At 39.7% G+C, this 57671-nt stretch carries 49 protein-coding genes and 2 pseudogenes (2 of these 51 cut by a window edge); 36 read left to right on the top strand and 15 right to left on the bottom strand.

What is annotated here, in order from left to right; genetic code table 11:
* The 4 genes in view from dinG to QE450_RS10930 are tightly spaced (at most 30 nt apart) and all read left to right on the top strand, a layout consistent with a single transcriptional unit that may run on beyond the window.
* Positions 1-230, top strand: the end of a protein-coding gene (gene dinG / locus QE450_RS10945) for an ATP-dependent DNA helicase DinG (RefSeq protein ID WP_307299330.1). Its footprint begins 2665 nt before the window's first position; 230 of the gene's 2895 nt are visible here — the last part of the coding sequence; the start codon falls outside the window, past its left edge; the stop codon is at positions 228-230.
* Positions 227-874, top strand: a complete 648-nt coding sequence (locus QE450_RS10940; protein ID WP_273612838.1) for a redox-sensing transcriptional repressor Rex — start codon at positions 227-229, stop codon at positions 872-874. The genes dinG and QE450_RS10940 overlap by 4 nt, the downstream gene beginning before the upstream one ends.
* Positions 867-2174, top strand: coding sequence for an amidohydrolase (locus QE450_RS10935; RefSeq protein WP_273612837.1), 1308 nt, complete (start codon positions 867-869; stop codon positions 2172-2174). The genes QE450_RS10940 and QE450_RS10935 overlap by 8 nt, the downstream gene beginning before the upstream one ends.
* A 30-nt stretch (positions 2175-2204) precedes the next feature.
* Positions 2205-2750 carry a cell wall elongation regulator TseB-like domain-containing protein gene (locus QE450_RS10930; RefSeq protein WP_274172433.1) on the top strand — a complete coding sequence of 182 codons (546 nt, stop codon included), beginning with the start codon at positions 2205-2207 and terminating at the stop codon, positions 2748-2750.
* A 92-nt stretch (positions 2751-2842) separates the two neighbouring features.
* On the opposite strand, the gene QE450_RS10925 is transcribed toward QE450_RS10930, so the two are convergent.
* Positions 2843-4531 (bottom strand): methyl-accepting chemotaxis protein, encoded by a 1689-nt coding sequence (locus QE450_RS10925; RefSeq protein WP_307299326.1) that lies wholly within the window; start codon positions 4529-4531, stop codon positions 2843-2845.
* Between the two features lie 24 nt (positions 4532-4555).
* Positions 4556-5587, bottom strand: coding sequence for a sugar ABC transporter substrate-binding protein (locus QE450_RS10920; protein ID WP_307299324.1), 1032 nt, complete (start codon positions 5585-5587; stop codon positions 4556-4558).
* A 362-nt stretch (positions 5588-5949) separates the two neighbouring features.
* On the opposite strand from QE450_RS10920, the gene QE450_RS10915 reads away from it, so the two are divergent.
* From QE450_RS10915 to QE450_RS10885, 7 genes and pseudogenes are all read left to right on the top strand, one after another.
* Positions 5950-6477, top strand: coding sequence for a hypothetical protein (locus tag QE450_RS10915; protein ID WP_273612833.1), 528 nt, complete (start codon positions 5950-5952; stop codon positions 6475-6477).
* Positions 6477-7979: an AAA family ATPase gene (locus QE450_RS10910; protein WP_273612832.1), complete on the top strand. Its 1503-nt coding sequence runs from the start codon at positions 6477-6479 to the stop codon at positions 7977-7979. Before QE450_RS10915 ends, QE450_RS10910 begins: the two co-directional genes overlap by 1 nt.
* 263 nt (positions 7980-8242) lie before the next feature.
* A pseudogene (locus QE450_RS10905) lies at positions 8243-9116 on the top strand (3-hydroxyacyl-CoA dehydrogenase family protein).
* On the top strand, positions 9113-10312 hold the full coding sequence (locus tag QE450_RS10900; RefSeq protein ID WP_273612830.1) for an acetate kinase: 1200 nt from the start codon (positions 9113-9115) through the stop codon (positions 10310-10312). Before QE450_RS10905 ends, QE450_RS10900 begins: the two are co-directional and overlap by 4 nt.
* Before the next feature lie 218 nt (positions 10313-10530).
* Entirely contained in the window at positions 10531-11826 is a 1296-nt protein-coding gene (gene asnS / locus QE450_RS10895; RefSeq protein WP_273612829.1) for an asparagine--tRNA ligase, read from the top strand.
* Positions 11827-11877: 51 nt separating this feature from the next.
* On the top strand, positions 11878-12579 hold the full coding sequence (locus QE450_RS10890) for a DnaD domain-containing protein (RefSeq protein ID WP_204823557.1): 702 nt from the start codon (positions 11878-11880) through the stop codon (positions 12577-12579).
* 1180 nt (positions 12580-13759) lie between these two features.
* On the top strand, positions 13760-14191 hold the full coding sequence (locus QE450_RS10885) for a LysM peptidoglycan-binding domain-containing protein (protein ID WP_301262188.1): 432 nt from the start codon (positions 13760-13762) through the stop codon (positions 14189-14191).
* A gap of 472 nt (positions 14192-14663) precedes the next feature.
* Here the strand turns inward: QE450_RS10885 and mtnB are convergent, their stop codons facing one another.
* The 7 genes from mtnB to QE450_RS10850 all read right to left on the bottom strand — a co-directional run bounded on the left by mtnB (position 14664) and on the right by QE450_RS10850 (position 22202).
* Complete coding sequence (mtnB, locus tag QE450_RS10880) at positions 14664-15308, bottom strand: methylthioribulose 1-phosphate dehydratase (protein ID WP_307299318.1); 645 nt, start codon at positions 15306-15308, stop codon at positions 14664-14666.
* Positions 15305-15982, bottom strand: coding sequence for a 2-hydroxy-3-keto-5-methylthiopentenyl-1-phosphate phosphatase (locus QE450_RS10875; RefSeq protein WP_273612825.1), 678 nt, complete (start codon positions 15980-15982; stop codon positions 15305-15307). Before QE450_RS10875 ends, mtnB begins: the two co-directional genes overlap by 4 nt.
* Positions 15979-17193, bottom strand: a complete 1215-nt coding sequence (locus QE450_RS10870; protein WP_301262186.1) for a 2,3-diketo-5-methylthiopentyl-1-phosphate enolase — start codon at positions 17191-17193, stop codon at positions 15979-15981. Before QE450_RS10870 ends, QE450_RS10875 begins: the two co-directional genes overlap by 4 nt.
* Positions 17190-18059 carry a pyrroline-5-carboxylate reductase gene (gene proC, locus QE450_RS10865; protein ID WP_307299314.1) on the bottom strand — a complete coding sequence of 290 codons (870 nt, stop codon included), beginning with the start codon at positions 18057-18059 and terminating at the stop codon, positions 17190-17192. The genes QE450_RS10870 and proC overlap by 4 nt, the downstream gene beginning before the upstream one ends.
* A gap of 101 nt (positions 18060-18160) precedes the next feature.
* Complete coding sequence (locus tag QE450_RS10860; protein WP_307299312.1) at positions 18161-19408, bottom strand: glutamate-5-semialdehyde dehydrogenase; 1248 nt, start codon at positions 19406-19408, stop codon at positions 18161-18163.
* A gap of 47 nt (positions 19409-19455) precedes the next feature.
* A complete protein-coding gene (proB, locus tag QE450_RS10855) occupies positions 19456-20637 on the bottom strand; it encodes a glutamate 5-kinase (protein WP_373461970.1) in 1182 nt (393 codons plus the stop codon).
* Between the two features lie 344 nt (positions 20638-20981).
* On the bottom strand, positions 20982-22202 hold the full coding sequence (locus tag QE450_RS10850) for a pyridoxal phosphate-dependent aminotransferase (RefSeq protein ID WP_273612820.1): 1221 nt from the start codon (positions 22200-22202) through the stop codon (positions 20982-20984).
* Between the two features lie 242 nt (positions 22203-22444).
* Here QE450_RS10850 and QE450_RS10845 point away from each other — a divergent pair, with 242 nt between their 5' ends.
* The 3 genes and pseudogenes from QE450_RS10845 (at position 22445) to QE450_RS10835 (ending at position 25311) form a co-directional block, all read left to right on the top strand.
* Positions 22445-23260: a carbon-nitrogen family hydrolase gene (locus tag QE450_RS10845; RefSeq protein WP_307299309.1), complete on the top strand. Its 816-nt coding sequence runs from the start codon at positions 22445-22447 to the stop codon at positions 23258-23260.
* 378 nt (positions 23261-23638) lie between these two features.
* Positions 23639-24588 (top strand): annotated as a pseudogene (locus QE450_RS10840) (ring-cleaving dioxygenase).
* Positions 24589-24687: 99 nt separating this feature from the next.
* On the top strand, positions 24688-25311 hold the full coding sequence (locus tag QE450_RS10835) for an alpha/beta hydrolase (RefSeq protein WP_273612817.1): 624 nt from the start codon (positions 24688-24690) through the stop codon (positions 25309-25311).
* Between the two features lie 215 nt (positions 25312-25526).
* Here the strand turns inward: QE450_RS10835 and QE450_RS10830 are convergent, their stop codons facing one another.
* Both QE450_RS10830 and QE450_RS10825 read right to left on the bottom strand, forming a co-directional pair.
* Positions 25527-26240 carry a DsbA family oxidoreductase gene (locus QE450_RS10830; RefSeq protein ID WP_307299305.1) on the bottom strand — a complete coding sequence of 238 codons (714 nt, stop codon included), beginning with the start codon at positions 26238-26240 and terminating at the stop codon, positions 25527-25529.
* Between the two features lie 138 nt (positions 26241-26378).
* Positions 26379-26729 (bottom strand): winged helix-turn-helix transcriptional regulator, encoded by a 351-nt coding sequence (locus QE450_RS10825; protein ID WP_273612815.1) that lies wholly within the window; start codon positions 26727-26729, stop codon positions 26379-26381.
* Positions 26730-26870: 141 nt separating this feature from the next.
* Between QE450_RS10825 and QE450_RS10820 the strand changes: the two genes are divergently transcribed.
* Entirely contained in the window at positions 26871-27398 is a 528-nt protein-coding gene (locus QE450_RS10820) for an NAD(P)H-dependent oxidoreductase (protein ID WP_307299302.1), read from the top strand.
* Positions 27399-27514: 116 nt separating this feature from the next.
* Here the strand turns inward: QE450_RS10820 and QE450_RS10815 are convergent, their stop codons facing one another.
* Positions 27515-28438, bottom strand: coding sequence for a LysR family transcriptional regulator (locus QE450_RS10815; RefSeq protein ID WP_273612813.1), 924 nt, complete (start codon positions 28436-28438; stop codon positions 27515-27517).
* Positions 28439-28682: 244 nt separating this feature from the next.
* On the opposite strand from QE450_RS10815, the gene leuC reads away from it, so the two are divergent.
* The 19 genes from leuC (at position 28683) to QE450_RS10720 (ending at position 53829) form a co-directional block, all read left to right on the top strand.
* Positions 28683-30104 (top strand): 3-isopropylmalate dehydratase large subunit, encoded by a 1422-nt coding sequence (gene leuC, locus QE450_RS10810; RefSeq protein ID WP_273612812.1) that lies wholly within the window; start codon positions 28683-28685, stop codon positions 30102-30104.
* A gap of 17 nt (positions 30105-30121) precedes the next feature.
* Positions 30122-30724 (top strand): 3-isopropylmalate dehydratase small subunit, encoded by a 603-nt coding sequence (leuD, locus tag QE450_RS10805; RefSeq protein WP_273612811.1) that lies wholly within the window; start codon positions 30122-30124, stop codon positions 30722-30724.
* Between the two features lie 269 nt (positions 30725-30993).
* A complete protein-coding gene (locus tag QE450_RS10800; RefSeq protein ID WP_273612810.1) occupies positions 30994-32421 on the top strand; it encodes an N-acetylmuramoyl-L-alanine amidase family protein in 1428 nt (475 codons plus the stop codon).
* 321 nt (positions 32422-32742) lie between these two features.
* A complete protein-coding gene (gene nth / locus QE450_RS10795; RefSeq protein ID WP_273612809.1) occupies positions 32743-33456 on the top strand; it encodes an endonuclease III in 714 nt (237 codons plus the stop codon).
* A gap of 16 nt (positions 33457-33472) precedes the next feature.
* Positions 33473-33751 carry an NAD/NADP transhydrogenase alpha subunit gene (locus QE450_RS10790; protein WP_204823577.1) on the top strand — a complete coding sequence of 93 codons (279 nt, stop codon included), beginning with the start codon at positions 33473-33475 and terminating at the stop codon, positions 33749-33751.
* 250 nt (positions 33752-34001) lie between these two features.
* Positions 34002-37712, top strand: a complete 3711-nt coding sequence (locus QE450_RS10785; RefSeq protein WP_307299297.1) for a dynamin family protein — start codon at positions 34002-34004, stop codon at positions 37710-37712.
* A gap of 382 nt (positions 37713-38094) precedes the next feature.
* Positions 38095-39927, top strand: a complete 1833-nt coding sequence (locus QE450_RS10780; protein WP_307299295.1) for an ABC transporter ATP-binding protein — start codon at positions 38095-38097, stop codon at positions 39925-39927.
* Entirely contained in the window at positions 39920-41782 is a 1863-nt protein-coding gene (locus tag QE450_RS10775) for an ABC transporter ATP-binding protein (RefSeq protein WP_307299293.1), read from the top strand. Before QE450_RS10780 ends, QE450_RS10775 begins: the two co-directional genes overlap by 8 nt.
* A gap of 262 nt (positions 41783-42044) precedes the next feature.
* Positions 42045-43232, top strand: a complete 1188-nt coding sequence (gene purT, locus QE450_RS10770) for a formate-dependent phosphoribosylglycinamide formyltransferase (RefSeq protein ID WP_274172448.1) — start codon at positions 42045-42047, stop codon at positions 43230-43232.
* On the top strand, positions 43222-43677 hold the full coding sequence (locus QE450_RS10765; RefSeq protein WP_161594173.1) for a GNAT family N-acetyltransferase: 456 nt from the start codon (positions 43222-43224) through the stop codon (positions 43675-43677). Before purT ends, QE450_RS10765 begins: the two co-directional genes overlap by 11 nt.
* A gap of 146 nt (positions 43678-43823) precedes the next feature.
* Positions 43824-44351, top strand: coding sequence for a CAP domain-containing protein (locus QE450_RS10760; protein WP_373461969.1), 528 nt, complete (start codon positions 43824-43826; stop codon positions 44349-44351).
* A 214-nt stretch (positions 44352-44565) separates the two neighbouring features.
* On the top strand, positions 44566-44838 hold the full coding sequence (locus QE450_RS10755; protein ID WP_273612804.1) for a DUF1450 domain-containing protein: 273 nt from the start codon (positions 44566-44568) through the stop codon (positions 44836-44838).
* Between the two features lie 222 nt (positions 44839-45060).
* The gene (locus QE450_RS10750) at positions 45061-45891 is read left to right on the top strand and encodes a GDSL-type esterase/lipase family protein (RefSeq protein WP_307299284.1); all 831 of its coding nucleotides are present in this window, start codon (positions 45061-45063) and stop codon (positions 45889-45891) included.
* Between the two features lie 40 nt (positions 45892-45931).
* Positions 45932-46936 carry an ABC transporter ATP-binding protein gene (locus QE450_RS10745; protein ID WP_307299281.1) on the top strand — a complete coding sequence of 335 codons (1005 nt, stop codon included), beginning with the start codon at positions 45932-45934 and terminating at the stop codon, positions 46934-46936.
* Positions 46929-47918 (top strand): ABC transporter permease, encoded by a 990-nt coding sequence (locus QE450_RS10740; protein ID WP_273612801.1) that lies wholly within the window; start codon positions 46929-46931, stop codon positions 47916-47918. The genes QE450_RS10745 and QE450_RS10740 overlap by 8 nt, the downstream gene beginning before the upstream one ends.
* Before the next feature lie 368 nt (positions 47919-48286).
* A complete protein-coding gene (gene parE / locus QE450_RS10735; RefSeq protein ID WP_273612800.1) occupies positions 48287-50272 on the top strand; it encodes a DNA topoisomerase IV subunit B in 1986 nt (661 codons plus the stop codon).
* Between the two features lie 46 nt (positions 50273-50318).
* Positions 50319-50441, top strand: coding sequence for a hypothetical protein (locus QE450_RS10730; RefSeq protein WP_273612799.1), 123 nt, complete (start codon positions 50319-50321; stop codon positions 50439-50441).
* A gap of 9 nt (positions 50442-50450) precedes the next feature.
* On the top strand, positions 50451-52913 hold the full coding sequence (gene gyrA, locus QE450_RS10725; protein WP_373461968.1) for a DNA gyrase subunit A: 2463 nt from the start codon (positions 50451-50453) through the stop codon (positions 52911-52913).
* 265 nt (positions 52914-53178) lie between these two features.
* Entirely contained in the window at positions 53179-53829 is a 651-nt protein-coding gene (locus QE450_RS10720) for a DUF3298 and DUF4163 domain-containing protein (RefSeq protein WP_307299274.1), read from the top strand.
* Positions 53830-53999: 170 nt separating this feature from the next.
* On the opposite strand, the gene QE450_RS10715 is transcribed toward QE450_RS10720, so the two are convergent.
* Complete coding sequence (locus QE450_RS10715) at positions 54000-54770, bottom strand: RluA family pseudouridine synthase (protein ID WP_307299271.1); 771 nt, start codon at positions 54768-54770, stop codon at positions 54000-54002.
* 10 nt (positions 54771-54780) lie between these two features.
* A complete protein-coding gene (locus tag QE450_RS10710; RefSeq protein WP_273612797.1) occupies positions 54781-55650 on the bottom strand; it encodes a class I SAM-dependent methyltransferase in 870 nt (289 codons plus the stop codon).
* 412 nt (positions 55651-56062) lie between these two features.
* Here QE450_RS10710 and QE450_RS10705 point away from each other — a divergent pair, with 412 nt between their 5' ends.
* Positions 56063-56515, top strand: a complete 453-nt coding sequence (locus QE450_RS10705; protein WP_273612796.1) for a flavodoxin — start codon at positions 56063-56065, stop codon at positions 56513-56515.
* A gap of 84 nt (positions 56516-56599) precedes the next feature.
* Complete coding sequence (locus QE450_RS10700) at positions 56600-57382, top strand: hypothetical protein (RefSeq protein WP_307299266.1); 783 nt, start codon at positions 56600-56602, stop codon at positions 57380-57382.
* Between the two features lie 238 nt (positions 57383-57620).
* Here QE450_RS10700 and QE450_RS10695 read toward each other — a convergent pair whose 3' ends face one another.
* Positions 57621-57671: the final stretch of a GNAT family N-acetyltransferase gene (locus tag QE450_RS10695; protein WP_273612794.1), read on the bottom strand. 801 nt of this gene lie beyond the right edge of the window; only the last 51 of its 852 coding nucleotides appear in the window; the start codon falls outside the window, past its right edge — the gene reads right to left on this strand; it ends in the stop codon at positions 57621-57623.

Below are 57671 nucleotides of genomic sequence, written 5' to 3'. Positions count from 1 at the left end.
TCAAACAAGGTTTTGGTAGATTAGTACGGACATCTAGTGATCGGGGAATCGTTATTGTCTATGACACTCGTGTGATCGAGTCCTATTATGGCAAGCATTTTCTATATTCATTGCCCGGTCCCAAAATGGAACATATGCCGACAGAGCAGATGGTACCCCGTATTACAGAATGGCTTAGCCAGGCCGAACCTGAAAAGGAAACTGTAAATCAAGAGGGGGAGCAAGCATGAAATCCGACAAAATATCAGAAGCAGTCGTGCGAAGACTACCTGTATACCTTAGATATCTGAACGAACTTCACACACGTGAAGTTCCTACAGTGTCTTCGCAAGAACTGGGACAAAAACTAGACTTGAATCCAGCACAAATTCGCAAAGATTTAGCTTATTTTGGAGATTTTGGACGTAAAGGGATCGGTTATGATGTATCGTATTTGATTGAGAAAATACGTCATATTTTAAAATTAGATCAACAAATCAATGTGGCACTTGTAGGCGCTGGTAATCTAGGGCATGCCCTTTCTAACTATAATATGTATCTAAAAGAAACAATGAAAATCGTAGCTGTGTTTGATTCTAATGATTCGAAAGTAGGCTCTTTAATCAATACATTAGTCGTACAGCCTATTGATGAACTTGGAATTACAGTCAAAGCGAGAAGTATTCGTATCGGAATTGTTACAGTGCCTAATGTTGAAGCACAGCGTGTAGCGGATCAGTTAATTGAAGCAGGGGTTGAGGCTATTTTGAACTTTGCACCGATTATTTTGAAAGCTCCACCGCATATTCGTGTGCATACTGCTGATTTTACAACGGATTTATTAAGCCTTGCCTATTATCTGGAAGATGGAAAGGAACATGAAACTAATGAATAACACCTCGAACAAATGGGTCATCAAAAACGGTATGTTTGCTGTAATGAGCGAAGAGAAATCAATGCTTTTTGGACATATGGTGATTGAAGATGGATGGATTACGTATCTTGGAGAAGAAGAACCTGTGATCGAAGAAGACACAACCGTAGTAGATGGCAATCATTTGTTTTTTATTCCGGGTCTAGTCAACAGTCATGGTCATGCAGCGATGTCGTTGTTACGTGGATATGGAGATGATCTTGCTCTACAAGTATGGTTACAAGAAAAAATGTGGCCGATGGAAGCGAAATTTACAAGTGACGATGTATACTGGGGAACTGCTCTGTCTGTATTAGAAATGTTAAAAGGCGGTACAACTACATTCCTCGATATGTATGATCGCTCAGAACGTGTAGCCGAAGTGGTAGAACAATCGGGTATGCGTGCAGTATTGATGCGTGGTGTAATCGGCTTGTGTTCAGAAGAAGAACAAAAGCAAAAGCTAAAACAATCAATCGACTTTGCACGTGATTGGCATGGTCAAGCGAATGGACGTATTACAACGATGATGTCTCCACATGCACCGTATACTTGTCCACCTGCATACATCGAACAATTTGTACAAGCAGCTCATGATTTGGATTTGCCGCTGCATACACATATGTCTGAGACACTAGCAGAAGTTCAATTAAACGTTACAGATTATGGACTACGTCCTGTAGCTCATTTGGAGAAATTAGGATTTTTCACTCGTCCAGCATTGTTAGCTCATGCTGTTCATTTGAATGATGAAGAGATCGAAGTACTTGCTGAGAATAAAGTAGCGATCTCTCATAACCCGGGCAGTAACCTCAAATTAGCAAGTGGTGTAGCGCGTGTACCGGATCTGTTGCGTGCAGGCGTTGTTGTGTCTTTGGGAACAGATGGCCCTGCAAGTAATAACAATCTAGATATGTTTGAAGAAATGCGTTTGGCTGCTCTTATTCATAAAGGAGTATCCGGCGATCCAACAGCTGTGCCTGCATTAGAAGCATTGAAAATGGGTACTGAATACGGTGCAAGATCTGTATTTTTGAATGATGTAGGTACATTCGCTGTAGGAATGAAAGCTGATATTACAGCACTTAATGTAGATCAACCGCATTTTTTACCACGTACTGATTTTATTTCACATACGATCTATTCTGCATCTGCTAAAGATGTATTGCATGTATGGGTAGACGGTAAGCAATTGATCAAAGACGGTATATCATTAACATTGGATGAAGAAAAAATTCGTCATGAAGCCCAAAGTGCTTTTGAAGGTTTGCTTAAACGCTAACTGGAAGTCGACAGGAAAGGATGGCGTGTTTTGCGAAATTTGGGAAGTGGCAAGTGGATTGCAATCATTATCGTTGTAGTAGGATTGCTGATATTAGGTGTAAATCAATTTTATGTGCATGTAATGGCAAAGCCATGGAGTAAAGAACAACTGGCTATTAATAGCGCACAGGAAAAAGCAGATATTGTATCTGTGACGCGTACGTTTAATTCCGTCTGGACAGATAGTTCAACGTATTGGGTCGTAGAAGGTAAAAATACAGCACAAGAAGATCTAATGGTCTGGGTCAAATTTAATATAGACGGTTCGGTAGCAGAAGGAGCTAATGCAGTGCATGTTGAGAAAACAGCAGGTACAGTATCCTATCAAGCCGCCACCGATCTTTTGCAAAAAGATTTGCCTGGAGCAGAAGCTGTACGAATTGTACCTGGCTCATATAATGGAAAATACGCATGGCAAGTTTTTGCCAAACTGAATGAACGTTATTATTATCTTTTCTACAATTTCCGTGATGGAACCAAATTAGGTGGACCTATGGAATTGCCTGCAACTTTAAAAGGAACAGGGCAAGAATAACATCATCAAGCTCAAACCATATAAAAAAGCATGATCTAAGGAATTCATATACTGAATCCAAAGATCATGCTTTTTTGTTAATTAAACATAGATTATAAGCGGAATTGCAGTACCGTATTTTGTAATTTCTCAGCCATAGAATGAAGTGTGGCGGTATGAGCTGTACTTTCTTCCAAAAAAGCTAATTGTTCTTCTGTAGCTGCACTTACGCTTTCAGTGTTAGAAGCAACATGATCGGTCAAGCTTGAGATATTTTCCATAGATTTGACAATCTTCTGTGAATGTTCAGATAAATGATGGATAGAATCAGTCACTTCTTTAATTTCAGAAGTGGTATGATCGGTTAGAGATTTAATGGTATTAAACAAATTACCTACAGAATGAGCCGCAGCAATACCTTGACTTACTTCTTTAACCATGTTTTCCACCGATTCGGTAGCACCTTTTGTTTCACTTTGAATAGCATTGACAAGTGCTCTCACCCGATCTACGGATTCATTGGTTTCGTTAGAAAGTTTACGGATTTCGGAAGTAACTACAGCAAATCCACGTCCGTGTTCACCTGCACGTGCAGCTTCAATTGCTGCATTGAGAGAAAGAAGACCCGTCTGAGCTGCAATCGAAGAAATTGCATTATTGATTTCTTCAATTTCTCCAGAGCGTTTGTTTAACGAAGAAATAATCACTTCCAATTTACTCATACGTTGATGAATTTGATCCATTTGGTTCATAACATGTACTATTTCTTGATTACCGAGTAGCGCTTGACTTTGTGCTTGTTGCGCAACGCTCATCGCTTGCTGGCTACTTTGATCAATCTGCTGAATATCTTTATTAACATCATAGACAGTTTGTAATCCACCTTCTACAATTTTAACTTGATCCTGTGTACTGTTAGATAGATCAGACATAATGTCTGCAACGTGTTCAGCAGCTTTACCTGTTTCAGACGTACCACTAGCAACATCTTTAGAAATCGTAATAACGTGCGAAGCATTATCATTAATTTCATGAACAAGATGACGCAAGTTATTTTTCATACTATTAAAGGAAACCGCTAACTCCCCTAATTCATCTTTTTGCTTAACATTTACATCTTCAATATTGAGATCCCCTGTAGAAATAGATTTGGCTGCTTTACTTAATTTTTGTAATGGTTTGGAGATAAGACGTGAAATAAAGATGCCAATAATAATCGCTAATGCGAAGTTAATGATGCTGATTGCGATAGCTAGCTGGCGAACATGTGCTATTTTTTGTGTATTTTCATCTTTGGCAGCCGTCATCAAAGCATCTTGTTGATCTGAAAATTGTTGAGCAAACTTAACAATAATACTTCCTACAGGAATAACACTGGTAATCACATCAAGATAAGATTGATCCACTTGAGCAGGAGGCAGGTTGAACAGTTCTTGAGCGTGGGTTTTGTAATACTCGTTCATTTTCAGCATATAATCTAATTGAGCGGTATCTTCTTTGGAGACGACTAAGCTTTTCATCTCATTCAAAAGTTTGGTCGTCTGATCATTCGTACTTAATAATTGAGAACCATAGTACGAATCGCGACTCAGCATATAGGTCTGCATATATCCATTTTGAGTAGTAGCATAAAATTTCAAATTATCTGCTTGTGATTTTAGAGTGACATAACGATCCAAAATTGTACTCATCGATTGCTGAATTTGTTGAAGAGACATAATATAGATCACTCCCGCACAGCCAGCAATAAGAGCAATAGCAAGAAATCCAGCTAAAAGCTTATGCAGGATAGATAGACGCATCGCAGACCACTCCTTCATATATACTTATTTCCATTTCGCTATATACTTTTCTTCATTAGCTGGGGTAATCAGTTCATAAGGAATGCTGATTTCTTTAGGAACTTGTTTACCATTAGCAGCTTCTATTGCTGTTTGAAGACCTTGACTACCTTGAGCAGATGCATTTTGAAAAACGGTAACTTTTAATTTATTAGCTTTCATAAAATTCAAAGCATCCATCGTACCATCTACACCTGCAAATACAATATTTTGATCTTTTCCATTAATTTGAGTTGCGAGAATAGCCCCAATAATCATTTCATCATTATTGGCAACAACCGCATCAATTTGTTGACCGGATGCTAACCATTTGGCCATTAGTGCCATACTTTTAGCGCGATCATAATTCGCTGTTTCTTCAAAAACAATTTTCATATTAGGGTATTTAGCGATAACGTCTTTATTTCCCTGGGTGCGGTTAACCTGTGCATCGCTACCCATATCGCCATCCATAATAGCAATATTGCCTTTTCCGCCCAAAAGTTTGGCGACTTCATTCATTTGAAGCTTACCAGCGGTTAATGAATCTGAACCTACATAAGAAGTGAGAGTATCTAATTCTTTGAAAGTACGATTGACGGCCACAATCGGGATATTCGCTTGATTGGCTAGATCAACAATCGTTTTTGAAATCGAGGGGTCCATCGGTAGAAAAGCAATAGCTTTGACATCTTGCGCAATAAATTCTTTGATTTGTTGAAGTTGAGTAGAAGCATCATTTTTGGCATCAGCATAAATTACATTCACATCAGGATGTTTTTTGGCATAACTTTCCATGCCGGCTGCTACATAACTGATAAAACGGTCATTCATATCTGGGATAGATACTCCAATAGTGACTTTTCCTGTTGTAGTTGTGTTAGTCGTAGTTGTGGGTGTTGCTTCAGTAGTAGTGGAAGTAGATGCAGTAGAAGTTGAGGAATTAGGACTTACAGATGAAGTTGCAGAACAACCTGCCATAAACATAAAAAGAGCTACTACCAACAAAATAGGGGGATACTTAAACCATAGGCGCATTATCTAACCTCCATACTAGTCATTTTCAAACGAATATAACGTTTACATTTTGTGCATTATCTAAAATAAAGACAAAATGTGACAAGATTATAAAGGCATTATCGACAAAGGGTAGGGGTTTTGTTAGAGCCGATTTAAATTCTACTAAGAAAGGCATAAATAAATAAAAATACCGCTACTCTGGTATCTAAAAGTAGCGGTATTAGAAATCAAAAAACACGTATGATATACTATATATAGATGAATAATTGTAAACACACCAAAAAACCTATCTATTTACTGTTACCGATAGGCGCTAAAATACCGAAGTAAAATATATGTTGTTATGTACACCGTGTTTACTACATTAAAGGAGGACGTATATGAAACTCCGTGTCATGCCTATTTTTATAACAGTCATCGTATCTGCCACTGTATTATTTGGTGGATGGTTTACGTATCGTCAGTTGACTCTCTACAGTCCGCTTACGAAAATTGTACAGAACTATCCTGGGGTAAATGCCTCTCATATTAGTATTAACCCAAAAGAAGTCATGTTGAAACTCGATCTTGCTCCTTCTGCAGATTTAGGTGGTTTGGTACAGACTTTGAATAAGCAAGGAACCGATATCTGGGGTACACGTACACTCCAATTAGAAGTAACAGATCACTCGAATACAGAACTCGACAAAGTATGGGAAAATGCAATGTTCTCTGTTTCTCAAGCAATGGCTACACAAAAATATACTGAAATTCCGGAAACTGTTGAAAGTATCATGCAACAAAATAAAAATATTCAAGTTAAAGCAGAAATGGATGAACGTAACGTATACGTATCTTTGAGCAATGGGAAGGGAAGCAAATTCCTGATTTTGCCACGTAATTCTCAAGTCACAGGAGGAAGCGCCTAATGCCTAAATGGACAAAAGAGATTGTTGTTGGATTTGTGCCGGTCTTGTTAATTTTTCTTATTTTTGTAGGATATAATATTTTACCGTTGTTATTGATTGCTGCTCTAGTAGGTGGAACATTCTTGGTGATGCAAATGCGTGGTGGCTTAGCGGTCGGTGCTGCGCAAGAACGTAAACGTAAAAAAAATGGCCCGCTTAAATTAACATTTGAACAAATTGGTGGTCAGGATAATGCGAAGCGTGAATTACGTGAAGCTCTTGATTTTCTAGTACGTCATGATGAAATGAACAAATTCGGAATTCGTCCGTTAAAAGGAATACTGCTTACAGGTCCTCCGGGGACAGGTAAAACATTGATGGCCAAAGCTGCTGCTCATTATACTGATTCTGTATTTGTCAGTGCGTCTGGTAGTGAATTTGTAGAAATGTATGTTGGTGTTGGTGCAGGACGTATTCGTGATTTGTTCAAAGATGCTCGTACACGTGCTGCCAAAGAAAATAAGCAAAGCGCGATTATTTTTATCGATGAAATAGATGTTATTGGTGGTAAACGTGAAGGTGGACAACAACGAGAGTATGATCAGACGCTGAATCAGTTGTTGACCGAAATGGATGGAATTTATAGCAATGAAGCACCACGTATTTTGATTATTGCTGCTACCAACCGTAAAGAGATGCTGGATAGTGCATTGTTACGTCCAGGTCGTTTTGATCGTCATATTCAAGTGGATCTACCTGATAAAAAAGGTCGTAAACACATTTTGGAACTTCATGCAGCAAACAAACCGCTTGCAAAAGAAACCGATCTAGATAAATTAGCAGAAGAAGCGTATGGTTTCTCTGGTGCTCAATTGGAAAGTGTAATGAATGAAGGCGCTATTTATGCGATGCGTCAAAATGCAGATCATATTTTACAAAGTCATTTATCGATGGCGATTGATAAAGTTATGATGGGTGAAAAAACAGATCGTGAATCCAGTATTGAAGAAAAACGTCGTGTAGCGATTCATGAACTAGGACATGCGATTATGGCAGAAGTAGTTCGTCCGGGTAGTGTAGGGCAAGTCGCACTTAGTCCACGTGGACAAGCACTAGGTTATGTACGTCACAACCCTGCACAAGAGCAATACTTGTATACGAAGCCATTTTTGGAAGAGCAAATTATGATTGCTCTCGGCGGAGCTGCTGCTGAAGAAATGTATTATGAAGGACGCAGTACAGGTTCTAGAGGCGATTTCGATCAAGCGCTCAATATTGTTCAGACAATGATGGAATCCGGTCTTACCAAGCTTGGCATCGTCAGTATGAATATGGTTCCTAAAGAACAAATTATGAAAGAAAATAATGCAATTTTAGAAGATTTAACCAGACGTACCAAAGAAATTCTAGATAGTCGTCGCCTTATTTTTGACACATCTTTAGACATTTTGTTAAAAGAAGAAGTGTTATCCGGCGAACAATTTCGACAACAGTTCAATAAAAGTTCAAATGTACCAGCATAATTTAAAATGCTGGTACTTTTTTTTTACTTTTTGCCTGCGCTACGCTATTATTAGATGTTGGAGAGTATATCAAAGCCTGACATTATGTTTTGATTTTTTCAGCTTCAATACGCAAGTACACAAGATTGATTTTGAAGTATCTATGTATTTTGTATAAAGGCAAGCTAGAGAAGACACAACAACGAATAGAAGGCTTCAAAGGATATAGGCTGAGCATATATAGTCTGTACACTTTATGAATATTGGAAGGGTGGAAAGAAACCATGAATTTTAAAAAAGTCGGCGTTATCGGCGGCGGTACAATGGGACAAGGTATTTCTGAAATGCTTGCTAAAAAAGGCATCGAGGTATTACTTGTTGAGAAAACACAGGACAAGCTGAACCATGCTTGGGATATGATTGAGACAAGTCTAGACAAGCAAATGGAAAAATGGGCATTGACTCAAGCAGAGAAAAAATTGATTTTGTCCAAAATCACTAAAGTGACTCATTTTGCAGATCTGGGTACATGTGAACTTGTTATTGAAACAATCAGTGAAGATCCAGAAGCGAAAAAAGAAGTATTTGCTCAATTGGACCAAGTATGTCCAAGCAGCGTTATTCTAGCAAGTAACACATCTACACTGAGCTTAACAGAACTTGCAAGTTCAACGATGTATCCAGAACGTGTTATTGGAATGCACTTTATTTATCCAGTATCCAAAATTGATCTTGTAGAAATCATTCGTGGTCTTCGTACATCCGATCAAACATTTGAAGTGACAAAAAACTTTATTGAGCAAACAGTAAACAAACGCGGAATCATGGTTTACGAATCTCCTGGATTTGTAACAAGCCGTATTATTTGTTTATTGATCAATGAAGCATTGCATGTACTTGAAGAAGGCGTAGCTTCTGCTGAAGATATCGATGATTCGATGCGCATTGGTTACCAATTCCAATATGGCCCGCTTGAAATGGCTGACCGTTTTGGACTAGATTCAGTAAATGCAGCACTTGAGCGTATGTTCCGCGAATACGGAGAGTTGAAATATCGTCCAGCGATCATTTTGAAAAAAATTGGTTCGTGCAGGTAGTCTTGGCGTGAAAACAGGCGAAGGATTCTTCAAGTATGACAAGGATGGTGACCGGATATGAAAGTACTCGTAATTAATGCAGGTAGTTCTTCTCTAAAATACCAGTTGTACAACATGACAGACGAAAGTGTTCTAGCCAAAGGACGCGTAGAACGAATCGGAATGGATTCTTCTATCCTTGTTCATGAGCCTACAGGCGGCGAAGAATACAATACTGTAAGCGAAATTCTAGATCATACAATTGCGATTCGTCGTGTACTCGAAAGCTTAACAGATGCAAAACACGGTGTTATGCAATCTGTAGACGAAATTGATGCTGTAGGTCACCGTGTAGTACAAGGGGCAGAATCATTTAAAGAATCTGTGCTTGTAGACAAAGATGTGAAAAAAGAAATTCGTCGCTTATTCGATCTTGCTCCTCTTCATAACCCTGCTCATATCATGGGGATTGAAGCGGTTGAGTTGAATATGCCTGACGTACCACAGGTTGTTGTATTTGATACAGCATTCCACCAAACGATGCCTGAAAAAGCATATTTGTATGCTATTCCTAAAGTACTTTACAAAAAACATAAAGTACGTCGTTATGGATTCCACGGCACGTCTCATTATTATGTAAGTCTTGCAGCGGCTGAATACCTTAAACGTCCGTTAAAAGAGCTTAAAGTAATCACTTGCCATATCGGTAACGGTGGTAGCTTAACAGCTGTTAAAGACGGTATCTCTGTAGATACATCAATGGGAATGACACCGCTTGAAGGTCTAATCATGGGTACCCGTAGTGGTGACCTTGATCCAGCGATCGTACCTTATGTAATGAACAAAGAAGAACTCAGTATCGGTGAAGTTAACTTTATGTTGAACAAACATAGTGGACTTATGGCGATTTCTGGTTCGAGCAGTGATATGCGTGAAATTACAGATGCTATGGCAGAAGGCGATGCTAATTCAACACTTGCTTTTGAAATGTTTGAATATCGTTTACGTAAATACATCGGTTCGTATGTAGCTGCTATGGACGGTGTAGATGTTATCGTCTTTACCGCAGGTATTGGTGAAAACTCTGCAATCGTTCGTGAAAAAGTATGTGAAAACTTAACATATCTTGGTGTGAAATTGGATCCAGAATTGAATAAAATCCGTTCTGGTGATCCACGTCGTATTTCTACACCGGATTCCAAAGTAGAAGTACTGGTTGTTCCTACGAATGAAGAGCTTGTTATTGCACGTGATACGTACAAGTTGATTCAAAAGTAAGCAACATATTAGATCATAAACAAGCAGATGTTTATTGTATAATGATTTAAAATAGGTAAATGGATGTTATTCAAATGATTTGAATAATGATAATATAAAAGCTTCTCAGTAGAAATCAAAGCAAAGTCGTTTTTTGCTTTGATTTCTTGCTGAAAATCGCTTGTAGTCATTACCTATTTCATTGATGTTGCTCAATAAGCAAAAGGGAGAGTATATAAATGTCTACCAAAACCGTTATAAAAAAAGTAAATGAGCATGTTGAACAGACTGTCACGATTGGCGCATGGATCAACAATAAGCGCTCTAGCGGTAAAATTCAGTTTTTACAATTACGTGATGGTACAGGATATATTCAAGGCGTTGTTGTAAAAAGCGAAGTGTCCGAAGAATTGTGGAACGATGCGAAAAGCTTAACACAAGAAAGCTCTTTGTATGTAACAGGTATTATTCGTGAAGAACCACGCAGTAAATCTGGATATGAGATGACTGTTACAGGTATCGAAATTATTCATTTAACTGAAAACTATCCGATTACACCTAAAGAACATGGTACAGATTTCTTAATGGATCATCGTCATCTATGGTTACGTTCGAATAGACAGCGTGCGGTTATGGTGATTCGTGCTGAAATTATTCGTGCGGTACAAGAATTTTTCAACACCAACGGATTTACCAAAGTCGATCCACCAATCTTGACACCGTCTGCGGCAGAAGATTCTACAGAATTGTTCCATATCAAATATTTTGATGAAGATGCGTATCTAACACAAAGTGGACAGTTGTATATGGAAGCAGCAGCTATGGCACTGGGTAAAGTATATTCATTTGGACCTACATTCCGTGCTGAAAAATCCAAAACACGTCGTCATTTGATCGAGTTCTGGATGATCGAGCCTGAGATGGCATTTACCGATCATGAAGAAAGTCTACGTGTGCAAGAACAATTTGTATCATATGTCGTACAATCTGTTCTTAAAAACTGCCGTACAGAGTTGGAAACATTGGAGCGCGATATTTCCAAATTGGAAAATATTCAAGCACCATTCCCACGTATCTCTTATGACGAAGCGATTGAGTTCTTAAAAGGTAAAGATTTCGATATTCCTTGGGGTAATGACTTTGGTGCGCCACACGAAACAGCGATTGCTGAAGCGTATGACAAGCCTGTATTTATCACCAACTATCCTAAAGATATCAAAGCATTCTATATGAAACCTGATCCTGAACGTCCTGAAGTAGTGTTGTGTGCAGATATGATCGCACCTGAAGGATATGGAGAGATCATTGGTGGATCACAACGTATCGACGATCCAGAATTAATGAAACAGCGTTTTGAAGAGCATAACCTGACAGAAGAAGCTTATAAATGGTATCTGGATCTACGCACATACGGAAGTGTACCGCATTCTGGCTTCGGTCTAGGTCTGGAACGTACAGTGGCGTGGATTTGTGGATTGGATCATGTCCGCGAAACGATTGCCTTCCCACGTATGTTGTACCGTCTGTACCCTTAGTCTCTACGTAGGATGATGTCTAATCGTAGAGCAATAGAAAGGGTGAATCACATGGGCGGAGAACAATGGAAGTCCTGGTCTAAAGGTGCTGCCTTTGCTTTGGGTTTGCAGACAGCGAATGTGCCGTATGCATTGCTCAAATATTATCAGGCATTAGATCTGGATGATGCGGAAGCAATGTTGCTCATTCAAATTCTATCTTTTCGACAAGTTGAAAATAATGAATTCCCGACACTTGAAGAACTACAGTGGAGAACAGGAGCAGATGCTTCATTGATCGCTACTCGTATCCAGAAGTTAATGAAGTCAGGATTTATTTTGATTGAGGATGAAGAAGACCCGTTAACAGGGATTCGCTATGAGCGTTATGATCTAAGCGGATTGTATGAGAAACTGGGGACTGTACTGGCGACAGAGCAGCAAGATCGTATCGATTCTTCAGACGTATTACCAGAACCGGTTAAACCAATGTCCAAAGCGGATAAGCAAGCAGAAAACGAACGTAACCTTTTTATCATTTTTGAAAAAGAATTCGCTCGTCCGTTATCTCCGATGGAATGTGAAACCATCTCAAGTTGGATTGATCAGGATCGGTATGCAGAAGAATTGATTCTAATGGCGCTCAAAGAAGCTGTATTTGCTGGTAAGCTTCATTTCAGATACATTGATCGTATTTTACTAGAATGGAATCGGAATCGTGTACGCACCGTAGAAGACGCTCGTGCACATACCCAAAAATTCCGTCAACGGTAAGTGGAAATTATCTATTGTACATGAAGCAAAAGTATAACCTTATAGATAGAGTTAGAGCCAAAGAAGGCTATTTCCCGATATGTATTCGAGGAGATAGCCTTCTTTTTATCATATGTACAAATATATTAGGTTTAACTATGATCCGATAAGAAGCTTTCTCTTCAGATCATAGCACTGTATTGAAATATAATTACGTAATAACTATCAAAATATAACGCACATGCGAAATTATACAGCATCATATTTTTAAAATAATAAGATACTCGATACAGAAAAAGATAGTATAGTCACGATTAAAAATAATGAAAATAACATCAAAACATACGGAAAAATAAGATTTTAAAAAATATTTTTAAATTTTTTTTCGCTATAAAATCATCGTTTTTTGTACATTTTTGTAGGTAATATCAAGAAAGATAATTAATTTATATTATAGATTTAATATTCATATAAAAGTATAATTATACATTATCCTATATTTGGGAAAAAGGAGTTTGACTAAATGTGAGAGGAGCATAAATTATAGTTAGCTACTTAGGTGTGAGGTATATATGACATGAGGAGTAATATCATGATGTGATACTTAAAAATGAATAATAGATGAGAAATGTTAACATATAAACAAATAAGTATAGGCTATCAAAGGAATTTATGTAGGTTAACAAATAAAAAAGAAGGATTTTTAGAAGGAATAAGAAGACGAATCTAAGAAAATAACCTTATTTAAAGTAACTATATGAAACTATTTTTATATAATTATGAACTTTCATGTCACTTTATATAACACAGATACGAAAATGTGTACATATTATGGACAAAAGAGAAGGAAATCAGAAATGTAAACGGAATGTGAAAAAATATACAGTAAATATTAAATTGGAAAAAAGTTTATTAAAAATGTAAGCGCTAAACTAATTAGGTATGTTTCTATTCTTTGTGCACATTTAATTTTGCAAAATATAATAAAATCAATTTCAGTAGGGTTGCAATTTATTTGAAATAGGAGTAAAGTTACTTTTGCCCTGATAAACAAGTACTGAATACTTACAAATACATGACTACTACCTCATAATTATTCATAACAAGCTAAAGTGGTTAGAGTATAGAGTGATCTAAAATCAAGATAAACACGTAACACAGAGTAATACAAAATAAAACATTCAATTAGGAGAGATACAAAATGATGAACAGCAAAATTCAAAAAGTATTATTGTCTACAGTAGTAGCAGCAAGTTTGGGAGCAGTATCTGTAGTAGCACCTTTGGGAGCACACCAAGTATCTGCTGCAAGCAACGAATCTAACCATGAGAAAAACAAAGATAAAGCAGAAAAACGTGCTGACAACGCTGCTTACCAAGCTGCTGTATCTGCACAAGTAAATGCAATGTTCGGTTCTTCTAACGAAACAACAACTGCTCCAGAACAAGAAAAAACAGATGCCGCTAAGACACCTGCTACTGAAACTCAAGCTAAAACAAACGTAACTGTAGTTGTTCCACAAGGTGCTAGCCTTACTGAAATCGCTGCTCAATATGGTGTAACTGTAGATGAGTTGATTGCTGCTAACAATCTTCTTCCAGCTGGATACCAATTGACTATTCCGCAAAAATAAGATTTATCCATCTGATCGGCCAAGAGCATAGGATAGAAAAATACCAATAAAGATATACATGAAGCCATCTACTGCCATAGATGGTTTCTATTATGGTATTTCTTATACGAAATGCAACATATTTAAGTCAAGGAATGCAGATAACTCAGTTGATCTGTTTGCTTGTTATTAATTTATAATCAGTATACGGGTATTTGTAATGAAGGGCAACAACTATTTGTGTTTTACATACAAAAAAAGCTGACATTAATCATAATGTCAGCTTTTTTGTACGTTATTTTCAAATATTTCCAAAATGATAACGCTTCATTTGTGAAAAAATACGATTCTGATCCGTATCTAAGTGCCAAACCCGAACGGATCAGAATAAATACACAACTGATATTCGTGAAATCACTGAGTAATACCATTAGTTCACTTATAGATCTTGTTATCATTTTGGCGATTATCTAAAAATAGCCAGAGACCTGTATTATTTTTTCAATAATAAATCACGATAAATATACTCGAAAATAAATTCAAATGCTTCAAGATGGCGTTTTGCTTCAAACGCATTTTTACCCCATGCATAGATACCATGTCCGCGTAGAAGGATACCTGGAATAGATTGATTCAATACACCCGGTACTAACTCTGCAATTTTAGGGATTTCAGCGTAGTTAGGTAATACAGGAATCGTAATTGCCGCATTTTCTTCCCAGATATTGAATGCTTTGATTAATTCAAGTCCTTGTATTGGTACAGCGCCTTGTTCACCGAAGTATTCGCTCACTAGATTGTTAAATACAGTATGCACATGGAATACAGCCCCGCAACCTGTTTCACGATAAATTTCGCAATGAATCAATGTCTCTGCACTTGGCTTCAATCCTGTAGTCTCGCAAGGACGTCCATCTTGATCGACGAATAAGAAGTCGGATGGTGTACTTACCGATTTATCTTTTCCGCTAGCTGTGATCGCAAAATGAAAGTTCTCAGGCGTATAATCGCCTACACGCAGCGATAAGTTACCACTTGTACCTGGAAACCAATGTCTTGCTGCAAATTGCTCTTTGATACCACTAAGCTCTTGTAATGTTGCTTGCTTATGCTCTAAAGGGATATTAACAAAACTCATGAATGTATCGCTCCTATTCTTTGTCCGAAATCTGAAATAATATCATGAAACGTATGGAAAGGTACATGATCTACACCTAATTCTACACATTTATCTGTTAATACAGAGCGAGAGTAGACTAGATCCGCAATCTTAGCTCCTTCAAAATCCGTTAGGCTGTCACCAATCAGTATACGCTCGTATTGATCTGGTGAGAATTGACGCATGACTGTTGTTTTGCACATTCCGCAATCATTTTGACAATGTTCATCACAAGGATGTGTCCATACGATCTGAATATACTCGCCACTAAAGTCAGAACCATTACAGAAAATATGATCTTCTGCAATATCAAAAGGTGCTAACAATGGTTTTAAGAAAAAGTCGATTCCACCGCTAGTTACATAAAAAGGAACTTGATGACGATGAACCAAAGCTAGAAAATCGCTAAATCCTTCACGAATCCCCGCTGTGCTCATCACATAATCAACAATTTCTTGCTTTTGTGAAGAAGGAAGTAGTGCAAACATTTTGCCTACACCATCACGAATTGAGCGCTGTCCTCCTACGACTTCATTCATAATTTTCTCATAACCAGGAGGGGAGAAATGCTTCATAATAGCGACAATATTATCTGAATTCGTAATCGTTCCATCAAAATCACAAAAAATAATCGGTTGTTTACTTACACTCATCGTTCTCCACCCCAAAGTTCTAATGCTTGTCTAAGTTCGTGATGTCCTTGAGCGGCATAATCAGCCAGTGAAGTACCTGCTAGTGCAGCATCAATAGCTTGTTGGAACGCTTTACCGCCAGCGCTAGCACCTTCTGGATGACCATGAATACCGCCACCTGCATTAATAATCACTTCATTGCCAAAGTCTTTTAAAATCAACGGTACAAGCCCTGGATGAATCCCGGCTGATGGTACAGGGAAGCTATGCTGGAAAGGCAGTTCTGGAGAAACCAGTTGCTCGCGAATAGCCATATTTTCTTCTTTAGGCATTACAACAGAGCCATAAGGAGAAGGGAATAGTACCAGATCAGCGCCCGCAATACGCATCAATTGACCGAGCAATACCGAAGCAGAGATTCCATAATAAGGCGAAGGATAATATGCTCCTGCAAGCGATGGATGCGCCATGATTGGGATATTAATTTCAGGATCACGTGCCAGTTCATGAAGAACATCATATCCATAAGCTAATACATTAAGTAAAAGTGCATTAGCGCCGGAATCAATCGCTTTTTTGGCTTGTTCTTTTAGATGAAAAGTATGACCGGTTAAGTTAGCAGCATAAAGTACTTTTTTACCAGTTTGAGCTTGTACATCATCCGCAGCTTTACGGCAAGCCGCTACCCGCTTTTCAATCGGTGTTAAATCATTTTCGAACAAAATCTCATCATCTTTAATCAGATCGACGCCACCTAACGCTTGTGCAGTAAATTGACGTGTTAATTCATCCAGATCATGACCGATAACCGATTTGAAAATACTCATCAATAATGGACGTTCAGGAATACCAAGAATACGGCGTACACCTTCAATACCAAATTTGGGACCTGTAAAAGCTTTTAAAAAAGTATCTGAAAATTGTAAATTGGTTAATTTGATCTGACCATCCATCGAAATTTTACCAAACACTGTAATAAGTAGAGCAGGGATATCCGAGCTAAAATTAGCATCAGGATAAGCGATCTGAATATCCGCATACCGCTCACCTTGTTCGGATTCATGCACATCTACTGAAATAACTTCACCCAGATGCTTTTTCATCGATTGTTGCTTGGCAGCAGGTAATTCTGTCCAGCTACCGACAGTCATTCCGATTGCAATCGAAGATGCTTTTTTATGAAAATCAGCTTTGCTATCGTAACAACGATAAGAAGCGATACAGTAACTCATGAATTGTCCTCCTTGAGTGCAGCGCCCATCTCGCGGGAACGTTCTGCACAGCGTTCTACAGCACGCATAATCGTTTCTTGCATATGAGCCTCTTCAAATACTTTGATAGCGGCTGCGGTTGATCCATTAGGTGAAGTGACTTTGGCACGTAGAGCAGCAGGTTCTTCTCCAGTCTGTTGTACCATATGAGAAGCGCCGATCACTGTCTGAACAGTCAGCTCACGTGCTTGTTCCGCTGATAATCCGCCTTCGACTCCTGCACGAATCATCGATTCCATCACATAATAAATGTATGCAGGTCCACTTCCAGAAATACCAGTCAATGTTTCCATTTGCGATTCTTCAATCTCAGTTACAGTACCGACCGCTTCAAATAAATGATGAACCAATTGACGTTGTTTTAGAGTGACTTCTTCGGAAAAGACAAGACCTGTCGCTCCAAGTCCAATACTGCTAGACGTATTAGGCATTGTACGTGCTACAGGTTGCTTGCGACCAAGTAGATGCTGAATCGTTGCTACTTCCAAGCCTGCAATCACAGATACAACAAGTTGATCTTCTGTTAATGTGGGGCCTAATTGACGAAGCGCATTAGCCGCATCGACAGGCTTCATCGCAAGTACAATAACTTTGGATTGTTGCAAAGCAGCAGCACGCGCCGATTCTTCTCCAGCTACAGATACGCCATAACGTTGAACTAAATAATTCAAACGATCTTGATTACCACGATTCAGCATCGTCACTTGATCAGGAACCACTACAGCACGATTCACTAGACCTCGTAAAATAGCTTCTGCCATAGACCCTGATCCATAAAAACAAACAGGTTCTGTTATTAACGTTTGCATCGATTGAGGGTGACTCATCGTTATATCCATCCTTTCACGCGCTTGGCAATATAAGCGCGCTATCTTCTAGTTAAATCAAAACGTGATTTTTGCAAAGCAAAATATCTTACATATTTATATTATTGACGAATTTGACCGTTTCCGTAAATACGATATTTGGTGGAGGTAAGAGCAGGCAATCCCATAGGACCACGAGCGTGTAACTTTTGTGTGCTAATACCAATCTCTGCGCCAAATCCAAATTCAAATCCATCGGTGAAGCGAGTAGAAGCATTATGATATACAGCTGCCGCATCAACTTCTTGCATAAATCGTTTTGCATTTTCTTCATCAGCCGTCACGATACATTCTGAATGTTTTGTGCTATAAGTCGCGATATGTTCCAGAGCTTCATCAAGGTTGGCTACGATTTTGATATTGAGAATATAGTCGCTATACTCGGTAGCGTAATCTTGTTCTGTTGCTTCATGTGCCCATGAAATGCGTTCACGTGTAAGTGCACATCCACGAATCTCTACTTGATCCTGGCGTAGCGCTTCTGCAAGTGTTATAAAAGCAGTCTGATCGTAATCGGTATGCACCAACAGGGTTTCCATCGAATTACAGACTGAAGGACGTTGTACTTTAGCATTGATAGCGATATCTTGCGCCATTTGATGATCTGCTGTCGCATCGATAAAAGTATGACAAATCCCCGCGCCAGTCTCAATAACAGGAACTGTAGAATTTTGCACAACATTTTGGATTAGCGAATGACCACCACGCGGAATAATCACATCTATAATACCGTTAAGCTTCATCATTTCATTGACAGAAGCACGATCAGCATCTTCGATCAGTTGTAAAGCATCACGTGGAATAGCGGATTGTTCTAAGGCTTGATGAAGAATCTCTACTATTTTGCGATTGGATGAAAGGGCGGCTGAACCGCCGCGTAATACGACTGCATTTCCTGTTTTGAGCGATAACCCTGCGGCATCTACAGTCACATTAGGACGAGCTTCATAAATAATGCCAATCACACCAATAGGAACGCGTAGCTTTTCGATAATTAATCCATTTGGACGTTCTAGTGTTTCTAATAGCTCACCAATAGGATCATCCAGATCAGCGATTTGGCGTAAAGCAGAAGCAATGCCTTCAATACGTACGCTATCCAGACGCAAGCGGTCTAACATAGATTCAGAAGTTCCTTGCGCACGTCCATGTTCCAAATCTTCTATATTTGCTGTAATAATCTCATCGGTATGAGAAATCAATGCTTTTGCCATCATAAGCAATGCTTCGTTTTTGTCTTGAGTCGATAGTGCTCCTAGTCTAGTCGAAGCTTGTTTTGCAAGAGTGGACTTGTCTACTACTTCACTCATAATAAAAAACCTCCTCTATCATAATCAGTTCACGTACAAATCAATCATTATAATGAAACCCATTCATCTCGATGGACAGCTTCTAGTCGGTGGATATCTTCAATACCTAATCGTGTAGATATTTCAGAGCTTGGAAGACCACAGATTAATTGTAATTGATCATGGTCATAATTGACGATACCTCGACCAAGTACTTCACGTTGAAGATTAACAACTTCAATCACATCACCGGCATGGAATTGTCCTTCGACTTGCTTGATGCCGACAGGCAATAGGCTACGATTCTCACGACTCAATGCATAGGCTGCTCCATCATCGACAATTAGCGTACCAAGCGGAGTTGATAAAAATCCAAGCCATTGCTTTTTGATCGAAAGAGCAGACACATGAGTAGCAAAATAAGTCCCTTTCCCATGATGATCAATCGCGGCTTTGAGATCGCCGACTTCGCGTACACAACCGACAAAGACAGGGACACCGCCACGAGTAGCAATTTTGGCAGCATCAAGCTTGGAGCGCATTCCGCCTGTACCTACCGCTGAACCTGAACCTCCAGCAACTGCATAGATCTCATCAGTAATCTCATCGATTCGATCGTATCGTGTAGCTGTAGGATCATGACGTGGATCTGCGCTATACAATCCTTCCATATCTGTCAAAATAACTAATTGCGAAGCACGAGCTAGATTTGCCACAAGTGCAGATAACGTATCATTATCGCCGAATTTTAATTCATCGACAGACACTGTATCATTTTCGTTAAAAATAGGGATAACCCCTTGCTTGAGCAATTCTTCGATCGTCATCGTCGCATTACCTGTACGCTTACGATTATTAAAATCACTGCGTGTTAACAAAATCTGTCCACTGACAATCCCATGACGGGCAAAAGCTTGTTGATAATCACGCATCAATAACGCTTGACCGACCGATGCGGCGGCTTGCTTTTCGTGTAATAATTTGGGGCGTGAATGATACCCAATTTCTCTAAAACCTGCGGCTACTGCTCCAGAAGTGACTAACAGCACGGAGTAGCCTGCATGTTGTAATGATGCGATCTCATCTGCAAAAAAATCAACAGCTTGATGATCGAGTCCTCCTTGTGATCCGGTTAGCGAGCTGCTCCCAATCTTGACAACAATACGCTGATTTGACAATCGTTTCACTCCTTTATAACTGCCTGACTTACTATGATATTTCTTGAAAATATAGACAAAAAAGACTTTCATCCTCTACATCATTATACGATGCAAAGGACGAAAGTCTGAGCTTCCGCGGTACCACCTTTATTGATAGACTCTATCATTCTATCCGGCTTACTTGTCCAAGATAACGGTAGGTATCCGTTCAGCGTTATAGGCGCTAAAAGCTCGGGGGTAGGTTCGGTAAGAGCTGGTGGCGAATCCTTTCAGCCTCTGGGATTCACTCTCTATACACACCGCGGGCTTACGTACTGTTCCCGTCATCACGATTGATTCATATCGATAACGTGCATCAAAGTCACGCTAACTGTTGCAAACTAGAATAGCATGATCAAGCGCTTTTGCCAAGCACCGCATCACACACTTGAATCTTATTTGAATAAGTCTAGCTTCCCAATTCGGCGAACTGCTTCTTGCAATCGTTCTTCTGAAGTGAGTAGACCGATACGCACATATCCTTCACCTTTGGTGCCGAAGCCAACTCCTGGAGCTACAGCAACATGTGCTTTTTCCAGTAATAAGGTTGCAAATTCTTCTGAACCCATTCCGTTAGGCGTAGGTAGCCATGCAAAGAACGAGCCTTTAGGCGCTTTTGCTTCCCAACCGATTTTTTCCAATTCCGCAAAAAAAGCATTCCGGCGGGATTCATAGGTAGCGACTAGATCAGTTACACATTGTTGAGAATCGGTCAAAGCTTTGGCCGCCGCCGCTTGAATACCTCCAAACAAACTCACATACACATGATCTTGCATCAAGTTGATCAGGCGAATAATCTCTTTATTTCCTAAAGCAAAAGCAACCCGCCAACCTGCCATATTGTATGTCTTGGACAACGTATAAAACTCGACACCGACTTCTTTGGCACCGGGAATCTGTAAAAAGCTAACCGGTTGTTCGTCGTCAAATCCAATCGCTCCATAAGCAAAATCGCTGGCAACTACAATATTATGTTTGGCTGCAAATTGTACTGTTTCTTCATAGAAAGAGTAAGGAGCTGTAGCAGATGTCGGATTGTTCGGATAATTAAGAAACATCAGCTTGGCTTTTTCTAATACTTCAGGTGCAATAGCACTGTAATCTGGCAAATATTTATTTTCTTCTGTTAAAGGCATAAATGACATCTCTGCACCGGATAAAGCGACACCAGACCAATAATCAGGATATCCCGGATCAGGGACAAGGCAGATATCTCCTTGTTCGAGCATGATCTGACTTATTTCAATTAGCCCTGTTTTGCCACCAAATAAAATAGCCACTTCGGTCTCAGGATCAAGATCGACATTATAATCTTCCTTATAACGTTGCGCGGCCGCTTCTTTCAAAAAAGAATAACCTGAAAAAGGAGAGTATTTGTGATATTGGGGATTGCCTGCGGCTTCACGTAATTCTTCAACAATATGCGCAGGTGTAGGTTGATCAGGGTTGCCTTGTCCCAAATTAATAACATCATGTCCTGCGGCAACCTGACGATTCACATTTTGTACAAGCTTCGCAAAAAACTGTTCTGGCAATTGGTTCATGACACTAGCAGGTGTAATAGATATACTTGGCACGTTATTTGTTGTTGAGTTAGGGTTTGAATGGGTGTTCATCATTATCACTCCGTATCCGGTAAATTCATGTTATGATTGCTACAATTTTAAAAGAACTCAAGTCTTCCTAATCTATCATGATTTTTCCGATCAGTATAGAGGAGATTTAAAGGAATAGAAAGTAGTTTCTATTCTTAGCTAATGGTATATAGAGGATATCAAAAACAATAAACTCATGATACATTAAAAGTAGAACAGATTTGTACTATTATTTAAGCTTGGATAAAGGGGAATGATCACTCATGACAAATACACGCCAATTACATATTGCTTTAATTCAAATGGATATTGAACTTGCCAATCCTACAGTGAATCAACAACGTGCTGAAGAGTGGATTGCTCAAGCGATGACAGCAGAGCAGAAGCCGGATGTTGTTGTACTGCCTGAAATGTGGAATACAGGGTATGCTCTGGATCGCTTGGCAGGATTAGCTGAACCTGAAAATGGGAAGCTGACTACATGGATGAGCGATATGGCTAAGCGGTATAAGATTGTGCTGGTAGGAGGTTCCATATCAGAACAACGTGAAAGTGGATTTTATAATACATTGTATGTGTATGACGCGGATGGTGAGCGTAGTGCCAAATACGACAAAATTCATTTGTTCAAATTAATGAATGAAGAGAAGTTTATGCAACCAGGCGAGCAGACTGCTTTATTTCCATTACATGATGTAACTGCTGCGGCTTCGATCTGTTACGATCTTCGTTTTCCTGAGTTAGCGCGTAGTCTTGCTCTGGCAGGTGCACAAATCTGGTTCGTTCCTGCGGAGTGGCCTCATCCACGTATGCATCACTGGCGTACATTATTAACAGCACGTGCGATCGAAAATCAAATGTATGTAGTGGCTTGTAATCGTGTAGGACGTGATGAAAATAGTGAGTTCTTCGGTCATTCAATGATTATCGATCCGTGGGGCGAAGTATTAGCAGAAGGTGATGAAGCAGAAGGTATTATTAGTGCCACAATCGATCTTGATCTAGCAGATGAAGTACGTGGACGTATTCCTGTTTTTGCCGATCGTCGTCCTGAATTGTATATGCATAAGCAAAAGTAAAACAATACAATAGTAAAAAGATTGATTTTACACAAGCAGAAATAATACAGCACATATGGTGTGTTATTATTTCTGCTTTTTGTATACTGTTATTCTGTAAGAGTAGATGAAAACGGAAAACAACTGCCCTGTACCAAAAAAGAAACTCATCAAATTCATTTATATTACTTACTAAAAGTTAGTTAGTTCGGTGTTCAGCAACATTCTTCTGCAAAGGTCTTTTGTTATTGAGCAAACTGTTTATAATAAAGATATACAACAGCAACACATCACCACGAAATAGGTATACGTAATTAGTTTAACTTAAAGATATTTTAAATAAGAGCATTCAAACATGATGTAATACTAAAAAAATGAAACATAAAGGAGATCATTATTATGACACTTCGTACAGCAGGTATTCACCACATCACTTCTTTTGTAGCCGATCCACAACGCAATGTTGACTTTTATGCAGGTGTACTTGGACTACACATGGTCAAAAAAACAATCAATTTTGATGCACCAGATGTTTATCATTTATACTTTGGAGATGCTGGTGGTAGCCCGGGAACAATCGTTACTTTTTTCCCACAACCAGGTGCACGTAAAGGTGCTGTTGGAGCAGGGCAATTGGGAATTACCGTATTTGCTGTTCCTACAGGATCACTTGATTTCTGGAAAGAACGGTTAACACGATTAGGTATTCGTTTTGAACCAGTACAACGTTTTGGCGAACAATTGTTACGATTTGAAGATCATGATGGTCTACGAATTGAATTGGTTGAACGTGAAGGCGGCGCAGCAAGTACATGGGAATGGGATGGTATCACATCTGCACAAGCGATTAAAGGATTTGGCGGCGGTGTATTGTTTAGTGCAGCGCCTGCAAAAACATTGCATACCGTAGAACATGTTCTTGGACTTACCAAAATTGCAGAAGAAGACGGATATGTTCGTTTTCAAGCAGATGGCGAGATCGGAAATATTATTGATGTAAATTCTCGTGAATTACCAAGAGGTATTGCCGGTGCAGGAACAGTGCATCATATCGCATGGCGTGCGGCTGACTTTGCAGAGCATGAACTATGGCGTGAACAAGTACAAGCGGGTGGCTTCCAACCTACACCTGTTATTGATCGTCAATATTTCAATGCTGTGTACTTCCGTGAAGAAGGTGGCATCTTGTTCGAGATTGCTACAGATCCTCCAGGATTTGCAAATGATGAACCAGCAGATCAATTGGGACAAAAATTAATGTTACCAGAATGGTATGAACCACAACGTGAATTGATTGAACACAAAATCTATTACCGATCGAAGTTCGTAAAATAGCTCCTCAATCGTAATAACAACTTCAATAAGATATTTTACTTTGCACTATCATTTTATAATATGAGAAAAAAATTGCCCGTATATTATCAAGCACGTATAGAGGAGGAACAGAGATGACACTAACATTAAAACATATTTTCAAGCAAGGTACAGATGCATCACAACCTGTTTTGTTATTGTTACATGGTACAGGAGGAACAGAAAACGATTTGATTCCGTTAGCAGAACGTCTTGCGCCGGAAGCTTCGATTTTGGGTGTACGTGGAGCTGTGTTGGAAAACGGAATGCCACGCTTTTTCCGTCGTTTGGCTGAAGGGGTATTCGATGAACCCGATTTGATTGCTCGCACTCATGAGCTTAATACATTTTTGGATGAAGCAGCGGTAGAATACGGATTTGATCGTCGCAATATTGTAGCCGTTGGATATTCAAATGGTGCGAATATTGCAGCAAGCTTACTTTTCCATGATAATCAATCGTTAAAAGGCGCTGTTTTGCATCATGCGATGGTTCCACTTCGCAGTATAGCGTTACCTGATCTAGCTGGCATTCCTATCTTTATGGGTTCAGGAACTAACGATCCGATTATTCCTCGCGCTGAGACAGAAGAATTGGCAAAATATTTTATCGATGCCAATGCAGAAGTGCATTTACACTGGGAAAATTACGGTCATCAGTTAACAGCAACGGAAGTGGAAGCAGCAGTACAATGGTATAATCAACAGTTCACATCGTAAAAAGAAATGTAGTAACTATGCGTTCATATAAACAGCTATGATTATAGATTTTTTTATAAAAATATTTTTATCCAAATAAAAAGTGAAATCTATCGTTATCAATCCAAATAAAAAACGCTATTGCTTTTAGTGCAGCAATAGCGTTTTTATTTCATTATTCTACTTATCATGATATCTATCTAATTGTTAGAGATGATCCAAAGAAGAATTAAGAATTAAGATTTAGTATCAGGTACGATGCAAGAGCCATCAGCACATACATCGCCTTCGGTACTGTTAATCATTTGTAAAGGATGATCTTCTGCCCATACATCTTGCAATGTATTTAGAAATACTTCTGTCGGTTGTGCGCCAGAGATACCGTATTTGTTATTCACAACGAAGAAAGGAACACCGGTAACGCCTAATTGATTCGCTTGTTGTTCATCTTGGCGAACTTCTTTACCGAATTGCTCACTGTTCAAAAATGCTTCTGTTTCTGCACGATTCAAGCCTACACGTTCAGCAATATCTAACAATGTAGCATGATCACCGATATGCAATGAATCTGTAAAGTAAGCGCGGAATAAAGCTTCATTCATTTCAGCTTCTTTACCATGAGCAGTAGCAAATTTAAGTAAACGATGCGCATCAAAGCTATTTGTTAATACCATCGTATCAAATTGGAAATCCAAACCTTCGTTTTTGGCTTGTTGCCATAAGTTAGCGCTGTTTTGTTTGACTTGTTCTAAGGTTAAGCCAAATTTGTTCATCAACATTTCATACATATTCATCGGAATATCTTTAGCTGCATTCGGATCTAATTCAAAGCTACGGAAACTCACTTCAACTTCATCCCGATTAGGAAACTGTTCCAGAGCTTTATTTAGACGAGCTTTGCCAATATAACAAAAAGGACATTGATAATCTGACCATACTTCAATTTTCATACGGATAATCCTCCACTACAATAAATTTATAATGATATTCAAAAATAGAATTGCAAAAGGTGTAACCATTATAGTTGCATTAGAAATAGTATACCCTGAATTGATTGTTATTAATAGTATTTTTATTACTTTTTGTAATTAAACCTCTTCTAATTGATTCTGTTCACCCCAATCACACATCATATCTAAGATTGGAATTAACGATTGCCCACGTTCTGATAAACGGTATTCTACTTTTGGCGGCACTTGAGGATATTCTGTACGGATAATCAATTGATCTTGTTCTAGTTCTTTTAATGTAGCACTTAACGTTTTGAAAGAAATCGTGCCGATTGAACGCTTGAGTTCATTGTAACGCATTACTTTATTTTCTCCTGCTAACCAATACATAATAATCATTTTATATTTTCCGCCTACCAGTGAAAGCGTATAGCCAAATCCCGTATCTTTCAGGTTAACACCTGTCAGACTGTAGTCACCAATATGCATTGCTAATTCTCCTTTCAGGCATTCCATACTTTCTTTGAGGTTAGTACCTAACTTTAAAGTGCGTACTTTTTTATGATAAGTATCCGTCTTACAATAGGTTTAGCAAGTCCAACCAAGCTAAATACAATGGAGGTTTATCATATGAAAACATTAGTAATCGTAACGCATCCTAATATGCAAGACTCCGTCATCAATAAACGCTGGATTCAAGAACTGGAAAAGTACCCTGATCAATTCACGATTCATGAACTTTACAAAGTCTATCCTGATGAAAACATAAATGTAGAGCAAGAACAAGCACTTGTTGAAGCACATGATCATATCGTTTTTCAGTTTCCGTTGTACTGGTTTAATTGCCCGCCACTGTTGAAAAAATGGCTTGATGAAGTATTAACGTATGGCTGGGCGTATGGTTCAACAGGTAAACACTTTACCGATCGCAAAGTTGCTATTGCTGTGACTGTAGGCGTTAGTGAAGCAGATTACCAACCTGACGGAAAATACCGCTATACGTTAGAACAAATATTACTGCCTTTTGAAATGACATTTGATTATATTCATGCTTTGTATCAAGGTTTTACCGCTTTTTATAGTGCAGAGCATGAATCGACACCAGTACGGATTGAAGAAAATATCTCTGAATATATTCATTTTCTACAACATATTTAAAAAGAATACATTTCTTAATGAATTAACACCTATCATATACAGTATGTCTGGCAATTAGCATATATATAGAAACAAAATAAAATTATAAGGGAATGCATAGACTGCATTTCCTTATTTTATTGTTCAGGATGTACTACATTAATCATTGTTTCTTTAAACGTATTTACAAATGCTTCAGCCGCTTTGGATAAATATCTACCTTTGCGACGTGCTATCACAAGTGTACGACTTGGAATCGGTTCTGCTAAAGGAAGATAGATGGGTAAAAACTCGCCACGTCTGGCGCGCGCTATATAATGAGGAACAAAAGTAACACCCATTCCTGTAGCGACCAAAGATTGGATCGTCTCGATATTATTACTTTCAAATACGACCTGCGGTTCAAAACCTGCTTCTTTACACACATCGAATACAATTTTGCGGAATCCTTGTCCTTTTTTGAGCACGATAAAAGGTTCATGTTCTAATTCTTTCAATTCTACAGGTCGATGATCGCCATTCGCAAATCGCTGGGCTAACGGATGATTAGGCGGTACAGCCAGATCGATCAATTCATCGCCTACTGGTTCATAGGTAAGTGACGGTTCGGTAAGAGGAAGAGCGAGTAGACTAAGGTCGGTTTTACCACTGGCGGTTAACTTTTCTAAATTGAGTGATGTATCTTCGATTAAGATCACTTCAATCTGCGGATAAGCAGCACGAAAAGCAGGGAGTACATGAGGGAGAAGATGGGAACCGGTAATCTGCATACTACCGACCACTACACGTCCACTTTGTAATTGTGAAATATCTGCCATTTCTTGACGTAGCTGTTCTACAGCATCAATAATCTTTTGAGCTTGTTCTACAAAATTAGTACCTGCATGTGTTAATTCAACTGTACTGGTATTACGCTGAAAAAGGAGCACACCTAATTCTTTTTCTAATTTGGATAATTGCTGACTAAGTGAAGGTTGAGCGATATGTAGTTTCTCTGCTGCGCGCGAAAAGTTACGTTCAGCAGCAATCTGTAGTGCATATTGCAGTTGTCTAAGTTCCATATGACGTTGCTCCTTCGTACACGTATTATTTTTATACATCTATTTTAATCAAAATTCACTTATAAGTATAGCCTATAACTTCTATAGTTATTATATCTTGGAACAATATAGCACGTAATGTTATATTAGATTCAATATAAAGCGGTGCTTCATTCTCAGGTCCAAGATTTCATTGCAGCCATCACTATTTGCTGCAAGAGAATGTTCACTGACTTAGTCCGAATCTTATGATGGGGTGAAAATAATGAGTAAAAAAACATTGTACGAGAAAATTTGGGATAATCACGTTATTTTTCAACAAGAAAATCAACCAAGTATTTTGTATATCGATCTACATCTAGTGCATGAAGTAACGTCTCCACAAGCTTTTGAAGGATTGCGCTTGAGCAATCGTAAAGTGCGTCGTCCTGAATTAACATTTGCAACGATGGATCATAATGTACCGACAACAGATCGTTTCAACATTAAAGATCCAATCTCCAAGCAACAAATTGATACACTAAGTCAGAACTGTGCGGACTTTGGCGTAAAATTGTTCGATCTGGATACGATTGATCAAGGGGTTGTCCACGTTATGGGTCCAGAATTAGGATTGACTCATCCGGGCAAAACGATTGTATGTGGAGATAGCCATACATCGACTCATGGTGCTTTTGGTGCTCTTGCTTTCGGAATCGGTACAAGTGAAGTAGAACACGTAATGGCAACACAATGTTTGCAACAATCCAAGTCTAAAACGATGGAAATTCGTTTTAATGGGTCACGCAAACCGGGTGTAACAGCTAAAGATATGATTTTGGGCGTTATTGCTAAATACGGTACCGATTTTGCAACAGGTTATGTATTGGAGTATACAGGTGAAGCGATTCGTGATTTGACGATGGAAGAGCGTATGACTGTATGTAATATGTCTATTGAAGGTGGCGCAAGAGCAGGATTAATCGCACCAGATGCAACAACTGTAGAATATCTTCGTGGTCGTCAATATGTGCCTCAAGGTGCAGCATTTGAAGAAGCTGTAGCACGCTGGGAACAGTTAACAACAGATGAAGGTGCAGAGTATGACACTGTACTTGAATTTGATGTTGATGCTTTGATTCCACAGGTGACATGGGGAACAAGCCCGGGTATGGGTACTGATATCACTTCTTCTGTACCGAACCCTGCTGATTTCACCACTGAAAATGAACGTAGAGCTGCTGAAAAAGCACTTGAATATATGGATTTGGCTCCAGGTACACCAATGGCTGAAATTCCAGTCGATTATGTATTTATCGGTTCGTGTACGAATGGACGGATTGAAGATTTGCGCGCAGCGGCGGCTGTAGCCAAAGGATATACTGTGTCAGACCGTTTGACAGCGATTGTTGTTCCGGGTTCTGGACGCGTGAAGATTCAAGCGGAAAAAGAAGGTTTGGATGTCGTATTTAAAGAAGCTGGCTTTGAATGGCGTGAAGCAGGATGCAGTATGTGTCTGGCGATGAACCCTGACGTATTGCAACCGGGACAACGTTGTGCTTCGACATCGAACCGTAACTTTGAAGGTCGTCAAGGACGTGGCGGACGTACACATCTTGTGTCTCCAGCAATGGCAGCAGCGGCGGCGATTACGGGGCACTTTACCGATGTACGTGACTGGAATTTCAAATCAGAAGTATTGAACTAGGAGAGGGGTAATTATCCATGGAAGAATTTAAACAATTAAATGGGATCGTGGCTCCTGTAGACCGCGTGAATGTAGATACAGATGCTATTATTCCGAAGCAGTTTTTGAAAAGAATTGAACGTACTGGTTTTGGACAATTTCTATTTTACGAATGGCGCTGGGATGAAGCAGGGAATGTGAATCAAGAATTCGAAATGAATAAACCTCGCTATGAAGGCGCTTCTGTACTTGTTTCTCGTGCCAACTTTGGTTGTGGTTCTTCTCGTGAACATGCGCCGTGGGCGATTATGGATTACGGATTCCGTTGTGTTATCGCACCATCATTTGCTGATATTTTCTACAATAACTGTTTTAAAAACGGTATTTTGCCAATTAAATTATCAGAAGAGCAAGTACAGGATATTTTCCAACGTACTGCCGATCATGAAGGATACCGCTTAAAAGTAGATTTGGAAAACAAACAATTGTCTGATGATTATGGTCTGACGATAGATTTTGATCTTGATGAGCATCGTCGTCAATTTTTGCTTCAAGGTCTGGATGATATCGGCTTGACGTTACAACATGAAGCTGATATTACAGCATACGAAAAAAACAAAGCTCAACATTTATTCGTATAATTCTTAAAAAAATGCATAACCCTGTCGATAGTACTTATGACAGCGGGTTGTGCATTTTTATTTTGCCAAATCTGCTTTGGATTTTAAGGTTACATTGACGTAACATTTTTAAATTTAAGGAAAGCTCGCGCTCATTCTGTTAAGATTGTAAAAGACTCGCAACTTTTGATAAAGTTAAGCGTCTAATAAATCGTCTGGTTGTATGTGAAAACCGGTAGGAGCCGTACAAGAAGTTCGGTAATAAAAAACGGGAATGGTAGGGGTGAAGAATGAAGAAATTTGCTTTTTTGTTATTTTTGTTTGCGTTTATGTGGTCCTTTCCCCACATCAGTGATGCTGCCACGAACACACGTGTTGTACTAGATGGACAGCAACTTAGTATTCCGGAAGATGTGCAGAATATTGATGGTTCGGTGATGGTGCCGATTCGTGTGATTTCTCAGGAATTGGGTTACCAAGTAACCTGGGATCAAGATGCTGGTAAGGTTGCGATTGATGGTGAAGGTAAATCAATCACATTGAATATTGGCAAAAAATCGGCTTTTGTCGACAACCAAACGTACACGCTGAATACAGCACCTGTGGTTCAAAATGGAACAACATTGGTACCGATTCGTCTGGTCAGTGAACAGATGGGGATCAAAGTAAACTGGAATAACAGCGACAAAATTGTCACGTTGGCAACAACAGGCACGAGCACCGGCGGAGGAACGACTTCGGAATCAGGATCAAACGCCGAGAACGGTCTTGCACTGGTGAACGGTATTAGCTTCAGTGAAAGCCGCTTATTGGTTACACTGGACAAAAACGTAGCACCGAAAGTATCCAAAATGGATTCACCTAATCGGATTGTGATTGATCTGCCTAACTCTGATTTTGGTGGAGGATTTGGTCAATCAGCAAGTGCCGGACAAATTCAAACGCTTGCTGTAGAAAACAATGATAAAGTTTCTCAAATTCGTTACTCACAGTACAGCACAGATCCTTCTTCTGTTCGGATCGTTATTGATCTGAACAACAAGCAGAATTACGAAGTCTTTAACGAAGGCAATGGATTGTTGATCGTTGATCTAACACCAGATAACGGTACGACACCTAAGCCTACTGTTCCAACAACGACAGAAGGAACAACGCAAGGCGGATCTTCTGTAGGAAATGATGGCAAAAAAGTTGTCGTTATTGATGCAGGACATGGATATCAAGATCCAGGAGCGATCGGTTCTGTAAGTAGTGAGAAAGCATTGAATCTTGCAGTCGCTTTGAAAGTAGAAGCTATTTTAAAACAAGATCCAAATATTGATGTAGTTCTTACACGTTCAGATGATACATTCCTTGAACTGAAACAACGTGTCAAAGTAGCTGAAAAGCTGAATGCAGACCTATTCGTCTCGATTCACGCGAACAGCAGTAGTTCTTCTGCGGCTTCCGGTACAGAAACATATTACCAACGCAGCAATAGCAAAAAGCTAGCACAGACGATTCACAAGTATCTAGTAGCTGCAACAGGCTTTAAAGATCGTGGTGTACAATATGGTAATTTCCATGTAATCCGCGAAACGACAATGCCAGCAGTATTGTTAGAAGTTGGATTTATCAGTAATAAATCCGAAGAAGCTAAAATGAATGATGCTTCCAGACAACAAGCGGTTGCTGATGGTGTCGTTAAAGGAATCAAAGAATATTTAGGTGTATCCTAAAACAAAATACAGAATTGCCAAAAGATCAGTCCTATAGGATATATTCCATAGATGACTGATCTTTTGTTTTTGGAAAAAAATAAATCATAGATAACTTTTAACGATTTGTTGACGTAAGTAAAAAATTACTGAAAATTCATGTAAACGATGCGTGCAATTCGTCACAGAACATGTTAAGATACGAATTGTATTGTCATTGAAGATTGGGTACGAGATCTAATGCTAGACGCAGCAATCCCTATCATGCAGGTACAGTGAGACGATACCGTCTGAGTCGCGGAAAATGCCGTGGACAGGCGGTTTTTTGCAGGAGGAATACTAATGAATGCCACTACAGTGAGACATATTTTAGATACCATCGCTGGCATGTTCCCAGATGCGCACTGCGAACTTAATCATAACAATGCGTTTGAACTGACGATTGCTGTACTGCTCTCGGCACAATGCACAGATGCGACAGTCAACAAGGTGACGGCAGATTTATTTCAGAAATATCACACACCACAGGATTATATCTCTGTACCACTCGAAGAATTGGAACAAGATATACGGCGTATTGGATTGTATCGCAATAAAGCGAAGCATATTCAAAATTTATGCCAGATCCTGATTGAAAAATATGGTGGAGAAGTGCCTGGTGAACATGACCTGCTTGTACAGCTTCCAGGAGTTGGACGTAAGACAGCGAATGTGGTCGTATCCAATGCATTTGATGTGCCGGCTTTTGCAGTAGATACTCATGTTGAACGTGTATCCAAAAGGCTAGGACTCGCAAACTGGAAAGACAATGTAACCGAAGTGGAAAACAAGCTGAACAAGCGTGTACCCCGGGATGAATGGACGATTAGTCATCATCGCTTTATTTTTTTTGGACGGTATCATTGCAAAGCTCAAAATCCTGCTTGTCAGGTATGTCCACTATTGGACATTTGTCGTGAAGGCAAAAAAAGAATGAAAACTTCTCTAGTGATCAAAGAGAAAAAGGTCAAACCTAAAATCTCAAAGTCAGTAGAGAAAAACAACACTACAACATAAAAAGAGGTCGAACGTTATGAAATGCATTTCCGTATACACTGATAATTTTGAACAATTTTCTGATATCTTTGAGCAAGTGGTAGCAGAAGAATTGGCTGAAAACGAAGAAAAAGAAGTTGACGGTATTACTGTTAACTATTCTGGCGATGTACCTGATTACTATATCGAGCGTATGGCACAAAAACGCGATGTTGTTGTGATGAAAGACAAAGGTAAAGGAATTACTATTTTGCAACATGGTAAATTGTTCGAAATTCTAGTTCCTGTTGCTGAAAAAGAAGCTAGTGTTATCTAATTCAGTAATACTATAACAGTGCTCAAATAAGGCTTTTTATGAAAGTATCTATACGATCTTCCGATCGGTTATTATAGATGCTATTCGTAAAAAGCCTTTTTTATGATTAAAATACAAGAAGTGGAAAAGCCTGTCGTAGCATATAAGATCGGCTAGCTTGTAATCCAATAGTTACAGCAGGTGTATCACAATGGTACAATATCAGCAAAGTAAATTTGAGCAGAGATCATGCATGATGGAGGGCATACTGATGCAAGCGATTACACCAAGGACGAAAGATTCGTTCGATCATATACTAGAACAATTAAAATCAACACTGGAACAACAAGGAAATACGGCTGCTGCGAATAAAGCACAAGATTTAATCCAGAAGCATCGTTCCGAAGAATTGGTGCTTGCTTTTTGTGGGCACTTTTCTGCGGGTAAATCCAGTCTGATGAACTGGTTATGTGGTAAACAGGTATTACCGACCAGTCCTATTCCTACAACCGCAAATATTGCTGCGATTCGTGATGGAGAACCGCGTGCTATTGTACATTTAAATAATCAAGAACCATCATTTGAAATAGGGTTAGATGAATTAGATGAATATTGCAAAAACGGCGGTGAGTACGAATCTGTCGATCTATGGGACGATATTAAGCTTCTAGGCGCTCATGGCGTGTTATTAGATACACCGGGTGTAGATTCGACAGATGCGGCACACGAAGCGGCTACGTACTCTGCTCTGCATCGTGCTGATGTTGTATTTTATGTGATGGATTACAATCATGTTCAATCCGAAACCAATCTTTCTTTTGCCAAAACACTATCTGAACGAGGCAAACCTTTATATTTGATCGTCAATCAAATTGATAAGCATGATGATTTAGAGTTGCCTTTTGCCGACTACCAGCGAGGTGTAGCTCAGTCTTTTGCAGGACGTGGCATTGAGCCAGCAGGTATCCTATATGTATCCAGACAGGAGCCTCAGCATCGTCATGGCAAGCTAGAACGACTGCGGACAGTGATTGGTGAATTGCTTATAGAGCGGGAGCCGTTACGGATGTATAGCCTGTCACAAGCGATATGGGAATTAGCAGAAGAACATACCAAATGGTTGCAAGCGCAAATGAACCATGAACAAGAGCAGTCTGATACTGAAGATGAACAGCATGATGATATGACTGTAGAACAACTCAATGCTCAATTAGAACAATTTGAACAACAGATCGTTACAGCGCAAAATAAAATCGAAGATTATCGCAAATCATGGAGCTGGGAAATCGGACGTCTGGTCGATCAAGCCAATATTACGCCTGCACCTGTACGCGATCTCGCTCAACTGTATCTGGAAAGTGAACGACCTGGATTTAAAAAAGGATTTTTCGCTTCAAAAGACAAAACAGCGCAAGAACGTGCGCAACGCAAGTCTACTTTTTTGAACGCTTATCGTGAGCAAGTTGCTGCTAATCTGGATGTTCATGTACGTGGCTTATTGCGTGGATGGAGTCAGGAACAACAGCTATGGACAGAAGAACAAGAAACATTGTTAACTTCTTCTTTGCCCCAGATCACAGAACGTGATATTGAAGCAGGCGCAGGCACAGATGTAGCGATATCAGGTGAATATGTACTGAACTATACGCGTGCCTTACGTGAAAAAACAGTAGCTATTTATCGTCGTGCTGCACTGGATGCAATAGAGCGTTTATTTGAGCAATTACAACCCAAAGTAGAAGCCGAACAGCATACATTACAACAAGAACGTGATCAATTATCTGAACGTTATCAATCTTTGATGCATCAACAGCAGTTAGAACAGCAAAAAGAACAAAGCGATCAAGCAGTACGCAAATTATTGCCTGCACGTGAACAACTTCAAGCACAATGGCTACCTGCTATTCAGGAAGAATCTATAGAAGCTCAATCTGTAAATCAGATCAATGCATCACAGACAGTCCAGAAAGAAGCAACAGCAGAACAATCACCAGATGCTTCTATACTCAATAAAAGTGCAAGCAATAATCCAGATGATGCAGCAATACAAGCAAAAGGAAATACAGTATCTTCTCACCGCAAAGAGCGTCTGTTACAAACGGCTGTGCAATTACGTCAAGCGTCCGATATGATTGAACATATTAAAGGATTAAGCCTACCGGCTACCGAATTGCGTCGCCGTGCACATGTTATGGAAAATGGTAAATTCACGCTCGCTTTATTCGGTGCTTTTAGCGCAGGCAAGTCGTCATTTGCAAATGCTTTGCTAGGAGAAGCGGTTCTTCCTGTTTCCCCGCATCCGATGACAGCTGCTATTACACAGATTATGGCACCTGAAGGTGAGTATGGTCATGGTACAGCGCAAGTATTTATGAAAAGCAGAACCGAAATGCAAGAAGATATTAGCGGTGCTTTTCGCTTATTAGGATTGCCTGAGATGACGTTAGAGCAAGATTGGGGTAAACAGATATCTTCGTTATCTCCTGCCCGTATTCATCCATCTGCGCGCGCTCATTATAATTTTGTGATCGCAGCAGCGGCAGGCTGGCAAGAAGCAGAACCTTTGCTTGGACAGGAACTGAAAATAGGGCTGGATCAATTTAGAGGATTTGTATCCGAAGAAACCAAATCTTGTTTTGTCCGCCGTATTGATCTGTATTATCATTGTGAATTGACAGCTCAAGGGATGGTACTGGTAGATACACCGGGAGCCGATTCTGTTAATGCTCGTCATACCGGAGTTACTTTTGAATACATGAAATCAGCAGATGCACTCGTATTTGTTACGTATTATAATCATGCGTTTACTCATGGAGACCGTCAGTTGTTAGAACAATTAGGACGGGTTAAAGGCAGTCTTGCTTTAGACAATATGTTCTTTGTAGTTAATGCTTCTGATCTTGCTTCGTCAGAAGAAGAAAAGAATCAAGTAGTAGAACGTATAGTGCATGAGTTAAATACAACCGGAATTCGTAAGCCTAATATCTATGCATTATCTAGTCGTAGAGCGATTCAAGGAAATGATGAAGGATTCCAACAATTCCAACAGCATTTTACAAGCTTTGCCGATGAGACATTAGCAGGGCTGGCTATTCAAGCCGCTTATGATGAAGTGGAGCGGGTGCGCAAAACGGTACTCACATGGGAAGATGCGGCGAAGCGTGGAGAAGCTTATCGTGTAGAACGGATGCAACAATTGGTGCAAGAACGAGCCGCCGCACATGCTGCCGCTATGCGTATGTTCCAGACTGAACCTGATCGACGAATTCAAGAAGAAAGTGGCGAACTGTTATTCCATGTTCGTCAACGGGTACGCTTGAAGGCGCTAGATTGGATGCCTGAAATCTTTAATCCATCTCTGCTTAATAGTGAATCACCTGATCTCAAAGCAGATTTTGCCGCTTGTGGACGAGAGCTATTGCGCCGTTTATCAACAGAATTAGAACAAGAAGTGCTAGCAACAACGTTACGTATGGAAAAAGCTTCTGAACGAGTGGTAAGTGAACGATTAGAAGTGTATGGACGTGAAGCAGAAGCGGCAGCCGCAGGTTTGACGTTGTCTAAGCCAGAATTAACGAAATGGCAGACACCAGAATTAGCACAAATGAAAATAGCAGATGTACTGGATTGGAAGTCACTCTGGTCGTTGTTCCGTAATCCTCGCTATTTCTTCGAGCAAGGTGGACGTGAGAAATTCCGCGAAGAAGTATCTGCGCGATTGGATCAGCTGATTGCGACGATGTTGGATGAGCAACGTGAACGGTTGTCACAATATTATATTGTCGGTCTAAATGAAAGATTACAAGAAGCAGCTGACGATATGCAGCGTCAAATTGCAGAATGGGTCGAAGGAACAGAAGCATCATTACAAACAGACGTTAGCGCAGACCGTTGGTCAGCATTAGCGAGTGATCTGTATGAATTAAGTCATCATGTGTCCGCAGAAGATCAAGCAAGAATCAAGCAAGCCTATAATTTGTAAAATTAGACTATAAAGTCATATCAGAACTAAATAATAAATAAAAAGAGCGCACTGTCAAAAGACAGGCGTTCTTTTTTTAACTATATATAATTTCCTTATTATTATATTGTGAAAATAAACACAGAATAAAATGCCTAAAATGATAACGCTTTTACCAAATAATTGCATAAACAAGTTTACAAAATTTTACTTCTGTTACGAAATGGTCGTGAACCGTAGTATTTTGTATTATTTCATTAAAATTAACGGTTTATGTCTAAATTATGGCATAAATTTAAGGACATTGACGATAAACGAACATGTATCCGCTTTGCGGGCTTTTGAGGACGGTGGTAAGCTTCATTATGCTAATAATCGACAAGAGAATCAAAGGGGGAGACACATGGACGTTCTCAAGCAATTGCATGACTACTATCGCAGTAAAAGGAGTTATTTGTACCTTTCTATTTTATGTCTTGCAACCGCTACCGCGCTCGGACTGGTATATCCAAATTTACTCAGAATTTTGATTGATGATGTGATTAAGCTGAGGCGATTTGATCAAGTTCCGATGCTAGCACTAGCTATTTTTGGTGTCGCTATTTTGAAAGGAATTATGCAATTTTTACATGGCTTTTTTGGAGGACGTCTTGGTAATTATATTGCATATCGACTTCGCAACGCTTGCTACGAAAAACTACAATTTTTATCCTTCCGTTATTATGATACGGCGAAGACAGGCGATTTAATGTCACGTCTAACAGGTGATCTGGAAGCAATCCGTAACTTTATCGGTTTTGGATTTGCTCAGTTATTGAATGTGTTTATGATGGTTATTTTTGGCTCGATCGTCATGTTTTCAATGAACTGGCAACTGACACTGGTTACACTGATATCGATCCCTTTTCTTGTCTTTGTCGCTCTCAAATTTGAATCTCGTATTCACCCTGCTTTTCAAGAAATGAGACTTGCTCTGGGTTCTTTAACAACAGCGGTTCAAGAAAATATTACAGGTGTACGAACCGTCAAATCTTTTGCTCGTGAGCCTCATGAAGTGGATAAATTTGCTGTTCGTAATGAACGCTATCGTACCAATCAGATTCATGCAGCAACTCTATGGAGTCGTTACTTTCCGGTGATGGAATTACTTGCTTCGGTCTGTATAGTGATTTTGCTTGGATTTGGCGGAACATTAGTAATTAACGGTTCACTTACACTCGGAGAATTGGTCGCTTTCTTTACACTGATCTGGTATATTATCGGGCCCATGTGGGGACTGGGATTTCATATTAATAACTACACGCAATCCAAAGCCTCTACCGAACGAATCTTAGAAATATTGTATCAGCGCGTAGATGTCAAAGATAAAGATACAACCAGTCATATGAACATCCATGAAGTGAAAGGTCATGTTACATTTGAACATATGACATTTACTTATGGTAATCAATTGCCTGCTGTTATAGATATTAATTTGGATGCGCCTCCAGGCTCGGTTATTGGCTTATTAGGTGGAACAGGTTCAGGTAAATCGACGATTATTCAGCTACTGATGCGCGCATACAATGTGAGTGAAGGAAGTATCAAATTAGACGGAGTAGATATTCGAGATATTCGAATTGAAGATTTGCGTTCTCAAATTGCTTCGGTATTTCAAGAGACATTCTTATTCTCATCTACGCTTAAAAATAATATCGCTTATGGCATGAACAAAGTAACAATGGAAGATATTATTCGCGTGTCCAAGCTTGCCAAAGCACACGATTTTATTATGGAGCTTCCTCAAGGATACGATACGCTTGTAGGAGAACGAGGTATGGGATTATCCGGTGGACAAAAACAGCGGATTGCTATCGCTCGTGCATTACTTAAAAATCCCAAAATTCTTATTCTTGATGATGCAACCAGCGCAGTAGATATGGAGACAGAGCACGAGATCCAATCTGGATTTCAGGAAGTAATGAAAGGCAGAACCACATTTATTATTGCTCACCGTATTTCTTCTTTACGACATGCCGATGAGATTCTAGTGCTAGAAGAAGGACGGGTAGTACAACGTGGTAAGCATGAACAATTAATCGATGTACCTGGCGCATATCAAGATATTTATCGTGTTCAGTATGCAGATCATATCGAACGGCTTCAAGCAGCAGACGATCTGTATCTCTCTCATGATAAGAATCAAACAGATGTCCCTAATGATACACATAGTGAGCAGGTGAGAACATATGAGTAATATTTCAGCCAAAGAATCGTTGAAAGAACAACAAAAGCAATCATCTTCATCTATAACACGTGTTGAAGATCGATTTGTCTATCAAGATGATGAACTGATTGATAAAGCCTTTAACTGGTCACAATTTGCTCGATTATTTGGTTATATTAAGCCTTATGCCAAGCAACTATTACCTTTTATTATCTTAATGATGGTGCTAGGTACAGTCACCAAGTTAGCTGTTCCTTACATTACAGGGGTAGCGATTGACAAAGCTATTCAACCGGCTACAGGTGCTCCTAGTCTAACCTTACTCTATGGTCTCACCGCATTAGCATTAGGATTATACCTGATTCAATGGGCAGCCAATGCCTACCGGATCAAATATACAAATATTATTGGACAGCGCGTGATCTACGATCTTCGTTCCGATCTGTTCAGTCATATTCAGCGCTTATCGTTTTCCTTTTTTGATAAACGTCCTGCGGGTTCTGTGTTGGTAAGGGTTACGAATGATGTGAACTCTTTGCAAGATTTATTTACTAACGGTGCAGTTAACGTTATGATCGACTGTGTACAATTGCTCGGTATCGTCGTTATTTTGATGTTGATCAATTGGAAATTAGGACTGGCAGTTATGCTAACCGTACCGTTAATGTTCTTCGTATCTACCAAGCTACGCAAAATTATTCGTTTATCATGGCAAGAAGTAAGGATGAAAAACTCACGTATCAATTCGCATTTGAACGAATCGATTCAAGGTATTCGTGTTACACAAGCGTATACACAGGAAAAAGAAAATATGAAATACTTTGATAATATGAACGCTTCTAGTAAAAAATCGTGGGACAAAGCATCTGCGCTTAACCAATCGTTCGGGCCATTAATAGAAATTACCGGTGGACTTGGATCGATGATTTTGTTCTGGTATGGAGCGACTTTAATAGCGAGCGGCGAGATTATGATCGGTACACTGGTTGCTTTTGCCAGCTATGTAGGGAACTTCTGGGACCCGATTAACCGTCTGGGCAACATGTACAATCAATTGCTTGTAGCGATGGCATCGTCTGAACGTATTTTTGAATTTATGGATGAACAGCCTTCAGTCGCTGATAAGCCCGGTGCACAACCGATACCACGTATCAACGGAGATATTGTTTTTGACAAAGTCACTTTTGAATATGTAGCTAATCGTCCTGCACTACGCGAGATTGATCTACATGTTACGGCAGGACAATCTATTGCACTTGTTGGACATACCGGTTCAGGTAAATCGACGATTATTAATCTGATTAGTCGATTCTATGATATCAAAAGCGGTACGATTAAGATCGATGGATATGATATCCGCGATGTGACGCTGGAAAGTCTACGTGGACAGATCAGTATTGTGCTTCAAGACACGTTTATTTTCTCAGGCACGATTAGAGATAATATTCGATTCGGACGACTGGATGCAACCGATGAAGAAGTGGAGAATGCAGCCAAAGCAGTACATGCTCATGCGTATATCGAGAAGCTTCCTAAAGGATATGATACAGAAGTCGAAGAACGTGGAAATGTGCTCTCTATGGGGCAACGCCAACTGTTATCATTTGCCCGCGCCTTACTTGCTGATCCAAGAATTTTGATTTTGGATGAAGCGACAGCCAGCATTGATACCGAGACAGAATTACGTATTCAGGAAGCGCTAAAAGTACTGCTTCAAGGACGAACTTCTTTTATCGTAGCTCACCGTCTATCTACGATCCGTCATGCCGATCATATTGTTGTTTTGGATCACGGTCAGATCAAAGAAGAAGGAACACATGCAGAATTGATTCAAAAACAGGGAATTTATAATGGATTAATCGAAGCGCAATTCCGCTTTTTGTGACAATTTTCGACTTAAATAAGCTTTGAAACCACGAATTATACGAGAATTGTCAAAAAATTTAGGTAAAGTGACTTGCAATCTTGCTCATTAGGTAAGAGAATAGAAAGTGTCATCACATTGTAAAGTTTAAAAGGAAATTCGTCGGAAATTTTACAATGTGCTAGCAATTGTTGAATTGTAGAAGATTCAATACGCAAAATGACGTAAGCAGTACCATGTAGGTTGCAGTGCAAAACATGTGTATAAGGGAGTGCTGTCTATCATGTGGGGGGCCCCAAATTCTCGTCAAGCGAAACGGATGTTGATGCTTGGGAGTGGAGAACTTGGCAAGGAAGTAGTGATCGAAGCTCAGCGGCTCGGTATTGAATGTATTGCTGTTGACCGCTATCCGGATGCACCTGCGATGCAGGTTGCTCATCGTTCTCATGTGATTGATATGCTCGATGGCGACAAGCTAAGAGAAGTCATTATCAGTGAACAACCGGATTACATTGTACCTGAGATTGAAGCGATTGCGACAGATGTTCTGGTAGAACTAGAGCAAGAAGGCTACAATGTAGTGCCTACCGCAGTTGCAGCCCAATTAACGATGGATCGTGAGGGGATACGCCGTCTGGCATCCGAGACACTTGGATTGCCTACTGCTGCGTACCGATTCGCTGATAATTTGGAGCAACTGAAAGAGGCTGTTGCAGTACTTGGAACACCCTGCGTAGTAAAGCCGCTTATGAGCTCGTCTGGCAAAGGGCAGAGCGTATGTCGTACACCTGAAGATGCTTCGGCATGTTGGGATGCGGCGCTTGAAGGAGCAAGAGGCAAATCAGTTCGTGTTATTGTAGAAGCTTTTGTTCATTTTGAAAGTGAGATTACACTGCTTACGGTGCGTTGTGCCTCTGGAACGTTGTTTTGTCCGCCAATCGGTCATATTCAACGCGATGGAGACTATGTGGAGTCGTGGCAACCGCACCCAATGACTGCATCACAGCTAGAAGAAGCGCAACGTATTGCTGCAACCATTACAGAACGTCTGGGTGGATACGGATTGTTCGGTGTCGAACTCTTTCTAACCCCGGATGGTGTTGTATTTAGCGAAGTGTCGCCAAGACCGCATGATACAGGAATGGTTACAATGATTACTCAAGATTTATCAGAGTTTGCTCTGCATGTGCGAGCGATTCTTGGTTTTGAGATCCCGAGTATTCACTTATTAACCCCTGGTGCATCAGCGACACTCAAAGCAACACAAGCTTCCAAAGATTTTGTCGTTGGCGGAATAGATGAAGCATTGAAGTTACCTCGTACGCAAGTACGTGTATTCGGTAAGCCGGAGACCAAGCCGGGTCGCCGAATGGCTGTAGCTCTCAGTGCGGATGAAAGTGTGGAAATCGCGCGGAAGCGAGCCGTGCAAGCGGCAGCTCTGCTAAAAGAGGAGTATGTACATGTCGACTAGTGTATTAATGCCTGTTGCAGAAGTCCGTAAATTCGAAAGTAAAGATGTTCAAGCTCTAACTGCTTTAATGCGTGAACTTCGTTATCCGATGACGGAAAGTGTACTGCGCGACCGGATGGAAGCGCTGGAAGGCAAACCGCAATTTTTGACTCTTGTTGCAGAACGTGAAGGACAGGTCGTCGGTATGATCGCTATGTACCGTGAGACTTCATATGAGACAGGACAACAGACTTCACAAATTACAGGTCTAATCATTTCTGCGAATTATCGTGGTCAAGGTATTGGACGTGAATTGATTGCTCAAGCTGAAAAGCAAGCAAATGAAGCTGGAGATCACTCTGTCTATGTAACAGGAATGAACCGTGACGAACGTCTATCCTCATGCTCTTTTTATCAACATATGGGCTATGAGAAGATCGGATGCCGGTACATTAAAAAAATGTAATTCCGCTATACACAGCCACACCTTTAGAAAAGGCATCAGAGCTATCTCTGGTGCCTTTTTGCTTTGCAATTTGGAGCAAAGTTGGAAATGAAATACCATTAGATGGTAAAATACATGGTGATTCTGAATCTAAAGGAGGAACACCATTGAACAATAAACGTACTTTATTCAAGCGTATCACCTCAACTGCTGCCGCAGCAGTCCTTGTAGCTGTAACGATAGCAGCTCCTGCTCAAGCTGCTACGTACCATGTGAAATCAACTTCTAAACCTTTATATGCCAGTCAGAGCGCTACAGCCGATACCTCTGCATTTGCAGACCAAGTCGTAGAACTAGTGAATCAGGAACGTGCCAAAGTAGGTCTCAAAGCGTTATCTGTAGACAGCAAGCTCCAAACGATGGCACAGGATAAAGCAATCGATATGTTCAAAAATAATTATTTTGATCACACATCACCAACGTACGGAACCCCTTTTGAAATGATGAAAACCTACGGTATCAGTTATCGTGCCGCTGGGGAGAATATCGCCAAAGGGCAGACTTCTCCTGCTCAAGTCATGAAGTCATGGATGAACAGCTCCGGTCACAAAGCCAACATTCTCAGTTCCAATTTTACTGCTATAGGCGTAGGATATCAGAATGGAGTATGGGTACAGGACTTTATAGGAAAATAAAATCAGACAAAAGTAAAATTAAAGAAAAGTATAGTGATTTTTGAGTGATAAGATTTAAAAAGAAATACCCAAATACCTGTTTCCTTTCTTTTTGAGAAGGAAGCAGGTATTTTTATATACTTATAAGAAGTATAATCGTTACATATCGATAGTGATTAGGGTAAAGAAGAGTACATTATCGTCATGTAGCAACACATAGAGGAGACAACAAGCGATGAAAACGATCAAATATTGTACAAAAAATGAAAAATTAGGTACAAAGCAAGTATATAAAGCACTTAAAAAAGAGTTCCCCGATATCAAACAAAAACAAAAAAGTTGCTTGAGTGAATGTAAATCTTGTCGTAAACAACCGATCGCTTTAGTAGGTAAAAAAACTCTTATATGCGAAGAAACGCCTGAACTATTGTATGCCAAATTGGTCGAAATGATTCATGCTTCGGATGATAAAAAAGGGAAAAAAGAAAAAAAGAAAGCAAAACAATAATATTAAAATGTAAATAAGTAGATATGAAGAAGGTGGTAGATCAATCTCAACCATCTTCTTTTTGCTATATTTATTATTAAAATCGATGTGATAGTTTCTAACTGTTTGGAAGTTGCGTACGTACTGTATATAATAGATAGATAACCTATCTTAATAATGAACCGCGAGTCATCATACCAAGTGGCAGATGTTGTTCATATTTTCAGCACAGGAGGACAAATTATGAAATCATCCAAATCGTCAGTACGTATCTGGCGAATCACAGGTATCTCATCTATTGTAGCCACGATTGTATTGATTGGCGGCTTTATTTATGCGATTTCTGATGTATTACATCCTGTAGGTAGCACGTATACAGGTACGGCATCTACAGATCCTGCCACAAGTGAAACAGCGACATCCACCGCTAATGCAGACGGTTCTTTTCGGGTGACAGTGTTGGGCGATTCGCTTGCTAAAGGTACAGGAGACGATGATGGTAGCGGATTTGCTCGTCGTACTGTAGATTTACTGCAAAAAGACGGCAAAGATGCTAAATTAATCGCTAATCTAGGCATTAACGGACAAAAAACAGCAGCGGTTTTATCTTCACTAGAACAACCGGGTGTACAACATGTTTTGCAACAATCGAATATGATTTTTTTATCGATCGGTGCTAATGATTTATTTAACGCCGGTGAAGCACTAGGTAATAATCAGCAACAAGCACCAACCCAACAACAACTACTAGCTAATCTTCCCAAAGCAAGTAAAACACTACAACAAATATTAGAGCGGATCGCTAAAATTAATCCAGATGCTCATATTTTGTACCTCGGACTGTATAATCCATTTTCTGATTTACCTGAACTGCGTATACCCGGTAATGAAGCAGTTACCACGTGGAATACGACAGCAATGAATATTATTAATAGTCAATCTAATATGTCGCTGATCCCTACCTTTGATCTATTTCAGCAAAATATAAATAAATATTTATCTTCTGATCATTTCCATCCTAATGGTACAGGTTATGAACAAATTGCAGAACGTGTCGTCCAAAGTATCGAATAATGATTGATAGCGTATATGGAAATGAGAGAGGAGCTAGACCATGATCGATTCGAAGTCTACAGTTACCCATTCGCAGTCTACATCATCTCAAGAAGAGATTGTATTATCTGTGCAACATGTCAAAAAGAAAATCGGCAAAAAGTGGATTATCAAAGACGTCACTTTCGAAGTCAAAGCAGGTGAAATTTTTGGCTTTTTAGGACCTAATGGTGCAGGTAAAACAACGACTATTCGAATGTTAGTCAATTTAATTCGTCCGACTGAAGGAACGATAAATATTTGTGGCTACGATGTCACCAAGCAACCGGAAAAAGCATTAGCATATGTCGGTTCAATCGTTGAAAATCCTGAAATGTATTCCTATCTGACAGGATGGGAAAATCTGGAGCATTTTGCACGTATGCAGCCAGGAGTTGATGAGAAACGGATTCAAGAAGTGACTGAAATCGTTCGGCTGGATGAGCGTATTCACGATAAAGTAAGCAAGTACTCACTAGGTATGCGTCAACGACTCGGCATTGCTCAAGCGTTGTTAGGTCGCCCTAGATTGCTTATTTTGGATGAACCAACCAATGGACTTGATCCTAAAGGGATTCGAGATATGCGTATTTTTATTCGTGAATTAGCAGCGCAAGGTATGGCTGTATTTGTATCCAGTCATTTATTAAGTGAGATCCAACTGCTTTGTGATCGGGTAGCGATTGTAGGGCGAGGAAGCGTGATTGCTGTAGGTGGAGTGACTGAACTGGTAGAAGATACACAGCATCTGGTGATTTGGGAACTAGAGCCTCAGATGCAAGGAGAACAGATTCTACAATCTATTCCTTCTATTCAAGTGCTTGATTTAGAAAGTTCTAATATCGATAACGATACAGCCGCTTCGCTTCGAACGAACTCCATTATCACAGCGACACCGGAAGAAGATATCTCAACAACGATAGCGACTCTTGTACAAGCAGGGGTTCAGATTCATAATGTACGCAAACTTAGCCCGACGCTGGAACAACTATTTCTGGGCGTGACAGAAGGTGAATTTATTGAATAGTATATGGCCATTGGTACAGAATGAGACAATCAAAATCATTAAGAAAAAAAGATTTTATGTCGTGCTATTGGTTTTATTGGTACTGGTACCGATGTTTACTTATGCACAGATGCGTCAAGCTCAGGAGAATCGCACAAAGTTTGGTGAAGACTGGCGTGTGGAATTACAGCAAGCGATCACCGATAATCAGAATTCTTTAGGTAGTGATCGTGTACCCGAAGAATGGAAAAAGTATCGTCGTGTGTTTGTACAACAGATGCAATATTATTTAGAAAATGACGTGAATCCAAATGAACCGGGCGGAGTTACATTTACGCGTGAGTTTTTGGACAATTCCAGTAGTTTATTTATTCCACTGCTGATTATGACTATCGCTTCTGATCTTGTATCTGCTGAACGAACAGGCGGAACGATTAAAATGTTGCTGACAAGGCCGATTCGCAGGTGGAAAGTATTATTGAGTAAATTGATTACGCTGACGATGTTTGTCTCGCTGATTGTCGTCTGTACCTTTATTATTTCCTATGTGATCTCAGGTGCAGCATTTGGCTATAGTGGATTTAATATCCCTGTATTTACCGGGTTCCAGCCAAGCGATACCGGAACCGATATGAGTACAGTACATGCTGTAGCACAATGGCAATTTATTTTGATGCAAATGGGACTGATCTGGTTTGTCGGTTTGACAGTTGGGTTACTTGCCTTTATGGTATCTGTGTTGGTGCGTAGTACCGCAGCCAGTATTGTGATTATGATGGCTTCGTTGATCGCAGGAACGATATTGACCAATATGGCGGCTTCTTGGAGCACTGCTAAATATTTATTTATGGTCAATCTGGGATTAACGAATTACCTGTCAGGTAGCCCGGCACCAATAGAAGGAATGACTTTGCCATTCTCACTAGGGGTATTAGCTGTATGGGCATTCGTATCTGTTATTATTTCGTTTGCTGTTTTTACAAAAAGAGATGTACTCAATTAAAAAGTATGTTTTGTATGCCTGCTAATCTTATTTAGGATCAGCAGGCAAGTTTATTTACAAAAGATCATCCATGCTAATATAATGGGAAATCGTAGAATAATGCTAGAAGTATCTTTACGAAATGAAAAGATTAGATTACACTTAAAAGATAAATGGAAACATGTGTTTGCATTATAGAAATAACTTGAGCGATAATTACATTTTATGTAAATCAAAATGGTCGACAAAATAAAAGCGTATGATATGATAGTTCGGGGTCAAGCGCGATTATTGATTTACCTATGGTATAATTTTCGACTAAGATTTATAATGCTAATCGAAGGTCTAACAGAACAAAGCAATATTTAGATTAAAGAGGGGGACCATGAATGGTCGAAAAGATCGATTCACTCACAAATTCATCCCGTGGTAATGTTAATCCGCCAGTTTCCGGGTATGATGCTGACGACATTCAGGTGCTTGAAGGGCTGGTTGCCGTACGGAAACGTCCGGGGATGTATATCGGTAGTACAAGTTCATCTGGGCTTCATCATCTCGTATGGGAGATTGTGGACAACGCAGTTGACGAGCATTTGGCAAAACATTGTTCAAAAATTGAGATTTCACTGAACAAAGATGGTTCAGTTACAGTTTTTGATAACGGACGCGGTATTCCGACAGGAATGCATAAAAGTGGAGTACCTACACCACAGGTTGTATTTACCATTTTGCATGCCGGAGGTAAATTCGGCGGTGGAGGATACAAAAAGTCCGGAGGTCTACATGGAGTTGGTGCTTCTGTAACCAACGCTTTATCTGAGTGGCTGGAAGTAGAAATTTATCGTGATGGTGGTATTCATCGTCAACGTTTTGAATATTGGGTTGATAAAAAAGGCAAAGAACATGTCGGTGAACCTGTAAGTGGTCTAGAAGTGATTGGCAAAACCAAAATTACAGGAACAAAAGTTACATTCAAACCAGATATTCGTGTGTTCCAACAAGGGATAGCATTGAATTATGATACGCTTGCTGAACGTCTGCAAGAGATTGCTTTTCTAAATTCAGGACTAGAAATTTTGCTAAAAGACGACCGTAATGATAAAGAAGATCGTTTTTATTATGAAGGTGGAGCTAGTCAATTCGTAGAATTTCTGAATGAAGGTAAAGATGTATTGCATGATGTTATTCATTTTAATATTGAACGTGAAGATATCGAAGTCGAAGTAGCGATGCAGTACAATGCAGGGTATACCGAGACGCTTGCTTCATTTGTTAACTCCATTCCTACACGGGGCGGCGGTACACATGAGACAGGATTCAGAACAGCATACACTCGCGTATTAAATGATTATGCTCGCAAAACAGCGCTTATCAAAGAAAAAGATAAAAACCTCGAAGGTGGAGATTTACGTGAAGGCATGATGGCGGTAATCAGCGTCAAAATGTCAGATGTAGAATTTGTGGGTCAGACCAAAGACCAACTGGGTAGTTCTTCCGCACGTGGAGCAGTAGATGCTGTCGTCGCTGAAAATATGCAACGTTTTCTTGAAGAAAATCCACAAGTCGGCCAAAAACTGATTAAAAAAGCGGTTCAAGCTTCTCGTGCACGCGAAGCGGCTCGTAAAGCACGTGACGATATGCGTACAGGACGCAAACGCAGTGAAAGTTCGAATCTGAACGGTAAGCTAAGCCCTGCGCAATCCAAAGATTTTTCTAAAAACGAACTATTTATCGTCGAAGGAGATTCGGCAGGTGGTTCTGCGAAGCAAGGACGAGATTCCAAAATTCAAGCGATCTTACCACTCAAAGGTAAACCGATGAATCCAGAGAAATCCAAACTTGCTGATGTGATGAAAAATGAAGAGTATCGGGCGATTATTTCTGCTATTGGAGCAGGAGTAGGAACAGAATTTGCGATAGAAGATAGCAACTACTCCAAAATCATTATTATGACCGATGCGGATACCGATGGTGCTCATATTCAAGTCTTATTACTGACGTTCTTCTACCGTTATATGAAGCAATTGATCGATAATGGTAAAGTCTATATTGCTCAACCTCCGTTGTACAAAATTTCTCAACGTGCAGGTAAAAAATCGCAAGAACGTTATGTATGGACAGACGAAGAACTGAACCAATCGATGAAAGAGTTTGGCAAAAACGTCGATTTGCAACGCTACAAAGGATTAGGAGAAATGAATCCCGAGCAATTATGGGAGACAACGATGAATCCTGAAAGTCGTACGTTATTGCAGGTGCAGATCGAAGATGCTGCCAAAGCAGAGCGTCGTGTATCTACGCTAATGGGTGACAAAGTCGATCCTCGTAAACGTTGGATTGTAGAAAATGTAGACTTTACAGAATATGTAGAGTAATACACTAGATAATATGTAAATTGAATTTTAGTAATGATGAAACTAAATGAGCCGCTGCGTTAGTGCAGATGGAAGTGAGCATCATACCGTACTTGGTTGGAATGGTATTCACTTCCCTCTGTACTCTGCGGCGGCTTCAAAATTATCCGGCGATAAGCTCGGAAGGTAAGGTGAACGGATGGCTATTGAAAATAACGATAAATTTTTGCCAGCATTTCTAGAAGAAATCGTTGGAGACCGTTTTGGTCGCTACTCTAAATATATTATTCAAGACCGCGCAATTCCTGATGTTCGTGATGGATTAAAGCCGGTACAACGCCGTATTTTGTACGCGATGTACGACTCGGGCAATACTCCTGAAAAAGGATACCGCAAATCTGCCAAAACGGTCGGTGATGTGATGGGTAATTATCACCCTCATGGTGATTCATCGATCTATGATGGTATGGTACGGATGGCACAACCATGGAAAATGAGTCATACGCTTGTCGATGGACATGGTAACTGGGGATCTCCTGATGATGATCCAGCAGCAGCGATGCGTTATACAGAAGCACGTCTATCTTCGATAGCGATGGAAATTTTGCGTGATATTGATCGCAACACTGTACAATTTAAAGATAATTTCGATAATACGACGCAAGAGCCGGTCGTTCTACCTTCTCGTTATCCTAACTTGTTAGTGAACGGAGTAAGCGGAATTTCGTCTGGTTTTGCTACTGAAATTCCTCCGCACAGTCTGCGCGAAGTGATTGAAGGCTGTATTGCGTTAATGGAGAATCCAGAAATGGAATTGCCTGAATTGATGAATTATATCAAAGGCCCTGATTTTCCAACAGGTGGTACAATTATGGGCGGAGACGGCATACGAGATGCATACTCCACAGGAAAAGGACGTATTTACGTACGTTCTAAAACTGAAATCGAAACATTACGTGGCGGCAAACAACAGATCGTTATTACCGAGATTCCTTATCAAGTTGTTAAAGTTCGCCTTGTCACTGCGATGGAAAATATACGGCTTGAGAAAAAAGTAGAAGGTATCGCTGAAGTTCGTGATGAAAGTGGACGCGATGGACTACGAATCGTTATTGAACTGAAAAAAGAAGCAGATGCACAAGGAATTCTTGCTTATTTGCTCAAAAAAACCGATCTACAAGTTACTTATAACTTCAATATGGTAGCGATCGTAAATAAAGCTCCTCAGCAAATGGGACTTAAAAGTATTCTAGAAGCTTATATTGCTCATCAACGTGAAGTGGTGACCCGTCGTACACAACATGATCTTGATAAAGTTGAAGATCGTGCACATGTATTAGAAGGTCTGGCTAAAGCACTAAATGTATTGGATGAAGTCATTGCAGCGATCAAAGCGTCTAAAAACCGTCAGGATGCACAAAATAATTTGCAATGGATGTTTGGTCTTACTGAACGCCAAGCAGATGCTATTTTGACGCTTCAATTGTATCGCATAACCAATCTAGAAATTAATCAGGTTGAAAAAGAACTGAATGATATCCAGAAAAAAATTACGAATTTCCGTGCAATTCTTGGTAGCGATAAAAAGCTAGTCGGATTGATCAAAAAAGAATTGATGGAAATTCATGATAAGCATGGTATCAATCGTCGTTCGATTATTCAAGATGAAGTTGAAGAATTAAAAGTTAATCTTGAAGTGATGATTAATTCCGAAGATGTACTGGTTAGCCTTTCTAACGATGGTTATATTAAGCGTACCAGTATGATGTCTTTCAATCGTTCCGGTGGAGAACGTAATGGATCAGGTGCTAAGGAAGATGATTATATTCGTGATGTGATAAATGTAAATACACTCGATAGTCTGCTTGTATTTACACAGCGAGGACAATACTTCTTATTGCCTGTTCATCAGATTCCTGACTTCAAATGGAAAGAAACAGGAAAAGCGATTGTAAATATCATCCCGATGACTCGTGAAGATCGAATCGTAACGATGATTCCGGTTCGCAATTTTGAAGAAGAACAAGCAGATTTGATCTTTGTCACCAAGCGAGGTCAAGTGAAGCGTACAGAAATTAAAGAGTATGCAACCAAACGTTCAGGAGCAGTCGCTGCTTGTAAGCTAGGGGATGGGGATGAAGTGATCTCAGTCACCCGGGCAGGACAAGCAAGAGACTTGATGCTAATTACCAAAGACGGTATGAGTATCCGTTTCCGCGCCGAAGAAGTCAATCCAATGGGTCGTGTAGCAGCAGGTGTACGTGGGATTCAATTGGTTGGAGACGATGAAGTTGCTGTAGTCTTATGGGTAGATGGAGAAGAAGGACAATTGATGGTCATTACCGATCTCGGTTATGCCAAACGTACTTCATTGTTACAGTATCAGACGCAAAGTCGCGGTGGTAAAGGATTATCTACTTTTGAGTTCAAAGAAGGTAAACGTTCCAAACCTAATGGCAATCGCATTATCGGTGCTTTTGTGTGTGAAGAACATCGTTCATTCCTAGCTATTTTACCTCCTAATCGCATGATCGGATTCAATAGCAAAGCCGCACTACAAACCGATGAACGTAGACATATTGGTAAACAGATTGTCGAAATGGACAAAGCAGATACGATTACCGGAATTGTAGAAGATTTATCATCTAACGGCTCTACCTAATTTTTTAAGTGAAAATAAACTAGAAATACAACATAAGTGCTCTCGCTACGTTCCAATTAGCTAGAGCACTTTATGTTTATAAACAGAGTTAATAAGCCATTTCTAATATTATAATTCTAATGTAGCCAATCATACAATATGGCTTTTACCAATAAATAATTCCTTTCGCTACAGAAGCAAATTCATGATAGAATAAATTTTATGTGATTTTAATAGTTGTATTACATATAAGCGAATCGACTTATCTAATAATTGAGGTGGAAAAATGAAATTAAAAACGATAGTATACGTTATGATTACCTTGTTAGTTGTGATCTCTACTGTAGCTATACATCCTGTTGATGCAGCAAATACGATCACCGTACAAACCAAAACCTATAAATACAAAGGTCAGCCGTATGTTCAACTGACAGGTGGCAACAAAGAAATTATAGCTAAAATTAACAAGACTTTAAAAATTCATGCAGTGCATGCAGCGAAGTATGACACTGAAAACAAAAAAACAGATAAAAGTTATTTTTATTTGACAGATGTAAGTGTGAAGTACAATCATGATGAGAAAATATCTATAATCTATAGTGATTACTTGTATACAGGTGGAACACATGGTATGCCTGCATCGATAGATTATAATTTTGATTTGAGAACAGGAAAGTTATTACATCTAAATAGTGTAATTACCAATAAAAAGCAAATGAATAACTTGAAAACGTCTCTTTCTCAAAGTTTGCAAGCTAAATACGATGCTGGAGAAAATATATTTCAAGAAGCTATTTTAGATTTTAACATTGACAATAAAACAACTTTTTACTTCTACAATAAAGGCATTGTTATTCGTTTCAATCAATACGAAGTTGCACCTTATTCAGAAGGAACGATAGATATTAAAGTTCCTTATACTGCAATCAATCAATAATGATTTGATTTATCCGATTATTGAAGAAAGTAATGCTAAACAACTATTATGTATAATAAAATTTCATGGCTAAAAAAAAGCTTTTCCGCTCCTTGATTACAAGGCAATGGAAAAGCTTTTTTTATTTAAAATTGATGAGATATACTTCAACATATAATATCGATCGTAAATTACTTCAACTTCGTTTGCTCCAATTCAAGCTCTAATCGTTGCTTCAATTGCTCATAAATATCACTTGACCATTCAATCCATGGCTTAGTCTGTGGAGGAAGTGAGATCATAGAGATCATTCGACCACCGACAGGATGAGGAACAGCAGTCAGGACTGACCATAATGCTAATTGTTCACCGCGACGGTTTACTTCAGCACCATACTTTTGATCCCCAAATAACGGATAACCTGCATGAGACATTTGAATCCGAATCTGGTGAGAACGTCCGGTATGCAAATGAATTAAGACTAGCGCTAGATTCAAATCCTTATTTTGAGCGAGTACTTCATAATCCAGTACAGCTTCTTTACCACCCGTAGTTCCTGCTGGTACTACTGCACCTGTATTAGTGCGTGCATTTTTGAGAAGTACGTCTTTAAGTGTTGCTTTGGATACAGTAGGAATACCACGTACAACCGCTACATAACGTTTTACCATCGTACGACTACGTACAGATTCGGACAAACGAGAAGCCGCTTTGGATGTTTTGGCAAATACCATCGCTCCGCCTACCGGACGATCCAGACGGTGGATCAATCCCAAATAGACATTGCCTGCTTTGTTATAACGCTCTTTGAGATCTTCTTTGATCAACGTCAGCATATCTGGATCACCTGTTGGATCTTCTTGAGAAGGAATATTTACTGGCTTTACAACGCCGATAATATGATTGTCTTCATAAAGAACAGGAATCGGTTCTCTACCTTTAGTATTTGAATGTTGTTCCATTTGTTATTCCTCAGCTTTCCCAGCGTCCAAGAATACCACAAGGTAAATTCAGACCTGAGTTCGTGATAGGTAGACCAATTTCACCAGAAGAAAGGGTACCACCGTAACGTTGTTGCATTGTCATATTCAAAATATTAGACAACACGGTAGGAGCGATTCCTGTTGTATACGAGTTGATCAGCATAAATAATGGATTGTCAGACATAATCGACAAGCAAGATTCCAGGAACGGATACAGACTGGATTCCAATTTCCACATTTCGCCACCAGGGCCACGTCCATAGGAAGGAGGGTCCATAATGATTGCATCGTATTTGTTACCACGACGTTGCTCACGTTGTACAAATTTAAATACATCATCTGTAATAAAGCGTACCGGGCGATCGCCGATACCAGACAATTGATGGTTTTCTTTTGCCCATTGCACCATGCCTTTAGCCGCATCTACGTGGACGACATCAGCGCCTGCATAAGAAGCAGCAGTCGTCGCTCCACCAGTATAAGCGAATAAGTTTAATACAGTGATAGGACGACCTGCATTTTTGATTTTGTCCATCATCCAGCTCCAGTTCGCTGCTTGTTCAGGGAATAGACCGGTATGTTTGAAATTTGTCGGTTTGATATGAAAATTCAGATCGCCATAGCGAATATTCCAGCGTTCTGGAATTTTGCGTTTCCATTCCCATTCGCCACCACCTGAAGCGCTACGGTGATAATGCCCGTGGACTTGATTCCAACGCGGGTCTCGATCTGCGGATTGGAGAGGCCAGATGATCTGCGGGTCTGGACGACGTAATAAGATTTCTCCCCAACGCTCCAGACGCTCACCTGCGCCCGTATCAATTAATTCATAATCTTTCCATTGATCAGCAATATACATGTAATAATCCATCCTTATATTTTATTTCTCGATAGATATTGTCTAGGTACAATCATCTATATACAGAGTAGCCTATAAAGCCATCTTTATCAGTTTACCGCATTTCATTGTATAACAATAGATGAAAGGAAGATATATTTGATTTCTACTCTCAAAAAAACAAAAAGTACGGTATAAATCTTTTATATCATATTAGATTAGCTAAAACATAAGTTCAATTAAGCAAATATTGTGCTTTTATATACACTTTATTACGCATTATCTATTGGTCAGAAGAAAAAGAACATTTAAATAACAGACGAAAATATCCGTAAAACAAAAATAAATTACAAATTTAAAATTCGTTGTTGACAATGAGAATCATTATCAAGTATGATCAATCCATGGAAAACACATATGCGGGAGGATTACAATGTCTAAAATATTAGTGGTGTTCGCCAGCATGACTGGGAATACAGAAGAAATTGCAGATTTGATTGCTGAAGGAATACAATCCACAGGTGGAGAGGTTGAACTCAAGCAAGCAATGGACTGTGATGCGGATACTCTTTTGGAATACGACGCAGTACTCCTTGGCGCTTATACTTGGGGAGATGGCGAATTGCCAGATGAATTCCTCGACTTTTACGAAGATATGGATCAATTAGACCTTGCCGGTAAAAAAGCCGCTGTATTCGGAAGTGGAGACACTTGTTACGAACAATTTGCAGCAGCTGTCGATATTCTTTCGAATAAGTTGCAAGAGCGTGGTGCAGATATCGTAGTAGAAGGGCTGAAGATCGAATTAAATCCTTCATCCGACGAGAAGGAAACTTGTCGTGAATTCGGTAAAAAATTTGCAAGTGTAGCAGTAAGTGTAGGGTAATTCCTAATAACTTGCTCACTAGCTGACACAAAAGTAGATGTAATAAAAGACTTCGTATGACTGGAAAGCAGGTGTTAAGCATATATGAATTATTCTACCGATCAGGCTTCACCTGTTTTGCAGGACTACAAGCTGGAAGAATGGCTACGCATGACATATCGTAATCAAGATCAGTCCGTACCTACACGCAAAGCATCACGTAACCAGACTTCGCCTATTCATTGGAAGCAACGGGTACAATTTGCGATAGGACATGCGATTAATCGTTATTACAGTATGTCACCAGAGCTAAGAGGGATTAGTGATATTGGTCAACTGGTTGATTTCCGTTGGCCCAAGCGTATCTCTTACTTTGATCATGAACAACAGTACTGGCAAGTCAAAGATCTGGTAACGAATAATATTCGCAAGTTGCTTGCAGCTAATGAATATGCACCTTACCCGATGATGTTGTATGAACAGCATCAGACTTTGGTTCCAGAACTGCAAACAGACTTGTCGGTTATTTTTCAAGTAGCATGGCAAGTGTCTGAACCAACAGCGCAACCGGATGATTCATCCGGACACAAGAGCCTGATCGTTCAGAAGTTTATCGTTGATGATGATCCTTATACAGCAGAAGCTTTTATTCATCTATCTTCTGTGTTTTGCCAGTCTGCTTTTGGTAGATTACCTGAACGAATCGATATTTTTTCGATTATGGAAGGGACAGTACAGCGACATTATCCTTCACCGGAAAAAGTGTCTGCCTCACTGGATTATCTTCATTTATTACAACATGTCGTACCAGGCGGAACTCAAGTCTGTGAACATTGCAGACAGAACGCTGGTGTGACATCCCTAGCTCCTTCGTGGAGCCTCATGTAGGTGGACCAAGAAACGGGTCAAAATCCCCCCATCTTTTTGACCCGGATTCTTTTCACAATATAAGCAAGACCAACGAACATACGGCTTTCCTGTTACAGGGAATAGAGACCATTTATCCTTCCGTTCCAGTCACATGATACGGTTAAGATAGATGAACCTCTAAGAAAAAGCGTTTATCCAGGCATGGACCGGACCTCCGTGCTTGGTATAAACGCTTTTTCTGTGTTTGCTATTAGGTTTAAATTTCAGGCATCGGTGGAGAGTACAGATAATAATCTTGAATATCTTG

It is taken from the genome of Paenibacillus sp. SORGH_AS_0306 (assembly GCF_030819345.1).
In the GTDB taxonomy this organism is placed as follows: domain Bacteria; phylum Bacillota; class Bacilli; order Paenibacillales; family Paenibacillaceae; genus Saccharibacillus; species Saccharibacillus kyungheensis.
The sequence above is the reverse complement of the archived record's forward strand: the minus strand, read 5'-3'. Positions and strand labels throughout refer to the sequence as shown.

Coding starts and splice junctions, on each gene's coding strand:
- QE450_RS10940 (WP_273612838.1), top strand. CDS start 227: ATGAAATCCGACAAAATATCAGAAGCAGTCGTGCGAAGACTACCTGTA.
- QE450_RS10935 (WP_273612837.1), top strand. CDS start 867: ATGAATAACACCTCGAACAAATGGGTCATCAAAAACGGTATGTTTGCT.
- QE450_RS10925 (WP_307299326.1), bottom strand. CDS start 4,531: ATGCGTCTATCTATCCTGCATAAGCTTTTAGCTGGATTTCTTGCTATT.
- QE450_RS10920 (WP_307299324.1), bottom strand. CDS start 5,587: ATGCGCCTATGGTTTAAGTATCCCCCTATTTTGTTGGTAGTAGCTCTT.
- QE450_RS10915 (WP_273612833.1), top strand. CDS start 5,950: ATGAAACTCCGTGTCATGCCTATTTTTATAACAGTCATCGTATCTGCC.
- QE450_RS10910 (WP_273612832.1), top strand. CDS start 6,477: ATGCCTAAATGGACAAAAGAGATTGTTGTTGGATTTGTGCCGGTCTTG.
- QE450_RS10900 (WP_273612830.1), top strand. CDS start 9,113: ATGAAAGTACTCGTAATTAATGCAGGTAGTTCTTCTCTAAAATACCAG.
- asnS (WP_273612829.1), top strand. CDS start 10,531: ATGTCTACCAAAACCGTTATAAAAAAAGTAAATGAGCATGTTGAACAG.
- QE450_RS10890 (WP_204823557.1), top strand. CDS start 11,878: ATGGGCGGAGAACAATGGAAGTCCTGGTCTAAAGGTGCTGCCTTTGCT.
- QE450_RS10885 (WP_301262188.1), top strand. CDS start 13,760: ATGATGAACAGCAAAATTCAAAAAGTATTATTGTCTACAGTAGTAGCA.
- mtnB (WP_307299318.1), bottom strand. CDS start 15,308: ATGAGTTTTGTTAATATCCCTTTAGAGCATAAGCAAGCAACATTACAA.
- QE450_RS10875 (WP_273612825.1), bottom strand. CDS start 15,982: ATGAGTGTAAGTAAACAACCGATTATTTTTTGTGATTTTGATGGAACG.
- QE450_RS10870 (WP_301262186.1), bottom strand. CDS start 17,193: ATGAGTTACTGTATCGCTTCTTATCGTTGTTACGATAGCAAAGCTGAT.
- proC (WP_307299314.1), bottom strand. CDS start 18,059: ATGAGTCACCCTCAATCGATGCAAACGTTAATAACAGAACCTGTTTGT.
- QE450_RS10860 (WP_307299312.1), bottom strand. CDS start 19,408: ATGAGTGAAGTAGTAGACAAGTCCACTCTTGCAAAACAAGCTTCGACT.
- proB (WP_373461970.1), bottom strand. CDS start 20,637: ATGAAAGTCTTTTTTGTCTATATTTTCAAGAAATATCATAGTAAGTCA.
- QE450_RS10850 (WP_273612820.1), bottom strand. CDS start 22,202: ATGAACACCCATTCAAACCCTAACTCAACAACAAATAACGTGCCAAGT.
- QE450_RS10845 (WP_307299309.1), top strand. CDS start 22,445: ATGACAAATACACGCCAATTACATATTGCTTTAATTCAAATGGATATT.
- QE450_RS10835 (WP_273612817.1), top strand. CDS start 24,688: ATGACACTAACATTAAAACATATTTTCAAGCAAGGTACAGATGCATCA.
- QE450_RS10830 (WP_307299305.1), bottom strand. CDS start 26,240: ATGAAAATTGAAGTATGGTCAGATTATCAATGTCCTTTTTGTTATATT.
- QE450_RS10825 (WP_273612815.1), bottom strand. CDS start 26,729: ATGCATATTGGTGACTACAGTCTGACAGGTGTTAACCTGAAAGATACG.
- QE450_RS10820 (WP_307299302.1), top strand. CDS start 26,871: ATGAAAACATTAGTAATCGTAACGCATCCTAATATGCAAGACTCCGTC.
- QE450_RS10815 (WP_273612813.1), bottom strand. CDS start 28,438: ATGGAACTTAGACAACTGCAATATGCACTACAGATTGCTGCTGAACGT.
- leuC (WP_273612812.1), top strand. CDS start 28,683: ATGAGTAAAAAAACATTGTACGAGAAAATTTGGGATAATCACGTTATT.
- leuD (WP_273612811.1), top strand. CDS start 30,122: ATGGAAGAATTTAAACAATTAAATGGGATCGTGGCTCCTGTAGACCGC.
- QE450_RS10800 (WP_273612810.1), top strand. CDS start 30,994: ATGAAGAAATTTGCTTTTTTGTTATTTTTGTTTGCGTTTATGTGGTCC.
- nth (WP_273612809.1), top strand. CDS start 32,743: ATGAATGCCACTACAGTGAGACATATTTTAGATACCATCGCTGGCATG.
- QE450_RS10790 (WP_204823577.1), top strand. CDS start 33,473: ATGAAATGCATTTCCGTATACACTGATAATTTTGAACAATTTTCTGAT.
- QE450_RS10785 (WP_307299297.1), top strand. CDS start 34,002: ATGCAAGCGATTACACCAAGGACGAAAGATTCGTTCGATCATATACTA.
- QE450_RS10780 (WP_307299295.1), top strand. CDS start 38,095: ATGGACGTTCTCAAGCAATTGCATGACTACTATCGCAGTAAAAGGAGT.
- QE450_RS10775 (WP_307299293.1), top strand. CDS start 39,920: ATGAGTAATATTTCAGCCAAAGAATCGTTGAAAGAACAACAAAAGCAA.
- purT (WP_274172448.1), top strand. CDS start 42,045: ATGTGGGGGGCCCCAAATTCTCGTCAAGCGAAACGGATGTTGATGCTT.
- QE450_RS10765 (WP_161594173.1), top strand. CDS start 43,222: ATGTCGACTAGTGTATTAATGCCTGTTGCAGAAGTCCGTAAATTCGAA.
- QE450_RS10755 (WP_273612804.1), top strand. CDS start 44,566: ATGAAAACGATCAAATATTGTACAAAAAATGAAAAATTAGGTACAAAG.
- QE450_RS10750 (WP_307299284.1), top strand. CDS start 45,061: ATGAAATCATCCAAATCGTCAGTACGTATCTGGCGAATCACAGGTATC.
- QE450_RS10745 (WP_307299281.1), top strand. CDS start 45,932: ATGATCGATTCGAAGTCTACAGTTACCCATTCGCAGTCTACATCATCT.
- parE (WP_273612800.1), top strand. CDS start 48,287: ATGGTCGAAAAGATCGATTCACTCACAAATTCATCCCGTGGTAATGTT.
- QE450_RS10730 (WP_273612799.1), top strand. CDS start 50,319: ATGAGCCGCTGCGTTAGTGCAGATGGAAGTGAGCATCATACCGTACTT.
- gyrA (WP_373461968.1), top strand. CDS start 50,451: ATGGCTATTGAAAATAACGATAAATTTTTGCCAGCATTTCTAGAAGAA.
- QE450_RS10720 (WP_307299274.1), top strand. CDS start 53,179: ATGAAATTAAAAACGATAGTATACGTTATGATTACCTTGTTAGTTGTG.
- QE450_RS10715 (WP_307299271.1), bottom strand. CDS start 54,770: ATGGAACAACATTCAAATACTAAAGGTAGAGAACCGATTCCTGTTCTT.
- QE450_RS10710 (WP_273612797.1), bottom strand. CDS start 55,650: ATGTATATTGCTGATCAATGGAAAGATTATGAATTAATTGATACGGGC.
- QE450_RS10705 (WP_273612796.1), top strand. CDS start 56,063: ATGTCTAAAATATTAGTGGTGTTCGCCAGCATGACTGGGAATACAGAA.
- QE450_RS10700 (WP_307299266.1), top strand. CDS start 56,600: ATGAATTATTCTACCGATCAGGCTTCACCTGTTTTGCAGGACTACAAG.